This is a genomic window from Mesorhizobium sp. M0514 (genome assembly GCF_040321145.1).
GTDB lineage: Bacteria > Pseudomonadota > Alphaproteobacteria > Rhizobiales > Rhizobiaceae > Mesorhizobium.
This window is the reverse complement of record NZ_JAMYQZ010000040.1, coordinates 1-54,104: the sequence shown is the minus strand read 5'-3', so window position 1 is coordinate 54,104 and position 54,104 is coordinate 1. Positions and strand designations below refer to the sequence as shown.

General features: G+C 63.7%; 55 protein-coding genes and 1 pseudogene. 25 read left to right on the top strand and 31 right to left on the bottom strand.

Annotated elements, in window-relative coordinates; translation table 11 throughout:
• The 7 genes and pseudogenes from NKI61_RS17930 to NKI61_RS17900 all read right to left on the bottom strand — a co-directional run.
• On the bottom strand, positions 1-725 hold a 725-nt coding region (locus tag NKI61_RS17930), incomplete at its 3' end, for a xylulokinase (RefSeq protein ID WP_352840183.1).
• 20 nt (positions 726-745) lie between these two features.
• The gene (locus tag NKI61_RS17925) at positions 746-2,068 is read right to left on the bottom strand and encodes an NAD(P)H-dependent oxidoreductase (RefSeq protein WP_352840182.1); all 1,323 of its coding nucleotides are present in this window, start codon (positions 2,066-2,068) and stop codon (positions 746-748) included.
• A 161-nt stretch (positions 2,069-2,229) separates the two neighbouring features.
• A complete protein-coding gene (locus NKI61_RS17920; RefSeq protein ID WP_023754063.1) occupies positions 2,230-3,333 on the bottom strand; it encodes a mandelate racemase/muconate lactonizing enzyme family protein in 1,104 nt (367 codons plus the stop codon).
• Between the two features lie 17 nt (positions 3,334-3,350).
• A complete protein-coding gene (locus tag NKI61_RS17915) occupies positions 3,351-4,058 on the bottom strand; it encodes a GntR family transcriptional regulator (protein ID WP_352840181.1) in 708 nt (235 codons plus the stop codon).
• Between the two features lie 180 nt (positions 4,059-4,238).
• Positions 4,239-5,393 carry an efflux RND transporter periplasmic adaptor subunit gene (locus NKI61_RS17910; RefSeq protein WP_023804343.1) on the bottom strand — a complete coding sequence of 385 codons (1,155 nt, stop codon included), beginning with the start codon at positions 5,391-5,393 and terminating at the stop codon, positions 4,239-4,241.
• Positions 5,394-5,407: 14 nt separating this feature from the next.
• Positions 5,408-8,534, bottom strand: a pseudogene (locus NKI61_RS17905) (efflux RND transporter permease subunit).
• Between the two features lie 47 nt (positions 8,535-8,581).
• The gene (locus NKI61_RS17900; RefSeq protein ID WP_352625625.1) at positions 8,582-8,842 is read right to left on the bottom strand and encodes a hypothetical protein; all 261 of its coding nucleotides are present in this window, start codon (positions 8,840-8,842) and stop codon (positions 8,582-8,584) included.
• Positions 8,843-9,084: 242 nt separating this feature from the next.
• Between NKI61_RS17900 and NKI61_RS17895 the strand changes: the two genes are divergently transcribed.
• Positions 9,085-9,666 (top strand): TetR/AcrR family transcriptional regulator, encoded by a 582-nt coding sequence (locus NKI61_RS17895; protein ID WP_023668517.1) that lies wholly within the window; start codon positions 9,085-9,087, stop codon positions 9,664-9,666.
• 440 nt (positions 9,667-10,106) lie between these two features.
• Here NKI61_RS17895 and NKI61_RS17890 read toward each other — a convergent pair whose 3' ends face one another.
• From NKI61_RS17890 to NKI61_RS17860, 7 genes are all read right to left on the bottom strand, one after another.
• On the bottom strand, positions 10,107-11,129 hold the full coding sequence (locus NKI61_RS17890; RefSeq protein WP_023668516.1) for a LacI family DNA-binding transcriptional regulator: 1,023 nt from the start codon (positions 11,127-11,129) through the stop codon (positions 10,107-10,109).
• A 136-nt stretch (positions 11,130-11,265) separates the two neighbouring features.
• Entirely contained in the window at positions 11,266-12,060 is a 795-nt protein-coding gene (locus NKI61_RS17885; RefSeq protein ID WP_352840180.1) for an ATP-binding cassette domain-containing protein, read from the bottom strand.
• Positions 12,061-12,064: 4 nt separating this feature from the next.
• Positions 12,065-13,051 carry an ABC transporter permease gene (locus NKI61_RS17880; protein ID WP_023668514.1) on the bottom strand — a complete coding sequence of 329 codons (987 nt, stop codon included), beginning with the start codon at positions 13,049-13,051 and terminating at the stop codon, positions 12,065-12,067.
• Between the two features lie 118 nt (positions 13,052-13,169).
• Entirely contained in the window at positions 13,170-14,102 is a 933-nt protein-coding gene (locus tag NKI61_RS17875) for a substrate-binding domain-containing protein (protein WP_023687083.1), read from the bottom strand.
• 297 nt (positions 14,103-14,399) lie between these two features.
• Positions 14,400-15,428 carry an ABC transporter permease gene (locus NKI61_RS17870; RefSeq protein WP_352840179.1) on the bottom strand — a complete coding sequence of 343 codons (1,029 nt, stop codon included), beginning with the start codon at positions 15,426-15,428 and terminating at the stop codon, positions 14,400-14,402.
• Positions 15,425-16,969: a sugar ABC transporter ATP-binding protein gene (locus NKI61_RS17865; RefSeq protein ID WP_352840178.1), complete on the bottom strand. Its 1,545-nt coding sequence runs from the start codon at positions 16,967-16,969 to the stop codon at positions 15,425-15,427. Before NKI61_RS17865 ends, NKI61_RS17870 begins: the two co-directional genes overlap by 4 nt.
• Before the next feature lie 137 nt (positions 16,970-17,106).
• Positions 17,107-18,264, bottom strand: coding sequence for a fumarylacetoacetate hydrolase family protein (locus NKI61_RS17860; RefSeq protein WP_023749139.1), 1,158 nt, complete (start codon positions 18,262-18,264; stop codon positions 17,107-17,109).
• A 176-nt stretch (positions 18,265-18,440) separates the two neighbouring features.
• Between NKI61_RS17860 and NKI61_RS17855 the strand changes: the two genes are divergently transcribed.
• The 6 genes from NKI61_RS17855 (at position 18,441) to NKI61_RS17830 (ending at position 24,607) form a co-directional block, all read left to right on the top strand.
• Positions 18,441-19,718 (top strand): NAD(P)/FAD-dependent oxidoreductase, encoded by a 1,278-nt coding sequence (locus NKI61_RS17855; protein WP_352840177.1) that lies wholly within the window; start codon positions 18,441-18,443, stop codon positions 19,716-19,718.
• A gap of 96 nt (positions 19,719-19,814) precedes the next feature.
• Positions 19,815-20,696 (top strand): ABC transporter permease, encoded by an 882-nt coding sequence (locus NKI61_RS17850; protein WP_023747934.1) that lies wholly within the window; start codon positions 19,815-19,817, stop codon positions 20,694-20,696.
• Positions 20,693-21,520 (top strand): ABC transporter permease, encoded by an 828-nt coding sequence (locus tag NKI61_RS17845; protein ID WP_023709184.1) that lies wholly within the window; start codon positions 20,693-20,695, stop codon positions 21,518-21,520. The genes NKI61_RS17850 and NKI61_RS17845 overlap by 4 nt, the downstream gene beginning before the upstream one ends.
• A 25-nt stretch (positions 21,521-21,545) precedes the next feature.
• Positions 21,546-22,652 carry an ABC transporter substrate-binding protein gene (locus NKI61_RS17840; RefSeq protein WP_023668506.1) on the top strand — a complete coding sequence of 369 codons (1,107 nt, stop codon included), beginning with the start codon at positions 21,546-21,548 and terminating at the stop codon, positions 22,650-22,652.
• Between the two features lie 280 nt (positions 22,653-22,932).
• Positions 22,933-23,532, top strand: a complete 600-nt coding sequence (locus tag NKI61_RS17835) for a helix-turn-helix domain-containing protein (protein WP_352840176.1) — start codon at positions 22,933-22,935, stop codon at positions 23,530-23,532.
• Complete coding sequence (locus tag NKI61_RS17830; RefSeq protein WP_352840174.1) at positions 23,522-24,607, top strand: ABC transporter ATP-binding protein; 1,086 nt, start codon at positions 23,522-23,524, stop codon at positions 24,605-24,607. Before NKI61_RS17835 ends, NKI61_RS17830 begins: the two co-directional genes overlap by 11 nt.
• A 440-nt stretch (positions 24,608-25,047) precedes the next feature.
• On the opposite strand, the gene NKI61_RS17825 is transcribed toward NKI61_RS17830, so the two are convergent.
• Positions 25,048-25,752: an SOS response-associated peptidase gene (locus NKI61_RS17825; protein WP_023684394.1), complete on the bottom strand. Its 705-nt coding sequence runs from the start codon at positions 25,750-25,752 to the stop codon at positions 25,048-25,050.
• Positions 25,753-25,938: 186 nt separating this feature from the next.
• Between NKI61_RS17825 and NKI61_RS17820 the strand changes: the two genes are divergently transcribed.
• On the top strand, positions 25,939-26,292 hold the full coding sequence (locus NKI61_RS17820) for a nuclear transport factor 2 family protein (protein WP_023684393.1): 354 nt from the start codon (positions 25,939-25,941) through the stop codon (positions 26,290-26,292).
• Between the two features lie 91 nt (positions 26,293-26,383).
• Here NKI61_RS17820 and NKI61_RS17815 read toward each other — a convergent pair whose 3' ends face one another.
• Entirely contained in the window at positions 26,384-26,863 is a 480-nt protein-coding gene (locus NKI61_RS17815) for an SRPBCC family protein (protein WP_352521266.1), read from the bottom strand.
• The gene (locus tag NKI61_RS17810) at positions 26,860-27,216 is read right to left on the bottom strand and encodes an ArsR/SmtB family transcription factor (protein WP_023687094.1); all 357 of its coding nucleotides are present in this window, start codon (positions 27,214-27,216) and stop codon (positions 26,860-26,862) included. Before NKI61_RS17810 ends, NKI61_RS17815 begins: the two co-directional genes overlap by 4 nt.
• A 177-nt stretch (positions 27,217-27,393) precedes the next feature.
• On the opposite strand from NKI61_RS17810, the gene NKI61_RS17805 reads away from it, so the two are divergent.
• Positions 27,394-27,729, top strand: a complete 336-nt coding sequence (locus NKI61_RS17805) for an ArsC family reductase (protein WP_352840173.1) — start codon at positions 27,394-27,396, stop codon at positions 27,727-27,729.
• A 138-nt stretch (positions 27,730-27,867) separates the two neighbouring features.
• Here the strand turns inward: NKI61_RS17805 and NKI61_RS17800 are convergent, their stop codons facing one another.
• The 3 genes from NKI61_RS17800 to NKI61_RS17790 all read right to left on the bottom strand — a co-directional run bounded on the left by NKI61_RS17800 (position 27,868) and on the right by NKI61_RS17790 (position 30,496).
• Positions 27,868-28,224, bottom strand: coding sequence for a DUF488 domain-containing protein (locus NKI61_RS17800; protein WP_352840172.1), 357 nt, complete (start codon positions 28,222-28,224; stop codon positions 27,868-27,870).
• Positions 28,225-28,239: 15 nt separating this feature from the next.
• Positions 28,240-29,496 carry an aminopeptidase gene (locus NKI61_RS17795; protein WP_023684389.1) on the bottom strand — a complete coding sequence of 419 codons (1,257 nt, stop codon included), beginning with the start codon at positions 29,494-29,496 and terminating at the stop codon, positions 28,240-28,242.
• Positions 29,497-29,581: 85 nt separating this feature from the next.
• Positions 29,582-30,496: a LysR substrate-binding domain-containing protein gene (locus tag NKI61_RS17790; protein ID WP_023752591.1), complete on the bottom strand. Its 915-nt coding sequence runs from the start codon at positions 30,494-30,496 to the stop codon at positions 29,582-29,584.
• 94 nt (positions 30,497-30,590) lie between these two features.
• Between NKI61_RS17790 and NKI61_RS17785 the strand changes: the two genes are divergently transcribed.
• The 3 genes from NKI61_RS17785 to sbmA all read left to right on the top strand — a co-directional run bounded on the left by NKI61_RS17785 (position 30,591) and on the right by sbmA (position 33,429).
• On the top strand, positions 30,591-30,806 hold the full coding sequence (locus tag NKI61_RS17785) for a hypothetical protein (RefSeq protein WP_023668495.1): 216 nt from the start codon (positions 30,591-30,593) through the stop codon (positions 30,804-30,806).
• Positions 30,807-30,887: 81 nt separating this feature from the next.
• Positions 30,888-32,045, top strand: a complete 1,158-nt coding sequence (locus NKI61_RS17780) for a YbfB/YjiJ family MFS transporter (RefSeq protein WP_031247171.1) — start codon at positions 30,888-30,890, stop codon at positions 32,043-32,045.
• A gap of 115 nt (positions 32,046-32,160) precedes the next feature.
• A complete protein-coding gene (sbmA, locus tag NKI61_RS17775) occupies positions 32,161-33,429 on the top strand; it encodes a peptide antibiotic transporter SbmA (RefSeq protein WP_023704870.1) in 1,269 nt (422 codons plus the stop codon).
• A gap of 26 nt (positions 33,430-33,455) precedes the next feature.
• On the opposite strand, the gene NKI61_RS17770 is transcribed toward sbmA, so the two are convergent.
• Positions 33,456-34,460, bottom strand: coding sequence for a polysaccharide deacetylase family protein (locus tag NKI61_RS17770; protein WP_031247170.1), 1,005 nt, complete (start codon positions 34,458-34,460; stop codon positions 33,456-33,458).
• 193 nt (positions 34,461-34,653) lie between these two features.
• Between NKI61_RS17770 and NKI61_RS17765 the strand changes: the two genes are divergently transcribed.
• Complete coding sequence (locus tag NKI61_RS17765) at positions 34,654-35,316, top strand: tetratricopeptide repeat protein (protein ID WP_023729304.1); 663 nt, start codon at positions 34,654-34,656, stop codon at positions 35,314-35,316.
• A 76-nt stretch (positions 35,317-35,392) separates the two neighbouring features.
• The gene (der, locus tag NKI61_RS17760) at positions 35,393-36,823 is read left to right on the top strand and encodes a ribosome biogenesis GTPase Der (protein ID WP_023668490.1); all 1,431 of its coding nucleotides are present in this window, start codon (positions 35,393-35,395) and stop codon (positions 36,821-36,823) included.
• Between the two features lie 233 nt (positions 36,824-37,056).
• Here the strand turns inward: der and NKI61_RS17755 are convergent, their stop codons facing one another.
• Complete coding sequence (locus NKI61_RS17755; protein ID WP_023668489.1) at positions 37,057-37,965, bottom strand: LysR substrate-binding domain-containing protein; 909 nt, start codon at positions 37,963-37,965, stop codon at positions 37,057-37,059.
• Positions 37,966-38,082: 117 nt separating this feature from the next.
• On the opposite strand from NKI61_RS17755, the gene NKI61_RS17750 reads away from it, so the two are divergent.
• The 7 genes from NKI61_RS17750 (at position 38,083) to NKI61_RS17720 (ending at position 43,665) form a co-directional block, all read left to right on the top strand.
• Complete coding sequence (locus NKI61_RS17750; protein WP_352840171.1) at positions 38,083-39,378, top strand: MFS transporter; 1,296 nt, start codon at positions 38,083-38,085, stop codon at positions 39,376-39,378.
• A 137-nt stretch (positions 39,379-39,515) separates the two neighbouring features.
• A complete protein-coding gene (locus NKI61_RS17745; RefSeq protein WP_352840170.1) occupies positions 39,516-40,700 on the top strand; it encodes a cell wall hydrolase in 1,185 nt (394 codons plus the stop codon).
• A gap of 265 nt (positions 40,701-40,965) precedes the next feature.
• Positions 40,966-41,358 carry an AtpZ/AtpI family protein gene (locus NKI61_RS17740; protein WP_023668486.1) on the top strand — a complete coding sequence of 131 codons (393 nt, stop codon included), beginning with the start codon at positions 40,966-40,968 and terminating at the stop codon, positions 41,356-41,358.
• Positions 41,359-41,423: 65 nt separating this feature from the next.
• Positions 41,424-42,182 (top strand): F0F1 ATP synthase subunit A, encoded by a 759-nt coding sequence (locus tag NKI61_RS17735; protein WP_023696586.1) that lies wholly within the window; start codon positions 41,424-41,426, stop codon positions 42,180-42,182.
• Between the two features lie 65 nt (positions 42,183-42,247).
• Positions 42,248-42,472, top strand: coding sequence for a F0F1 ATP synthase subunit C (locus NKI61_RS17730; protein ID WP_006206606.1), 225 nt, complete (start codon positions 42,248-42,250; stop codon positions 42,470-42,472).
• 91 nt (positions 42,473-42,563) lie between these two features.
• A complete protein-coding gene (locus NKI61_RS17725) occupies positions 42,564-43,163 on the top strand; it encodes a F0F1 ATP synthase subunit B (protein WP_352840169.1) in 600 nt (199 codons plus the stop codon).
• Between the two features lie 10 nt (positions 43,164-43,173).
• The gene (locus NKI61_RS17720; RefSeq protein WP_352840168.1) at positions 43,174-43,665 is read left to right on the top strand and encodes a F0F1 ATP synthase subunit B; all 492 of its coding nucleotides are present in this window, start codon (positions 43,174-43,176) and stop codon (positions 43,663-43,665) included.
• 217 nt (positions 43,666-43,882) lie between these two features.
• Here NKI61_RS17720 and rnhB read toward each other — a convergent pair whose 3' ends face one another.
• Positions 43,883-44,581 carry a ribonuclease HII gene (rnhB, locus tag NKI61_RS17715; RefSeq protein ID WP_023726390.1) on the bottom strand — a complete coding sequence of 233 codons (699 nt, stop codon included), beginning with the start codon at positions 44,579-44,581 and terminating at the stop codon, positions 43,883-43,885.
• 154 nt (positions 44,582-44,735) lie between these two features.
• Positions 44,736-45,890: a PA0069 family radical SAM protein gene (locus tag NKI61_RS17710; RefSeq protein WP_023705182.1), complete on the bottom strand. Its 1,155-nt coding sequence runs from the start codon at positions 45,888-45,890 to the stop codon at positions 44,736-44,738.
• Positions 45,891-46,040: 150 nt separating this feature from the next.
• On the opposite strand from NKI61_RS17710, the gene NKI61_RS17705 reads away from it, so the two are divergent.
• Both NKI61_RS17705 and NKI61_RS17700 read left to right on the top strand, forming a co-directional pair.
• Positions 46,041-46,544: a glycosyltransferase gene (locus tag NKI61_RS17705; RefSeq protein ID WP_023687105.1), complete on the top strand. Its 504-nt coding sequence runs from the start codon at positions 46,041-46,043 to the stop codon at positions 46,542-46,544.
• Between the two features lie 252 nt (positions 46,545-46,796).
• Positions 46,797-47,771 (top strand): hypothetical protein, encoded by a 975-nt coding sequence (locus NKI61_RS17700; RefSeq protein WP_352840167.1) that lies wholly within the window; start codon positions 46,797-46,799, stop codon positions 47,769-47,771.
• On the opposite strand, the gene NKI61_RS17695 is transcribed toward NKI61_RS17700, so the two are convergent.
• The 7 genes from NKI61_RS17695 to NKI61_RS17665 all read right to left on the bottom strand — a co-directional run bounded on the left by NKI61_RS17695 (position 47,761) and on the right by NKI61_RS17665 (position 52,036).
• Entirely contained in the window at positions 47,761-48,192 is a 432-nt protein-coding gene (locus NKI61_RS17695) for a GFA family protein (protein WP_352840166.1), read from the bottom strand. The genes NKI61_RS17700 and NKI61_RS17695 overlap by 11 nt on opposite strands.
• A gap of 128 nt (positions 48,193-48,320) precedes the next feature.
• Positions 48,321-48,875: a molybdenum cofactor biosynthesis protein B gene (gene moaB / locus NKI61_RS17690; RefSeq protein WP_352840165.1), complete on the bottom strand. Its 555-nt coding sequence runs from the start codon at positions 48,873-48,875 to the stop codon at positions 48,321-48,323.
• Complete coding sequence (locus tag NKI61_RS17685; RefSeq protein ID WP_352840164.1) at positions 48,862-49,755, bottom strand: 4-(cytidine 5'-diphospho)-2-C-methyl-D-erythritol kinase; 894 nt, start codon at positions 49,753-49,755, stop codon at positions 48,862-48,864. The genes moaB and NKI61_RS17685 overlap by 14 nt, the downstream gene beginning before the upstream one ends.
• A 26-nt stretch (positions 49,756-49,781) precedes the next feature.
• Positions 49,782-49,967, bottom strand: a complete 186-nt coding sequence (locus NKI61_RS17680) for a membrane protein (protein ID WP_023668475.1) — start codon at positions 49,965-49,967, stop codon at positions 49,782-49,784.
• A gap of 72 nt (positions 49,968-50,039) precedes the next feature.
• Positions 50,040-50,897: a S49 family peptidase gene (locus NKI61_RS17675; protein ID WP_023668474.1), complete on the bottom strand. Its 858-nt coding sequence runs from the start codon at positions 50,895-50,897 to the stop codon at positions 50,040-50,042.
• Positions 50,898-51,017: 120 nt separating this feature from the next.
• Entirely contained in the window at positions 51,018-51,812 is a 795-nt protein-coding gene (locus NKI61_RS17670) for a tRNA1(Val) (adenine(37)-N6)-methyltransferase (RefSeq protein WP_023668473.1), read from the bottom strand.
• On the bottom strand, positions 51,812-52,036 hold the full coding sequence (locus tag NKI61_RS17665; protein ID WP_023668472.1) for a putative signal transducing protein: 225 nt from the start codon (positions 52,034-52,036) through the stop codon (positions 51,812-51,814). The genes NKI61_RS17670 and NKI61_RS17665 overlap by 1 nt, the downstream gene beginning before the upstream one ends.
• Positions 52,037-52,257: 221 nt before the next feature.
• On the opposite strand from NKI61_RS17665, the gene NKI61_RS17660 reads away from it, so the two are divergent.
• A complete protein-coding gene (locus NKI61_RS17660; RefSeq protein ID WP_352840184.1) occupies positions 52,258-53,274 on the top strand; it encodes a polyprenyl synthetase family protein in 1,017 nt (338 codons plus the stop codon).
• An 87-nt stretch (positions 53,275-53,361) separates the two neighbouring features.
• Entirely contained in the window at positions 53,362-54,030 is a 669-nt protein-coding gene (locus NKI61_RS17655; RefSeq protein ID WP_023702055.1) for a GntR family transcriptional regulator, read from the top strand.
• Positions 54,031-54,104 lie beyond the last annotated feature (74 nt).

Sequence of the window (54,104 nt, the reverse complement as noted above, 5' to 3'; positions counted from 1 at the left end):
GCCTGGCCATCGCCGGCGCCGGCGACAATTGGCGTGCCCGCTTTGAGGCCAGTCAACTGGGCAATGCTTTCGGCAAGGCCGCCGCAGATTTCGCCTGGGCCGATCAGCGCCGGCAACTGCCGTGGCTGCAACCCTGCAGCCGCGACAAGCTCAGGGTGCCATTCGCCTGTCGCGACATCGAGCAAGCCGAGCGGGTCGGCACTTGCCGTGCTGGTTACCAGCCGTGCGGTCAGCCGGTGAACGAAGAAGCCATGAACATCGACCAGGGCGGCGGCGTTGGCCAGCACCTGCGGCTGGTGTTCCGCCAGCCAGGCGATGGCATAGAGCGCCGGCGTCGGATCCGGCGGCTTGCCGCTCCAGTCGCGGATCGTCTCGCGGCCAAGCTCGGCCGACAGCCTGGCGACTTGAGGCCGGGCGCGCTCGTCAAGCCACAGGATCGCCGGGATGAGCGGCGTGCCGGCCTGATCGATCAGGGTGAACGTCTCGCGCTGATGGGCTATGGCAATTGCCGCCACGCGCGCTGCGCCGACCTTGTCGGCAACCTGCTTCAGCGCACTGATGAGGGCTGCCCACCAATGTTCGGCATCCTGCTCGAAATGGCCGGGCTTCGGATTGGCCAGCGGATAGGCCTCGCGCGCCTGGAACAGCTCCGCGCCGTCGCCGGTGAAGGCGATTGCCTTCACCGCCGTCGTCGAGGCATCGATCCCGATAACGACATCGTCCATCACAGGGAGATCCCGAAGGTTCAGGCGGCGTTGGTCACAAACTGTCCGTCCGACTGGTCGAGACGGCGGCGGATCTGCGTTATCACCATCGAATCGTCGGGTACACAATTTTCATAGGTGAGGAAGTCGCCGGTCTTGACCGGCTTGACCACCTTGGCGCGTTCGGCAATCCCGAGCGGCAGCGCGCCCTTGGCGCGGGCGTCCTCCCAGGTCATGGCGAAGCCGCGATAGTCGTTCTCGCCGATCATGCCGAGCGATTGGCCCGCGCCGAGATCGCTCTTGGCCACCGCCACCGCTTCGGCTACCGGATGGTCGAGGGGCTCCATGTCGGCGCGTTTGTAGACCACGGCGCGCGCCGCCGACAGTGGCACTTCAAGGCTTGTCAGGTGATAGGGACGGTAGATCGTGAAATAGGGGCCCTTGCCGACCTTGAGGTCGACCATGCGCTCCAGCACGCGCGGATGCCTCGTTTCGATGATGCAGAACACGCCGGGCGCCACGCCCTTGCCGATTGAATAGTCGACCACGCCCTTGCGGTGCAGCACGCCGCCATCCTCGCGCGGGCAAAGCACGCTGGCCAGTTCCTCCAGCGTCGCCGTCGGGCCGTGCATGCCCGGCACGTCGGGCACCAGGCCGGTGGCGTTGGCAATCGCCACCATTTCGATCGCGGTCTTGGAGCCGTCGACGAACTCGACCAGCATGCGCGCATTCATGTTGCGCTCGGCTGCTTCCTTCTCGTAGTCGGCGGGCATGGCGTCGATCTTGAGCGGGTTGTTTTTGCCCTTGCCGGCGGCGATGATGTTGAAGCCGAGGCTCTTGGCGAAGCCGATGATCTCCAGCGTGCAGGCGGGTTCGTCGCCGGCCGCACCGGTGTAGACCACGCCGGCCTTGCGCGCTTCCTCCTTGAGGAAGCGGCCGATCGTAATGTCCGCCTCGACGTTGAGCATGACGATGTGCTTGCCGTTCTTCATCACTTCGAGCGCAAACTGCGTGCCGATGTTGGGATTGCCTGTCGCGTCGATGATGACATCAATGCGGCCGGCCGCGGCCAGCGCATGCAGATCTTCGGTGACAGCGATCTTGCCGGCCTCGATGGCGCGGTCGATGGCAGAGGCGTTCGCAGCCTGGACGATGTCGGAGCGGTCATGGCCGGCGAGCAGTGCGGCATCGATCGCCGCTTGCGGGCGCACCTCGGAAATGGCACCGATCCGCATGCCCGGCATCAGCGCCACCTGGACGACGATGTCGGTGCCCATCTGCCCGGCGCCGGCGAGACCGATGGTGATAGGCCCTTGGGTTTCAGCGCGCTGCAGAAGTTCCGCTGCAAATTGCGGATGGGCCATATCGCTTCCTCCAGTCACGACGCGCCGCAGCGTCAAATCATCATTTTGAACATTCCTATTTCCATTTGAAAAATATTTCAACCCGCAAATCGGAGAATGGCTGCAGGACCAAATCTCCCACGGAGGAGTCGTGGGGTGACAGCTTCATGCTGCGCTTGATCTCAGCCGATCTCTAGGAAAGGCTTGCCGAGCAGGTCGGGCACGACATCGACGCCGAGGCCGGGCCCGTCGGGAATGCCCATGTGGCTGCCGGTGACCGGTGGCGCGTTGGAGGCCGTGCGCACCGTCACCCACTCATGGAAGGCGATGGCGTGCAGCCGGCGTTCTTCCGGCGTCGACAGTGACAGATGTGCCATCGCCGCCGTGTCGATCTCGGCGCCGCCCGTATCCTCGACGGTGATCATGAAACCGAGATCGACGGCGACGTCGCGGATTTGCCTTGTCCTGGTTACGCCGCCAAGCCGCGAGATCTTCAGCGTCAGCCCGTCGGCGGCGCCCAGGCGGTGGATTTCCAGCATCGCCTCGAGCGAGATGACGCTCTCGTCCAGCACCATCGGCTTGTCGAGCATGCGGCGCACCGACATGTTCTCCTCAATCGACGTGCAGGGCTGCTCGAACGTGTAGTCGATGCCGCGCGTGGCGTCGGCGAACTGCCGCGCCTGGTAGGGTGTCCAGCCGGCATTGGCGTCGCAGAAAATCACCGTGCCTTTCGGCACGGCCGAAGCGACTGCGCTCACCCGCTCGATGTCTTCATGCACATTGCCGCCGACCTTGACCTGCAGCCGGCGGCAGCCTTCCGCGATGATCCTTTTGGCCAGTGCCGCCATCTGGTCGAGCGTGCCGTGGGTGACGACGCGGTAGGTCTCCGCCATGTCGCTCTCGCGGCCGCCAAGCATGGTCACAAGCGGCACGTCGGCGGCGCGGGCGGCCAGATCCCAGCAGGCCATGTCGAGCGCCGACTTGATGTAGGGATGGCCCTTGAACACCGTATCCATCAGCCGGCCGATGCCGGCGAGAGCACGCGGGTCCTGGCCGATCAGGTGCGGCGCGATCTCGACCACGCCCGCGCGCGTTCCCGCCGGAAACGCGGCCGAATAGAAATTGCCGAGCGGCGCCATCTCGCCCCAGCCGGTCACGCCGCTGTCGGAGGTGATGGCGACGATCACCGCGTCGAAACAGTCGGCCACACGCCCCTTGGACATGCGGTAAGGCCCGTCCACGAAGGGCTGCACGACGCGATAGGCCTTGATGGATTTGATCTGCACTTGTCTGTCCGTTGTCTCTAGGTGTTGAGGAGGGTCAGCCCTTCGATGTTCCGCTGCTCGAGGCCACGCGCATAGGCAAGCAGCTCTTCGAAATCGAGGTCGATATGCTCGCGCGCATGGCGCTGGGCAGCGCGCATGTCGGCGCCCTTCAAGAACCGCACATAGGTCTCGTGGAGATCTTCGGCCGGCACCGGCTCGTTGCGGGCCCGCTGGTGCAGGGCAAAATACATCTGCAGCCGGCTGGTCAGCCGCTGCCAGGTTTCCAGCAGCACCGAATTGTCGGCCCATTCATGGATCAGCCCGTGCAATTGCAGTGCGGTCTCGATCTGGCGGGTGGTGTCGCGCGCGCGCGTTGCCTGCTTCACCGCTTCGTGGCGGCGGTCGAGTTCATCGAAGAAGCGCTGGTCGCGCAGCTTCCATGTCCGCTCGATGGCGAATTCATCGAGCACCTTGTTCAGCGAGTAGGCGTCGTCAATGTCCTTGGCGGTGACATCGATGACGAAGGTGCCGGCATAGGGAATGCTGGTCAGGATGCCTTCCTGCACCAGCTCGCGCATAGCTTCGCGCAAAGGCGCGCGGCTGACCCGCATCTGCTCAGCGATCCTCAGCTCGCTCAGCTTTTGGCCGGGTTCCAGCTGGCCGGTCAGGATCGCCCGCCGCAACAGCGCAACGATCTCGGCTCGGCGTGTCGTATCCGCGATCGGATTGAAGTCCAGCTTGGCCATTCCGTCACTCCAGTGAGAGCCGGAAACAGACAAGCAGATTGTCGACAATCCTACAATATGTCTGTTCCGGATTCTTGTGCCTTGCGGTTACTCCAAAAACGGCGTGCGGCGCTCCATAAAAAAACGGCGCCCTCGGCGTGGAAGCCGAAGGCGCCGCAGGACCGGGGCTGATGGGGGTTATCAGCTGGCCGGTTTCTCCTGGGGCAACGGCGAGATCGGCATTCCTGGTCCGATCTTCTGCAGATTGCCCGTTATCACCTGGTCGCCTTCGGCAACGCCGCTGAGGACCGCCACAAGGTCGCCGCTGGTCGCGCCAAGCGAGACGATGCGCTGGTCGACCGTGTTGCCCTTGCCGACGACATAGACATATTTGCCGAGCTGGCTCGAACCCAGCGCCACCTGCGGCACCATCAGCGCGTCGGGCAGCTGCTTGATGTGCAGCCGCACGCGGACATACTGGCCCGGCAGCAGCGAGAACTTCGCATTGCCGATGGTGGCGCGCGCCGTAATCGTGCCGGTCGAGTGGTCGACCGTGTTGTCGATGAAGGTGAGTTCGCCCTTCTGGCTGGCTTCGGTCTCGCCGGGCAGCAGCACCTCGACCTCGATCGGGCCGGCGGCCCGGGCCCGTTCGATTTCGGCCAGGTCCGTCTCGCTCGGATTGAAGGTGACGTAGATCGGGTCGAGCTGCACCAGCGTGTTCAGCACCGTGCCGGCGACGCTGACCAGCGTGCCGACCGAAGCCTGGTTGCGGCCGACGCGGCCGGCAAACGGAGCGTGGATTTCGGCGTAGCTCAAATTGAGCTCGGCCGTCCGCACCGCCGCCTGGTTGACGGCAAGCGACGCTTCGGCCTGACGCAAGGTGCTCGTGCGCTGGTCGAACCCATCCTTGGCCAGATAACCGCTCTTGGCGAGTTCGGAGCCGCGGCCGAGATTGGAGCGTGCATAGTCGAGGCTCGCCTGGTCGCGCTGCACTTCGGCCTTGGCCTGGTCGAGAGCCGCCTTGAAGTCGTCGGGCGAGATTTTGTAGAGCAGATCACCCTGGCGCACATCCGCGCCGTCCTCAGCCGTCTGCTCCTGCAGATAACCGGGCACGCGGGCCTGCAAGGTGACGCTGCGGATCGCCTCGATGCGGGCGGCGTAGTCGAGATAGATCGGGATCGTCTTCTTGACCACGCTCGTCACCGGCACCGGCATGACGAATGCCGCAGGTGCTGCCGTCGCTGCCGCCGTGCCGGCATTGAGGCTGAGATTGCCCATGTCGAGGAAGTGAACGCTTGCCACCGAGATCGCCCCCAGGGCGACGGCCGTTCCCAAAGCTATTTTCCATTTACGCATTTTGGTCTCCAATTCTATTCGGCTGCTTCGGCCAGGCGCATCCGCGCTGGTTCGGCAGTCGGTTCATTATTGTCCTGGTCATGAGCGGCGTTCGGTTCGCTGGGCACGCGGCGTTCGCGCAGCTGTTCGATAACCGCGTAGAAGACCGGCACGAACACCAGCGACAGGATGGTCGCCGCGACCATGCCGCCAAAGACGGTGGTGCCGATCGACTGCCGGCTTGCCGCACCCGCACCCGTCGCAAACATCAGCGGCAGCACGCCGAGGATAAAGGCGAAGGCCGTCATCAGGATCGGCCGCAGCCTCAGCCGCGCAGCTTCCATCGCCGCGTCGACAATGCTCAGTCCCTCCTCGCGCCGCCGCCTTGCAAACTCGACGATCAGGATCGCGTTCTTGGCGGCGAGGCCGATCAGCATGACGAAGCCGATCTGTGAGTAGACGTCGATCTGCATGCCGCGCAAGAACAGGGCTGCGAAGGCGCCGAACAGGGCCAGTGGCACCGCCAGCAGCACCATGAACGGCATCGCCCAGCTCTCATACTGCATCGCCAGGATCAGGAAGACGAAGACGATGGCGAGGCCGAAGACGACCGACGCGATCGATCCTGCCTTGAGCTCCTGGAAGGTGATGCCGGTCCATTCGAAGCCGAAATCCCTGGGCAAAGCGGTGGCAGCGGCCCGTTCCATCGCGGCAACCGCCTGGCCCGACGAGAAGCCGGGGGCTGCGCCGCCATTGATCGTGGCCGAGGCGTTGTTGTTGTAGTGCGGCACGGTTTCCGGGCCGACGAACGGCACCAGTTTGCCCAGTGTGCTCAGCGGCACCATGCCGCCGGAGGCGTTGCGCACATAGAGCCGCGAAAGGTCGCCTGCGTCGGCACGTGCATCCTTGTCGGCCTGGATGGTCACCCGGAAGGTGCGGCCGAACAGGTTGAAGTCGTTGACGTAGAGCGAGCCGAGATAGATCTGCAGCGTGGTCGGGCAGGTTGAGGCCGAGCAGTTTGGCCTTGCTGCGGTCGAGGTCGTAGTTGAACTGCGGCGTCGAGGTCGAGAACGGCGAGAACAGCTGCTGCGGGTTGATTTCCGGCTGCTTGCGCGCCTCGGCGATCACGGCTTGCGTCGCGTCGTTGAGGGCTGAACTGCCTCGCCCGGTGAGGTCCTCGACGACGAATTCGAAGCCGCCCGTGGTGCCGATACCCGGGATCGAAGGCGGATCGAAGGACAGCGCGAAGGCTTCCGGAATCTGCATCAGCTTGCCGCGCACATCGGAGACGAGCTTGGACGCGCTCTGGTCGGGGCCGCGCTCTTCCCACGGCTTCAGGATGGCGAACTCGACAGCCGAGTTCGACTGCGCCGCACTGGTCAGGAAGTTCAGGCCGCTGATCGAGCCGACAATCTCGACGCCGGGCGTAGCTTGGAGGATGTCGCGCGCCTTCTGGGCCACGGCGTCGGTGCGTTCCAGCGAGGCGCCGTCAGGCAGCTGGATGACGACGAAGAAGTAACCCTGGTCCTCGACCGGAAGGAAGGTCGAGGGCAGCTTCTGCCAGACGAAGTAGGTGGCGACCAGGCCGGCCGCGAACAGACCGAGCATGATCCAGCGCAGCCGGATGAGGATGCGTACGCCATGGGCATAGGCATGCGACAGCCTATCGAAACCCGTGTTGAACCAGCGGAACGGGGCGAACTGCGTCTCCCCGCGATGGCGCAGGAAGGCGGCACTCAGCGCCGGGCTGAGCGTCAGCGAGTTGAAGGCGGATATGCCGACCGAAATCGCCACCGTCAGCGCGAACTGATTGTAGAGCTTGCCGGAGACGCCAGGAATGAAGGCAACGGGCACGAAGACGGCCATCAGCACCGCGGTGGTGGCGATGATCGGTCCGGTGACCTCGGCCATCGCGGCCTTGGTGGCCGCCAGCGGTTTGAGGCCCGCCTCCAATTGTCGCTCGACATTTTCGACCACCACGATGGCGTCGTCGACGACGAGGCCGATGGCCAGCACCATGCCGAGCAGGGAGAGCATGTTGAGCGAGAAGCCCATCATTTCCATGACCACCATCGTCGCCACCAGCGACACCGGAATGGCGATGGTCGGGATGATCGTCGTGCGCCAGCTCTGCAGGAAGATGAACACCACGGCCACGACCAGCACCAGCGCTTCGCCAAGCGTGATCAGCACGTCATGCATCGATGCCGACACGAAGCGCGTGGTGTCGTAGTGCATGGCGTAGCTGACGCCCTTGGGAAAACGGGCCGACAGTTCCTGCATCTTGTCCTTGACGTGCTGCTGCAGATCGAGCGCGTTGGAACCGGGCATCTGGTAGACGGCCAGCACCACCGTCGGGTCCTTGCCGAAGAAGGCCGACGACGAATATTGCAGCGCGCCGAGCTCGATGCGGGCGACGTCGCGCAGTCGCACCAGCGAGCCGGTGCCGGTGTTGGCGCGCACGACGATGTCGCCGAACTCCTTGGGGTCGCTCAGGCGGCCGACGGCGTTGACCTGCATCTCGAAGGCGGTGCCGGCGGGCGCCGGCGACTGGCCGATCTTGCCGGCCGCCACCTGGACGTTCTGTTCCGAGATGGCGTTCTGGACGTCGACAGCGGTGATGCCAAGATTGGCGAGCTTGTCCGGGTCGAGCCAGACGCGCATCGAATAGCGGCGCTCGCCGAATATCTGGACGTCGCCGACGCCAGGCAGCCGCTTCAGCGGATCGACGACCTGCAGATAGGCGAGGTTGCTCAGCGCCACCGGATCGACCGAACTGTCGGGCGAGGTCAGGTTGACGATGAGGACGAAATTCGGGTTCTGCTTCTTGATCGTCACGCCGCCCTGGTTGACGATCGCCGGCAGCGACGAGGCCGCTTGCGAGACGCGGTTCTGGACGTCGACGGCCGCGGTGCTCAAGGAATAGCCGACATCGAAGGTGATGGTGATGGTCGAGGAGCCGTCATTGGAGCTCGACGACGACATGTAGGTCATACCTTCGACGCCGTTGATCTGCTGCTCCAGCGGCGTCGTCACCGTATCGGCGACCACTTGCGCGCTGGCGCCCGGATAATGGGCGCTGACCACGACCTGCGGCGGCGTGATGTCGGGAAACTGCGAAACCGGCAAAAGGAAATAACAAATCGTCCCGGCGAGCACCATGATTATGGCGATGGCCGAGGCGAAGGTCGGACGATGGATGAAAAAGTTTACCACGACACGCAAACCTCTTTATAAGAACCGGCCTCTTTAAAAGAATTGGCAGACCGGGACAGCCGCCGGCCGCGCACCGAACCCGGGTCTTGCAAAAAATACGAAGACGGCGCCGCACCGCTGAGGCCCTGCTCATCGGCAACGGTCCTCAGCATCGCTTCGAAGGCGCGCGGGTTGACGCGGTCCGCTTTCATCACCAGCCGGATCATCGGATCCCGGATGGCTTCATCGATGGTCAAATCCTTGCGCTGCGACATTGGAGCGTCTCCATTCCAGCGATTCGCATCGGACGATCGCGAACCGGTTTTCATCTCTTCACCGGCCGGAGCCGCATGACCTGCAATTTTCACCCTTTGTGATCTGGCAGGACCAGTTCACGGCCTTGTTATTGACGGAAGGCCACATAGGTGTTACCAGTAAGTAACATTCGGATAGTTACAGACCGGTAACACCCTAGTCAAGAGGTGAACCGAATTTTTAGGGAGACAAGGAGACTGCGATGGCAGACGGCATTACCGATCGCGTGCGCCCCCGGGACCGAATCCTGGAGACGGCGCAGGACATGTTTCACAAGCATGGCATCAAGGGCGTCGGTGTCGACGCCATCACGGAAGCCGCCGGCACCAACAAGATGACGCTCTACCGTCATTTTGAGTCGAAGGACGAACTGATCGTCCAATGCCTGCGCGCGTCGGCGGCTAAAGGCGCCGCGATGTGGGACCAATTCGAGGCTGAGCATCCCGGCGACAAGCTCGCCCAGTTGCATGCCTGGATTCGCATGGCCGCTGCTTGCCTGGCGGCTGACGGTCGCGGCTGCGACATGGCCAATGCCGCCGCCGAATTGACCGAGCCGGACCATCCGGCCAGGAGCGTGATCAAGGAGCTCAAGAGCGCTCAGCGCGATCGCCTCGTTGCGCTGTGCCGGGATGCGGGCATCGGTCAGGCCGAGCTTCTGGCCGATACGCTGTCGCTGCTGTTCGAAGGGGCGCGCGTCAGCGTGCAGACCATGGGCTGCCAGGGCCCCAGCACGCAGTTCGTGCGCATGGCTGAAGGCCTGATCAGCTCTTTCAGGGCGCGCTGAATTCCAGCTCACCGAGTTTGCAAGGCCCCCTCATCCGGCCGCTTCGCGGCTAGCTCCTCCCCGAGGGGAGAAGAGGCTGGCGCCGGCGCTGATGATCTCCTTTCGCTTTGGCGAGAGGTCGGATTGCAGCGAATTGCTCTTTGCAACTCGGTCTCGGCAATCCGGGTGAGGGGCTTTGGATATGCCAAGTTTCATTTGGGAATGAAAAAAGCCCGCTGCCGGGAGGAGGTGGCAGCGGGCTCGATTTCGAACGAGATGCGGGAGGAGGTGCACCGCGCTCAGCGTCGGCATCGCATCTGGGAGGAGTAGATGGCCGACACCCAGATGAGTAAGGGTTGCCCAATGATTCGGCAACAATGAAAGTTGCATGGCTGCTGTGCAGATTTGCGGCATCTACCCCGACTTGTCGTACAAATCGGAGAAACCGCCACGGCGCGACTTCACTGCACCGGCACGTTTTCCTTGAAGATCAGCCGTGGCTCGATGAACTTCTTCGTCAGGTATGGCGCGGCGGATGCGATCGAGCCAAGCAGGCGGATCACAGATTGCTCCGCGATCAGCCGCGCATTCTGGTCAATGACGACATCGGCGAGGTCGTCGACGAGATAGCCGCGCGTTTCCTTGGTCAGGTCGTGGCAGATGAAGACCGGCTTCTTCTTTGGCTTGGCCTCGAGCAGCGCTCTCGCCACACCTGAGCGCCCGGCGCCGACGCAATAGATGCCGAGCAGTTCCGGCTCGTTGTGCAGCGCCTGCATCGTTGCGGTGTAGCTGCCCTCCGGTTCGTCATTGATCTCGACCGCACTCGAGACCGTGAGATTGGGGAATTCCTCTGTCAGCACCGACCGAAAGCCCATCTCGCGCTCCTCGTGCCCGCGATAGGAACGCGAGCCGACGACCATCGCCAGATGACCCTGGCGGCCATTGAGGAAGCGCCCCATCAACAGCGCCGCCGTGCGTCCGGCAACCCGGTTGTCGATGCCGACATAGGCCGAACGCGGGGCGGCTGGAACGTCGGAGACCAGCGTGACAAGGCGGATGCCTGCCTCGACCACATCGCGCAATATGTTGCGCGTTCGCGGATGATCGACGGCAATGACGCCGACGCCATTGGCCTTCAGCGACAGATTTTCAACCGCCGCCTGCAGCGCTGCCGGCGAGATGCCGCCGAGATTGTGGATCCGGCACGAGGCGACCAGCGGCAGGCGCCCCGCATAGTCCTCGATGTGCCCGGCGAGGTCGATCATGAAACCGTTGGCGCCGATCGGCAGGAAGAATTCAAGATGCGCCGGCCGCGACGGCAGCGTCACCTGATCGACCACCGGCAAATAGCCGAGCTGCTTGGCCGCCTCCATCACCCGTTGGCGGTTGGCGGCGCTCGCGCCGGCCCGGTTGTTCAGAACCCGGTCGACGGTCGCGGTCGACAGGCCGCAGCTCCTGGCTATGTCGGCAACGGTGGCTTTCATGGCTGTAGTCATAGAGCATGATCCCGAAAAGTGGGAACCGGTTTTCTCGGACAAACGGGAACCGTTTTGTCAAAAGGTCATGCTCTACAACGAGTTAGAGCGGATGCGTTTCCGTGCCAGACGGCGCGAAGACGGTTCAGCCGTGCGATGGCCCGCCTTCGATGATGGCGTCGCGGATCTCCTTGTCCGACATCCCGGTGATGATGCGTTCGACCTCGGCCACGCTGGTCTTCTTCGGGTCGATGTCGTCGGCCACCACCTTGCCCCGGCGCATGACGACGATGCGGTCAACCACCTGGAAGACATGGTGGATGTTGTGGGCGATGAAGATGCAGGAATGCCCGGAATCGCGCGCGTTGCGCACGAAGCTCAGCACGCCTTGCGTCTCGGCGACGCCGAGATTGTTGGTCGGCTCGTCGAGGATGATCAGGTCGCTGTCGAAGTGCATGGCGCGCGCGATCGCGACGGCCTGCCGCTCGCCGCCGGACAGGGAGCCGATCGGCGTCGTCGGCGGGATGTTCTTGGAGATGCCGACCTGTTTCAGCAGGTCGCGCGCGACATTGTTCATCGCCTCCTGGTTCATGCGGTTCAAAAAGCGCGGCGGTTTGATCGGCTCGCGGCCGAGGAACAGGTTCCGCGCGATCGACAGCTGCGTCACCAGTGCCGAATCCTGGTAGATCGTCTCGATGCCGTGCGCGATGGCGTCGCTGGTGCTGCGCAGATTGACCTTCTTGCCGCGGATGAAAATGTCGCCGCTCGTCAGCGGCACCGCCCCCGACAACACCTTGATCAGTGTCGATTTGCCGGCGCCATTGTCGCCGAGCAGGCCGACGATCTCCCTTTCGTTGACATGAAAATTGGCGTCTTCGAGCGCCTGCACGCGCCCGTAGGACTTTTTGATGTTGGACATGCGGATGAGCGGTTCAGCCATGGTTCTAGGTCCCCGCCTGATGCCGGCGTTCCAGCCATGAGTGCAGCGCCATCATGCCGAGGATGATGGCGCCGATGAAGATGTTGTAGGCCAGCCCGGGCACGCCGATCAGCACGATGCCGTTGCGCATGACGCGCAGGATGAGGATGCCGAGCACGGTGCCGATGATGGTGCCGCGCCCACCGGTCAGCGCCGTACCGCCGATCACCACCATGGCGATGACTTCGAGCTCGTAGCCGGTGCCGCTGTTGGGGTTGGCGGCCGACGTGCGCAGCGACGAGATGACGCCGGCAAGCGAAGCCATCACCGAGGACAGCACGAACAGGCCGATCTTGACGCCGCTGACGTTGACGCCGCGCGCCCTTGCGGCGCCTGGATTGCCGCCGGCTGCCTGGATCCAGTTGCCGGTCCGGCTTTGCGTCAGCACGTAGCCCAGCGCGATGGCCGCCGCGATGAACCAGAAGAGCGACATGTAGATGCGGAACGGGCCGATGAAGAAATCACCGACCAGCGCTTCGGCCAGCCAGCTGCCCTCGGCGCTCCACGTCCGCTGCGGAAAGCCGTCGGTGACGAACAGCGCGGTTCCGCGCACCACCAGCAGCATGCCGAGCGTCACCAGGAAGGATGGGATTTTCAGCTGCGTGACGAACCAGCCATTGACCAGGCCGATGAAGGCCGCGATCAGCAGCGCGGCGAGGAAGCCGACCTCCAGCGAGGTCAGGCCGCTGTTGAACAGCGTCCACATCAGCACCGGCGAAAAGCCGAACAGCGAGCCGACCGACAGATCGAATTCACCCGACGTCATCAACAGCGTCATCGCCAGCGCGATCAGCCCGAGCTCGACGGTGAAGGCCAGCGTGTTGGAGATGTTCTGCGGCGACAGGAAATCGTGGTTGATGCTCCAGAACACCGCGATTTCGACGATGAGCAGAACGAAGGGCCCGAATTCCGGCCTCGCGATCAGGCGTTGGATGAGCGAACGGTTTTCCACTGATAACCCGCGACAGGAAGGGAAAGGCTGAAACCTCGCACGTCGTGCGAAGGGTTCGGCGAAAAAGGAAAAAGACAGTCGCGACCGCGGCTGCGGCCGCGACTGTTGAAGGTCTGGGTTATTTACCGGACAGGATGTCGTCGTAGACCTGCGCGGTGTCCTTTTCATAGAGCGCGCCGGTGATGACGTTGAAGCCCGGGGGAATGCCTGACGCCGCCATGTTGGCCAGCGACAGAGCGACATAGCTGGTCGCCTGCGGGTCCTGCCACTGGCCGGCATTGACGTAGCCGGTCAGCACTTCCTGGGTGGTGTCGAGCGAGTTGCCCCAGCCGACGACCGGGATTTCGCCCGGCTTGATGCCGGCCTGGTCGAACACCCGCTTGATCGAGCCGGTGACCAGATCGCCGAGGCCGATGATTGCCTTGACCTTGGCCTTGTTGGCGGTGAGATAGTCGACCATGCGGTTGATGGCTTCGGCCTGGTCGAGGGTCGCTTCAGTGATCTCATAGGTGATCCCCAGCGGTTCGAAGACGCTCTTGATGCCTTCCTCTTCCTGGACGCCGTAGGTGGCCCCGGGGATTTCGACCGGCATCCAGACGAAGTCGCCCTTCTTCACCAGGCCCTTGTCGACCAGATATTGCGCCCAGTGCTTGCCGAAGGTGACGTTGTCGCCGCCGACATAGGCGTCGAAGCTTGCCTTGGGATCGGGCGTGTTGAAGTTGATGATCGGGATCTTGGCCGTGTTGGCTTCCTTGGCGATTTCGATCAGGCTGCCCGGATCGGGGCTGGTGGTGACGATGCCGTCGGCCTTTGCCGAGATCGCGGCGCGCACCGCCTCCTGCTGCGAGGCAACGTCGCCATTGTGGAACGAGGTGTTGACGGTGTTGCCGGTGTCCTTCGCCCATTGCTTGGCGCCGGCCAGGAAGTAGGTCCAGACCGGGTCGGCCGGGCCGCCATGCGAAATCCAGTAGAACGTCTTGGCCTGTGCCGCCGCCGGAACGGCCAGCGCCACAATCAAGCCAAGCACGAGTAATCGTAGCCTCGTCAGCATTTGCTTTCCTCCCATGTTGAAAAACGACCTCCACGTCCGGCGATGATCCGGGCCATGCCCTTGATCCTCTCCTCCTGCCAGCGCCGACCCGGATGCGCAGAGCATCTTCTTTTGCGGCCGATGGCAAGCCTCCATCCGCTCAATGGATGGTGGCGCGATGCAACGCGCCATCAGCGATCCCATCAGATCGCATCAGTTAGAGAGCAATTCCAGGAAAAGTGTGAAACGGTTTTCCGCCCGGAATTGCGTCAAACCAAGAGATAGAGATATTCCCCGGCAAGCAGGCGGGGCTTAAACTCAGGCGCGCGGATTTTCCTGAAAGCGCTCGGCCTGGCGGTTGCGCAGCACCTTGGCCAGCCGGTCGAGCGCGAGCGTCAGCACCATCACCGCGCCGATCACGAACGGGCTCCATGCGGCGTCGATGCCGAACAGGGTCACGCCGCTCAAGATGACCTGGACGATCAGCATGCCGATCACCGCACCGAAGACGGTGCCGCGCCCGCCGGAAAGCGAGGTGCCGCCGATGATCGCCGCGGCAATCGCCATCAGCACGAAACCGCCGCCTTGGTCGACGTCGGTAACGGGAGAGCCAAGCCACAGCGCGCCCGCCAGCCCCGAGATGACGCCCATCAGCACCAGCGTCTGCAGCCGCACAGCACCTGTCGGGATGCCGGCATAGAGCGCCGCCTGCGGATTGCTGCCGACGGCCTGGATCCGGTAGCCGAAGCGGCTGCGGTGAAGCACGAGGTGCATCACCACCGCCATTGCGACGAAGACAAAGACAGCCGTCGGCACAAGGCCGAACAGCTTGCCGTGAACGATCTCAAAGAAGTCGCCGCCTGGGCTGGCCGGAGCTGTCGCTTGCATCTTGACGGCCACCGCCGCCAGGCCCCGGAACATTGCAAAGGTGCCCAGCGTAACGACGATGGCCGGCAGTCGCAGCGCCACCACCAGCAGGCCGTTGATGAGGCCGAGCCCGGCGCCGAGCAGCACGCCGGCAAGGGCGGCAAGCCACGGGTCGATGCCGGCGGCCAGAAGGAATGCGGTGAGAAGGGCCGCGAGATGGAATATCCAGCCGACGGAAAGGTCGATCTCGCGGAGTGCGAGCACGAACACCATGCCGATCGCCAGCATGCCGGGATACGCAGCGGTTTCCAGCAACGACAGCACATTGGCCTCATCGAGGAAATCCGGCCGGGCAAAGCCTGTAATCGCCACCAGGACAACGAGCCCGATGAGCGGCCTGAGTTCGACGGGCAGGCGAAGGCTGCGCTTCGGGTGGGCAGCCGAACCGGCAAGCTGTAGCATGGGATCCAATCGTGTCATGCCATGGCTCCCACGAGTTTCTTTTTCGGCCGCTCCGCCTCCGGCATCTCGCCGGTGGTGGTCAGTTGCAGCACTGTCCTTCGCTTCATCTCGGCGCCGGACAGCTCGCCGGCGACCCGACCGCAGTGGAAGACAAGGACGCGGTTGCTGAGGTTGGTCAGTTCGGACGGCTCGACCGAACGCAGCAAAACGATACAGCCATTGGCTGCCATCTGCCGGATCAGCGCATAGATCTTGCGCTTGGCAGCCGCCTCGATACCGCCAGCCGGATTGTCTAGGAGCAGCACTTGCGGCGCCGTCTCCAGCCATTTGGCGATTACGATCTTCTGCTGATCGCCGGCCAGCAGCGAATTCACCGGCGCGTCCGGCAGGCCCTTGATGCGCAGCGCATCGATCTGCCTTGCGGCGGCGGCGATCGCGGCCTTGGGCGAGTAGCGGCGAGACCCCCAGTTGCGGGCGCCGGTAGCGATGTTGCCTATGTTGAAGGCCAGCGACCGGTCGGGCATCAGGCCGTTGCACAGGCGGTTGGCCGGCACCAGGCCGATGCCGCGCCGCGCCGCTTCGGTCGGATTTCCAGGCAAGCCGTAGCCGTCGGGGAGCCGCACCCTGCCGCTTTGCGCCTCGCGCAGGCCAAACAGCATCTCGAACAGGTGTTCAACGCCTGACCCCTCAAGCCCGGCCAAGCCGAGGATCTCGCCGGAGCGGGCGGTGAAGCTGACGCCGGAAATCCGGCCGCCGCTCAGACCCTCCACCGTGATCCGCGGCCTTATCGTGCTGGCATTGGCCGGCAGTGCAGGCGGGAACAGGCTGCCGCGCTGCTGGCCGATCATGGCGTCGATCACATCGGCTTCGCTCAACGCCGAACGCTCACTTGTCAGCACGTCACGGCCGTTGCGCATCACGGTGACCTGGTCTGCGATCGCAAACACATCCTCCAGCCGGTGCGAGACATAGAGCACGCTCGTGCCCTTGGCCTTGAGGTCACTTAGTACGGTGAACAGGTGCTCGGTCTGGCGCCGGTCGAGCGCAGAATTCGGTTCATCGAGGATCAGCAGCCTCGGGCCTTCCAGAATTGCGCGGCCGAGTTCGACATATTGCCGTTCGCCCATGCCGAGTTGTCCCACAGGAGCGTGGACATCGAGGTCGAGCTTGAGTTGCCGAAGCAAGGTGCGGCTGCGTGCCTCCATCTCGCGCCTGGAGACGAAGCCATTGCGCAACGGCTCGCGATTGACGAACAGATTGGCCAGTACCGAGCGGTCGGCAAACAGGCCGAGCCCCTGGTGGACGACGCCGAAGCTGTGCTTGCGTGCAGCGATCGGGCTGTCGACGGTGACTATCTGGTCGCCGACACGGATGGTGCCGCTGTTGGACCGGAGCACGCCGGCAAGCACCTTCACCAGCGTCGACTTGCCGGCGCCGCTTTCACCGACGACAGCATGGATCGTCCCCTGTCCGACAGACAGGTTCATATCCCTTAGCGCGAAAACGCCGCCATAACGCATGGCGAGATTGCGCACCGATATCATCGGCAAACCGAGCATGCGATTCGGCCCCCACAGACCGCGCCCCGATCCTGGAGCGAATTTCCGATACAGTCACCCGGATTCCGCTAACAAACGGCTTACGAATCCCGGACAGGAACGTTTACCGGCTAGCCGTTCGTCCCGCTGCTCCGAAATCAGATCAGGTCGGCCTTGGCTAGGTCCCGCATGAGATGGCTGGCGCCGTAGGTCCAGTGCGGGCAATCGGGCGACAGAAGCACCCGGTTGACCAGCGCGCCGAATTTCTCCGACGAGATGGTGACGATGTCACCGACCTTGTGGGTGAATCCCTTGCCCTTCTCGCCGCGATCCTTCGACGGCACGAACATGGTGCCGAGATAAAGCGCCAAGCCGTCGGGATACTGGTGGTGCGGCCCCATGGCGGCCGCGACCAGTTCTTCGGGCGAACGGCTGATCTCGGCCATCGAGCTCGCGCCCTCCAGCGAAAACCCGTCCTCGCCCTCGACCTTCAGCCGCACAGTGGCGCGCTTGACATCGTCGATGGAAAAGCTTGCGTCGAACAACCGGATGAAGGGCCCAAGCGAGGCCGAGGCATTGTTGTCCTTGGCCTTGCCGAGCAGCAGCGCCGAGCGTCCCTCGACGTCGCGCAGATTGACGTCGTTGCCGATGGTGGCGCCGACGATCTTGCCGGTGCTGGCGGCGATCATGGCGATCTCCGGCTCGGGGTTGTTCCAGGTCGACACCGGATGCAGCCCGACATCGGCGCCGAAGCCGACGGACGCCATCGGCTGGCATTTGGTAAAGATCTCGGCGTCGGGGCCGATGCCGACTTCCAGATATTGCGACCAGGCGCCGCGCTGGATGAGCTTGGCCTTGATCTCCATCGCCTCAGGCGAGCCGGGCTTCAGCTTGGACAGATCGTGGCCGATCAGCCCGGCAATGTCGGCGCGGATGGCGTCGGCCTTTTCCGCCGAACCGCGCGCCTGCTCCTCGATGACGCGTTCGAGCAGGCTGACCACGAAGGTCACGCCCGACGCCTTCACCGCCTGCAGGTCGACAGGCGAGACCAGATAGGGTTTTGCCGGGTCGCGGGTGGCCTGAAAACTGTTGGCGGCGATCGCGTCGAGCGAGCCGATCGGTTCGCCCTTGGCAGAGCGCACGTGTCCGGCCGGATCGGCCATCTCGCAGATGTCGCGCACTGTGGGTGCGGTGGTCGAGGTGACGTCGAAAACGATGCCGTCGCGCACGGTGACCACCAGCGGATGCGAGGCATCGCTTGCCCTGGCTCGGCCGATGAAGAGCCCGTCGGCGGGAAGCTGCGTTGGGTTCGTCATGGCTTACGGTCCTTTGATGATCGAGATGGCAGCTGGGCCGCTGCACTTTCACCGGATTCACGCCAAAGGTCTATCCCGTGGCGCAGGCAATTGTCAGTTCTGACATGAGGCCCGCTCTTTCAAAAAAATGAAACTGGAACTAGAATTTTCATTTTCCGCATACTCCAGGTGAAGCCTTGCCCGCACCGTTTTCCGTTCCGATCTGGCAGAAGCCGCAGACCGCATCCGCCTTCCAGTCGCTCGTCCCGGCGCCGGTTGACGTTGCCATCATCGGCGGCGGCTTCATGGGCCTGTCGACCGCCTTGCACGCAGCCCGGCTCGGTCTCGGTGTACAGGTGCTGGAGGCTGGCGAGATCGGCCAGGGCGCCTCGGGCCTCAATGGCGGCCAGGTCATTCCCGGCCTGAAATATGATCCCGAATGGCTGCTCGAGCATTTCGGCCCCGAGCGTGGCCAAGCGCTGGTCGATTTCGCCGCCTCGACGGCGGATACGGTGTTCGATCTCATCCAAGACGAAAAGCTGGCGGTGCCGTTCACCCGCAATGGCTGGATCCAGGCCGCGCATACCGAAACCGCATTGAAAGCGGCGGCGAACAGGGATCGTCAATGGCGGGCGCGTGGCGCCGATGTCCGGCTTCTGAATGAAAGCGAGATCGCCGCTATGACCGGCGCGCAAGGCTATCTCGGCGGCTGGCTCGACCGCCGCGCCGGTATCATCGATCCGCTCGCCTATACAGTGGAACTGGCGCGCATCGCCGCCGCCGCCGGCGCCAGCATTGCCGAGCGGCAGAAGGTGGTGAAACTCCGCAAGGAGGCCGGCCTTTGGCGTGTCTCAACCGAAAGCGGCGCCGAGGTGCGGGCGAAAGCGGTTGTCCTGGCGACGAACGCCTATACTGATGGACTGCTTCCGGGCCTCGCGGAAACGATCGTGCCGCTGCATTCCTTCCAGGTCGCGACCGCGCCGCTGTCATCCAACCTTGCGGCGACGATCCTGCCGGAAGGGCAGGCGGTGTCCGACTCCAGGCGCATTCTCGTCTACTACCGCAAAACAGCCGACGGCCATCTGGTGCTTGGCGGCCGCGGCCGCATGGCGCGGCCGAGGAGCGAGGCCGACTGGGCGCATCTGCAGCACGCGCTGGTGCGGCTCTATCCGGCGCTCTCCGATGTCGTCATCGAGAAGCGCTGGTTCGGCCGCGTGGCGATGACACCGGATCACCTGCCGCACATCCATGAGCCGGAAAAGGGCCTGCTCGCCGTGGTTGGTTGCCAGGGCAGGGGCGTCGGCCTGATGACCGCGCTGGGAAAACGCATGGCGGGCTACCTCGCGGGCGGCGATGTCAATCAATTGCCGTTCCCGCTGTCGCCGGTCCGGCCGATCCCGTTCCACGCCTTCCGCCAGGTCGGCGTCGCCGCGACCATCGCCTGGTACCGGATGCTCGACGCCTTCGAGCGCTGATTGGGTGCCGGTCGCCTAGGCCTCGTGGATTCAGCTTGACAGTTTCACAAATATGAAAAAAGCTAAGCCGATTTCATATTTCCGTTGAGCAGTCCGATGTCGAGCATCGTTGCAACAGAAGCGCCGGCAGGGTCGTCCCGAGGCTTCCGCTTCGCCATGTTGCTGCCGGGCGGGCTGGTCACCTTGTTCCTGATCCTGTTTGCCCTTGGCCTTGTGCTCTTCCTCTCACTTCGCGGCAATGACGGTTCGCTGCTCGGCGCCGGCTTCACGGCAGGCAACTTCATCACCGTGGTCTCCGATCCGCTCTACTGGACGGTGACGCTGCGCTCGCTGGTGATCGCCGGCCTGGTGACGCTGGCGACCGTCGTCACCGCCTATCCCGTCGCCTACTATCTCGCTTTCTATGCCGGCCGCCGCCGCAGCCTGCTTTTGTTTCTGGTGACCCTGCCGTTCTGGACCAGCTATCTCCTGCGCGTCTTCGCCTGGAAGATCGTGCTCGCCTACAACGGCGTCTTGAACTCGGCGCTGATCGAAAGCGGCATCTGGTCGGAGCCGACGCTGGCCTTCCTCAACACGCCGGCGGCGGTGGTCGTCACGCTGGCGCATGCCTATGCGCCCTTCGCCATCCTGCCGATCTATGTGGCGCTGGACACCATCCCGAAATCACTGCTCGAAGCCGCCTCCGATCTCGGCGCCAGACCGTTCACGGCGTTTCGCCGCGTCGTCTTGCCCAATTCGATGCCGGGCGTTCTGGCGGCCGCCCTCGTCGTCTTTGTGCCGACGGTCGGCGACTATGTCACCCCGGCCATGGTCGGCGGTCCCGCCAGCACCATGATCGGCACATTGATCCAGTCGCAGTTCGGCAAGGCCAATGACTGGCCGTTCGGGGCGGCACTTTCAGTCTGCGTGATGCTGGTCATCCTCTGCGTGGTGCTGGTCGCACGCGGCGCCGACCGCAAATTCGGCAGCCGCACATGAGCGCGGCGCGGAGAGATGATGGCCGCGGCTGGCTCGGCGTCTATGTGCTTGCCTATCTCGTCTTCCTCTATCTGCCGGTGCTGTTGATCCCGCTGTTTTCCTTCAACAACTCCATCCAGGCCGCGTTTCCGCTGCAGGGCTTCACGCTCGAATGGTATGCCACGCTCTATGGCAATCCGGCGCTGTCCGGCGCGCTTTTGAACAGTCTCGTCATTGGCGTCGTGGCCGCCGCCGGCGCCACGCTCTGCGGCATCACCGTCTCCTATATGGACCTCTACGGTCGTTCGCCGCTCGCCGCCACCATCAGCGCCATCTCCAGGCTGCCGATCCTGATCCCCGGCGTCATCGTCGGCATATCGTTGCTGATCCTCGTCAATCTCATCGGCCTCGGCCCGTCGCGCATCGCCATCGTTCTCGGCCACATACTGGTGGCGCTGCCGACCACCGTGGTGATCATGCGCAGCCGGTTTGCCGCAATTCCGAAAACCATTCGCGAGGCCGCACTCGATCTCGGCGCTTCCGACTGGACGACCTTCCGGCGGGTGATGTTGCCGCTCTCGCTGCCGGCCATCGTCTCGGCCTTCATGCTGGCCTTTCTGATTTCCTTCGACGAGTTCATCGTCGTCTTCTTCCTCGCCGGCACCGAGCCGACGCTGCCGCTCTACATCTGGAGCCAACTGCGTTTTCCTCGCTCGCTGCCGACCGTGATGGCGCTGGGGACAGCTATCCTTGCTGTGTCCGTCATCATCGCCGGCATCGCCGAAATCCTGCGCCATCGCGGGCTGAGCACAGCCCGTCGGACGGCGCCCACCAGTCCAGCCTGACCCATAACAAAAGAGGAGAACCGAAATGGCATTCGACCCGAAATCAATTACTGGGCTGAAATCGATCACTGGCCCGAAATCGATCACTGCAAAGACAGCCCGCACCGGGCTTGCCGCGCTTGCAATCGTCCTGTCGTCGACTGTCGCCTTCGCCGCCGACAAGCTGCAATATTTCACCTGGTCCGGCTATGAACTGCCAGACTTCAACAAGAGCTTCCTGACGGCCCATCCCGATGGCGTCGAGGCCTCGATCTTCGGCGACGACGACGATGCCTTCACCAAGGTCAAGGCCGGCTTCCGCCCCGATATCGCCCATCCCTGCTACGACAAGGTGGCGCGCTGGAACAAGGAAGGCCTGCTGCAGCCGATCGATACCAAGCGCATCAAGAACTGGGATTCGATCTTCCCGGTGTTCAAGAACCTGCCCGACATCCAGGCCGGCGACGGCAAGGTCTGGATGGTGCCGTGGGATTGGGGCAACACCTCGATCCTCTACCGCACCGATCTGGTGAAGAACCCGGAAGCGAGCTGGAACCTTCTGTGGGACAAGCAATATGCCGGCCGCATGGCGACCATCGATGCCGTGCATGACACGCCGATCGTTGCAGCACTTCTGGCCGGCGTAAACCCCTTCGATATGACGCCGGAGCAGATGGACAAGGTGGCGGAAAAGTTGCGCGAGCAGCGTCCCCTCCTCTCCAACTACACCACCGACATGACCTCGGTCGAACAGGCGCTGGCCAGCGGCCAGCTGGTCGCCGCCATGACCTGGAACGCGTCGGCAACCTCGCTGAAGAAGCAGGGCGTGCCGGTCGAGTTCATGAAGCCGAAGGAGGGCATGCTGACCTGGGCCTGCGGCTTCGTCATGCTCAAGGACGCCAAAAACGTCGACCTCGCCTATGACTTCATCAACAGCCGGCTCGACGCCGACTCGGGTAAGTACCTGATCCAGGCCTACGGCTATGGCAGCTCGCTCAGCACCGCCTTCGCCGGCGTGGCGAAGGACGAACTGGACAAGCTGCAATTGCCGGCGGACCCGGAGGTGATGCTGAAGACCACCATCTTCACCGGCCCGATGAAGCAGAACGACGATGTGGCGAAGATGTTCGAGAAAGTGAAGGCGGGCGGCTGAGGGATCCATCGCCGACGGTTGCGCTGCCCCTCACCTGCCTGCCGGCATCCTCTCCCCGTATAGTGACGGGGAGAGGGCGCTGTCACCAGCGATTTCGCAAATCGCAAACGTTGCAGAAATGGCGCCGAGTTTGCGACCAGCCGCTTTCTCCCCGTCACTATACGGGGAGAAATGTCCGGCAGGACAATGAGGGGCAGCGCCGACGGCAGGTAATTGTGACTAATCTCCTGAAGCCCGCGGGTCTTGCCGCCGCGCCAAAGACTGCAACAAGGACCAACTGATGGACATGCTTGAAGCGAAACCAAAGGCCGACGCCGACATTCGCGTCGGCCGGCGCGTGCGGGCGCTGCGGCTGGAGCGCAATTTGTCGTTGGCCGAGCTGGCAGCAAAAGCCGGCGTCTCCATCGGTGCGCTGAGCCAGATCGAGCGCGGCCTGTCTTCGCTGCGCGTCAAGGTGATCTGGCCGCTTGCGGCCGCGCTCGACATCGAGCCTTCGGCGCTGATCACCGACGGCAACGAAGCCGCCAACGATCTCTATTGCGTGCGCGCCGACAAAAGGCGGCAGCTCCTGGTCAAGTCGGAAGGCATCGCCAAGGCGCTGCTGTCGCCGCCGGGCGCGGCGCTGACCGGCCTCTTGGTGACGGTGGAAGCCGATGGCGGCACGGCGGAAGCCTATGCGCATATCGGCCACGAATTCGGCTATGTCGTCTCGGGCGAGGTCGAACTGGTGGTGGACTCAACAAAATACGTGCTGAAGAGCGGCGACTCCTTTGCCTTCAAGAGCACGCTTCTGCACGCCTTCCGCAATCCCGGCACCGAGCCTTGCGAAATCCTCTGGGTCAACACCACCAAACCCTCGGAGGTGCGCGATGGCGCCTGACGCCCTGGTGCGGCTGGACACGGTCTCGAAGGTTTTCCCCGGCGGCATTGTCGGGCTCGAAGCCGTCGATCTCGCTATTATCAGCGGTGAGTTCATCACGCTGCTCGGGCCGTCGGGCTGCGGCAAGACCACCAGCCTGCGCGTCATTGCCGGTTTCGAAAGCCCCTCGGGCGGCAAGGTGCTGCTCGATGGTCGCGACATCACCGCGCTGAGGCCCTTCGAGCGTCCCGTCAACACCGTGTTCCAGGATTATGCGCTGTTCCCGCATATGAACGTCGCCGAGAATGTCGGCTTCGGCCTGTCGCTGCGCAAACTGTCCGGCGCAGAGCAGGCAAAGCGCGTCCGCGAAGCCCTCGACATGGTCGGCCTCGCCGACAAGCTCGGCGCCCGCGTTTCCGAACTGTCGGGTGGCCAGCGCCAGCGCGTCGCGCTCGCCCGCGCCATCGTCTGCGAGCCGCGCGTGCTGTTGCTCGACGAGCCGCTGTCGGCGCTCGATGCGCATCTGCGCGAACAGATGCAGGTCGAACTGAAGCGGCTGCAGTCGCGGCTCGGCACCACCTTCGTCATGGTCACCCACGACCAGACCGAAGCGCTGTCGATCTCCGACCGCATCGTCGTCATGAACAAGGGCCGCATCGAACAGATCGCGCCGCCGGCCACGCTCTACGACCGGCCCGCGACGAAATTCGTCGCGAGCTTCATCGGCACGATGAACCTGCTGCAATCGCGCTTCATCGGCCGCGATGGCGACCGCCTGCGCTTTGCCGCCGGCGGGCTCTCGCTGGAGGCAACATCCGAAACCGGCGACACGCCCGGCGAAGGCACTGAGCGCACCATCGGCGTTCGCCCCGAGGACTTGCTGGCCACCACCGATGCCGCCGCCGGCACCGCGCCGGCGCGCGTCAACTCCATCGTCTTCCACGGCCGCACGCTGCGGCTGCATGCTGAGCTCGGGCAGGGATTGCCGGTGGTGATCGATGCGCCGCGCCAGGCCGAGGGCTTTCAATTCAGCGTCGGTGACGTGGCGCATATCAGCCTGCGCCGTGGTGCCAACTGCCCTATGCTGCCAAGCTGATCCAACCCAATCCCTTCATCGACGGTTGGATTTAACCTGCTGTGAAGATCGCCAAGGTGGAATTAAGTGTGAATTGACTCGCAAAGGAACATATTCCTACTTTGCGGGATGCCCGAACTAAGCACCCGACCGCGCCGAAATGTGCAAACCCTCTGCTTGGCGCATGAAGTCGGGCAGCTAATTCGTGTTCGATGTCGGAACTGCAACATCACTCGACACTATCTGCCTGGCGATCTCGCAAAGCTGGTTGGTGATATCCCCTTTTGGGATGTGGAGCGGCACATGCGGTGCGAGCGCTGCAAAGGTCGTGAGCTCGATGCAGGCATCATTCTGCCAAGCGCTGCTGAACGCCTTAAAATTCGCGTCAGACGTCTTGTCGAAATCCGCATGGTTCGCCGGGTAATCTGGCGAGACGACGATTGAGGAGAGCCGATTTCGGGCTAAAACAGAGACCCTTGGGCCGGGGCCTGTGGTGGGAACTTGATCTGTGTGGCTGGCTTCTCAACGATCACCAACGCGTCGTTGGGCGCCGTCCGCTGCAAACGCCGTGCTTCCGACCATGGCGCCGTCAGCCAAGCCTCGGTTTCCTCCGGCGTGGTGAGGATCACGGGCATAGCCTTCTCATGTATCGGCGCAATGAGAGCATTAGGCTTGGTGGTCATGAAGGCGTATAGCTCGAAGTCGCCGGGACCGTCCTTGACCTTTCGCACGCCCTGCCAAGACGTCCAGAAACCAGCGAAGAAGAACAGCGGCCGGCTCTCGCCACGGGCAAACCAGTAATTTCGCTGGATTCCTGTTTCCGGGTCTTTATCGTTCGCCGCAGGGCTGGGCTCGGCAAAGCTGGTCACCGGCACGACACATCTGTGCTCGACGCCCACATATTGCTGCCAGTGCGAATATTGCGGATTGCGAACGTTGGTGGTGCCGTAGTCGGCCTTACCTTTCATGCGCTCGGGCGGCGTTGGCAAACCCCAAAGCAGTTTCGCCAGTTCACGCTCCCCATCCGTCCTGTTGCGAACGACAAGCCCAGGTTGATTGGGATAGACATCAAGCGAAGGTTCGAGGTTGCCGCTGATATCGCGCAATGTGCGGGTCCATTGGCGGACCGCCTCTTGCGTCGTCGTGATGTTGTAGAGGTTGCACATGCACCCAGCATTGCGGAATTGGCTTTTGTCTGCAACCGAAGTCGCTGTCCGACGCCGCCGCAATCGTCGTCACACAGCCGCGCTATATCATCGTCCTGACACACCTTGTCAGCTGTCGTGCGGGTAAAGGTGGCGGGCCGGCAAGCGCTTCCCTACTTCAAACCAGTCTGAACAGGAGGAACACACATGACCATCGCGGATGTTGCCAAGGATTTCACTGAAATGCTCCAGCAGGGGGATCACCTGGGTGCTGGTGAAAAGTACAATGCCGATGATATCGTCAGCCTCGAAGCCATGGAGGGGCCGATGGCCATCGCCCGTGGCAAGGAGGCTCTCAGGCAAAAGGGCGAATGGTGGCAAGAGAACCACGAAGTCCATGGCGGCTCTGTCGAAGGCCCCTATGTCAACGGCGACCAGTTCGCGGTGCGCTTCAAGTTCGACATAACGCCCAAGGCCACCGGCGAACGGGTCACCATGGACGAGGTTGGCCTGTACACGGTCAAGAACGGCAAGATCACCGAAGAGCGCTTCTACTACTGAGCCCGGGTGCCGTCGGGTTCCGGCGCGCGCTTCGCTGCACGACCCAAAAACCAGGCGGCCGGGACAAAGTCCTGGCCGCAGTGGGAAAAGCTCAAATGGTCTTCACATACTGCGCCAGCTGATCGGCCACCGTGCCCCAGCCGTCGAAGAACCCCATCTCTTCATGATTGTTGCGGGTAGCCTCGTCGCGATGGATGGCCGTTGCCGTGTAGCGCGTGCCCTTGTCATCCGACTGAAGCGAAATGACTGCGGTGATGAAGGGCTCGCCCGAGGGCCGATAGCCCGGCAGCAGCGCATCGGTCCACACCAGCCGCTCGTTCGGCACGATCTCGAGATAGCAGCAATGGCGGTCGTTGACCTCCTTGCCGTCGGGCGATTGCATGCGCGTCCGGAACAGTCCGCCCGGACGAAGGTCGATCTCGCAATCGGTGATCAGCCAGGGCTTGGGCGTGAACCATTGCTTGACATGCTCCGGCACCGTCATGGCGCGCCACAAGAGTTCGCGCGGCGCGTCGAGCATGCGCTCCAGCACAAGGTCCAGTCTGGGGTCGGGCTTGAAGGGATAGCTCACTTTTCTTGCTCCTTGAGGCTCATCACATAGGCGTCGAATTGATCGAGTCGGCGCTCCCACAGCGTGCGCTGTTCGGCCAGCCAGTTTTCGGCGAGCTGCAGCGGTTCGGGCGCCAGCTGATAGGTCCTGGTGCGGCCGATTTTTTCCGATCGCACCAGACCGCAGCCTTCCAGCACTTTCAGATGCTCGATGAAGGAAGGCAGCGCCATCTCGAAAGGCTGCGCCAACTCGCTGACCGAGGCCGGACTGCGGTTCAACCGCTCGACCACGCGCCGCCGCGTCGGGTCAGCCAGCGCGCGGAAGATGCCGTCGATCGGCGGGAGACTTGTAGTTGGGGCGTGGAGGCTTGGCATGGGCGATCCTGAGGTCCGTCGACGGGTATAGAAAGATACTTAGGAAAATTCCTTAGTATTGGCAAGCCCTAAAAATGGGCTGATGTGACCGGGGTGCTGGCAAAGCGGGAAGGACGGTTTTAGGCTGTCCGGCGGATTCGACCACCAGCCCAAGGGAAGTGCGTTTTGACGATCACCATGTACGGCATCACCACCTGCGACACGATCAGGAAGGCGCGCACCTGGCTGGAGGGCCACGATGTGCCTTACCGTTTTCACGACTACCGGGCCGAGGGGATCGACGCGGGCAGACTGGATGGATGGATCGGCAAGGTTGGCTGGGAAAAGCTGCTCAACAAGGGCAGCACGACCTTCCGCGAACTGCCCGACAAGCACAAGCAAGGGCTCGACGAGAAGAAGGCCAGGAAGCTGATGCTGGCCAACCCGACGATGATCAAGCGCCCGGTGCTCGAGGTCGGGGATCAGATTTTGGTGGGGTTCAAGCCGGAGGCTTATGAAGGGGTGGTGAAGTAGCGTAGCCCTGCCTCGTCAGCCTATGGCGTAGCAAGGAGCGAAGCGACGCAGCGCAGACCCGAGGATGACGAACGCGTGGAGGGCGATCGCTAATTGTGAAGGCTTTCGCTTGCGGCGTATGCAGCGGTTCGCTGTCTCTCAACCCGTCCAGCGCAAATACCCCGCCAACGCCACCGCATTGTTATGCGCCTCGTCATGTGCGCCATAAAGCAGCGTCACCTTGGCCTTGCCGAGCAAGCCACGCAGTTTCGCCACCGCTTCTCTATTCCCATCCAGCTCGACCGAATACCGCACCTGAAACTCCGCCCATCGCGCCGGCTCATGTCCGAACCACCTCCGCAATTCATCGCTCGGCGCGATCTCCTTCAGCCACAGCGTCAGCGCGGCATCCTCCTTGCTGATGCCGCGCGGCCAGATGCGATCAACCAGCACCCGATGCCCATCATCGGGCGCGGGTGCTTCGTAAATTCGCTTGACCGTCAGGTCGAAACCCATCCGCCCTCCGCGAGCTTACGCCCACTCACCCTTGCGCATCACCGGCACCTTGCGGCCATCCTTGTGCACGCCGTCTATGTCGATCTTGTCGGAGCCGATCATCCAGTCGATGTGGATAAAACTCTTGTTGCCGCCGCGCTGGGCGATTTCGTCCTGGGTGAGCGAGGCGCCGTCGACGAAGCATTTTGAATAGCACTGCCCGAGCGCGATGTGGCAGGCGGCGTTCTCGTCGAACAGCGTGTTGAAGAACAGCAGGCCGCTGGCCGAGATCGGCGAGGAATGCGGCACCAGCGCCACCTCGCCGAGCCGGCGCGAACCCTCGTCGGTGTCGAGCACTTTCTTCAGCACGTCCTCGCCCTTCGAAGCCTTGGCCTCGACGATCCTGCCCTCTTCGAAACGCACCGAGATATCGTCGATCAGCGTGCCCTGGTAGGACAGCGGCTTGGTCGAGGATACACGGCCGGAGACGCGCCGTGCATGCGGCGTGGTGAAGACCTCCTCGGTCGGGATGTTCGGATTGCAGGTGACGCCGTTCTTGGCAGTCGAGGCGCCGCCCATCCATTCATGGCCATCGGCCAGCCCGACGGTGAGGTCGGTGCCCGGGCCGCTGAAATGCAGATCATGGAAATTGTGCTCGTTCAGCCACTTTGTGCGGCCGCGCAGCGCTGCATTGTGCGCCGTCCAGTTTGCGATCGGGTCTTCCACATCGACCCGTGATGCCGAAAAGATCGCATCGGCGAGCTTCACCACGGCGACATCGTCGGCATCGCCGGGGAAGACCTGTTTTGCCCAGGCGAGATCCGGGTAGGCGACGATGTTCCAGTTGATGTCGAAGCCGGTGATCTTTTCCAGCGCCGGCTGGTAGGCCATCGAGTTCGCCTTGTTGGCGCGCGCCACTTTCGCCGGGTCCTGCGCCGACAACAGCGACGGGTCCTCGCCGCGCACGGCAAGCCGCGCCGCATTGTTGGAAAAGGCCTTCGCCATGCCTTCATACATCCAGCCGGCGGCGCGGTCGAAGCCGGCATCCGCGCCGTAGCGGAAGCGCGCCAGCGTGATCTCGTCATCGTTGAAGATCGGCGTCACCAGGCCGGCGCCCGCTTTATAAGCGTGCTCGACGATGCGCCTGGTCAGCGGCAGTGCGGCGATCGACGAGGTCAGCACCAGATCCTGCCCCGGCTGCAATTGCAGCCCGACCTTGATGGCGACTTCCGCCAGCCTGTCGAGCTTCACCGGGTCGATCGTTGCGGAAACGCCGCGCGAATGTGTGGTCATGATCCTGCCTGCCTTGGTCCGGGAGTGAGAGTTCCAACATAGGCCGGCGCGGCTGTCCTTTCCAGCACCGTCGCGACGGACAGCCCTAGGCAGCGCTTTCCAGCGCGCTAAACTGCGCCACGGTCGCCGCGATTTCCTCGCGGATCCAGATCTTGAAATCGCGCACCTTGCGGCTTTCGGTCTTGGTCGCCGAGGTCACCAGCCAGTAGCCGAGGCCGCTCTGCGCCCGCACGCCGAAAGGCGCGACGAGGCGGCCGTCGGCCAGCGCATCGGCGGCCAGCAATTGCCAGCCGAGCATGACGCCATGGCCGGCGATCGCCGATTCCAGGCACAGCATCGGGTCGGTGAAGCGCGCGCCTTTGCGGAAGGTGACCGGCTCGGCTCCGGCGGCCTTGAACCAGCTCTCCCAGTTGACCATCGCCCGTTCGTCGGTGATGGCGCAGGTCTGTGCGAGGTCTTCGATCGACGTCAGCTTTTTGGCGATCACCGGCGCACAGACCGGAAAGACCTCCTGCGCCAACAAAAGTTCCGCCCGGCCGCCCGGCCATTTGCCGTCGCCGAGCCGGATGGCGATGTCGATGTCGGAACGCTCGAGATCGGCGAGCCGCACCGAGGCGTCGATGCGCAGCAGCACGTTGGGATGGCGGTCGAAATGCCGCGACAATCGCGGCAGCAGCCATTTCGAGGCGAAGGCCGGCGCCACCGAAACCACCAGCGTGCACTGGCTTGCCTCGTCGGCCAGCGCCACCGCCTGCGCCAGCTCGCGAAAACCGGCGCCCAGCCGGGCGGAAAAAACCGTGCCGAACTCGGTCAGCACCAGCCCGCTCGCCGTTCGTTCGAACAGCGCCTGTCCAAGCTGCTTTTCGGTGCGGTTGATCTGCTGGCTGACGGCGCTGACGGAGACGTTGAGCTCGCCGGCAGCGGCCGCCAGCGAGCCGAGGCGGGCGACGGTTTCGACGGCGCGCAGGCCGTTGAGATGGACGCGGTTCAGCATAGCCATTCCAGTTTTTCTAAACCGGCGCGGCTGAAATCTCAATTGAAAGACAGCCCGACAAGGCAGATTTTAGTGGGACAGTCAGACCGAGGAGGCGAGGATGACGATCGTATCATTGTTCAAGATCTTAGCCGCTGCCGGCCTCCGGCCGGACCGCTATGATGGGATGCACGGCGGCGATGTCATCGACTGGGTTACCGACCCATTGTCGCATCCGGTGCTGGACACCATGTCGGAACGCGAACTCGGAGATATCCCGTTCCGGCTGACGGCGCGCCGCACCGCCTACGAGACCGGGGCGGTCGGCTGCGGCTGAGATGCGGGGGCGTTAGTCGCGCCCGCTGGCCCAACACAAAGCGGATTGTTTCATCGGTCGCCAATTCTATGGTGCGCTGCAATGAACGCCGCTCCATCACCCTTGCGCCTTGCTCTCGCTGGCATGATCGCCATGGCCGTCGCCATGGGCATTGGCCGTTTCGTCTACACGCCGATCCTGCCCGGCATGATGGAGGAGCTGCATCTGTCGCCGGCTGATGCCGGCTGGATCGCGTCGGCCAACTACCTCGGCTACCTCGTCGGCGCGCTTGCGGCGGCCGGCGGCTGGGCGCATGGGCGCGAGCGCCTGCTGATGTTTGGCGGCCTTGCCGCCAGTGCTGCGCTCGCCGCCCTGATGGGGCTGAGCGAGACGATGACCGCCTTTGTCGTCCTCCGCTTCCTTGCCGGTCTCGCCAGCGCCTTCGTCATGGTGTTCATGGCCTCGATCGTCTTCGGTCACCTGGCAGCCGCCAACAGAAGCGACCTGCAGGCGCTGCATTTCGGCGGCGTCGGCCTCGGCATCGCGGCATCCTCAGCGCTGATGGCGGTTCTGGTCACCGAACATGCCGGCTGGGCTTCGGGCTGGCTGTGGTCGGCAGCGATTTCCGCCGGCGGCCTTGCGATGGTCGCCTTGCTCGCCGGCGGCACCGCACCTGGCCGCGGCGTGGCCGACCGCGAACCGGCACTGCCGAGGGACCGGTCGTTGGCAAAAGTCATCGTTGCCTACGGCCTGTTCGGCTTCGGCTATGTGGTGACGGCGACCTTCCTGGTCGCCATCGTGCGCCAGGGCGGCGGCGGCCGCGTCTTCGAGGCAAGCGTCTGGATGGTCACCGGCCTTGCCGGCTTTCCCTCGGTCTGGCTGTGGCAGAAGGTAGCGGCACGGATCGGGCTTTATACCGCCTATGCCTTGGGCTGCCTGGTCGAGGTGGTCGGCGTCACCGCCAGCGTCGCCATCGGCGGCACCGCCGGGCCGCTGCTGGCGGGCGTCCTGCTCGGCGGCACCTTCATCGCCATCACCGCGCTCGGCCTGCAGACGGCAAGGCAGCTCGTGCCGGAGGCGCCGCGCCGGATTTTTGCGCTGATGACCGCTTCCTTCGGCATCGGCCAGATCGTCGGCCCGATCGTCGCCGGACTGCTGGCGCAAGCCTCGGGCAACTTCTTCCTGGCCTCGATCGTCGCTGCTGGCGTATTGCTGGTATCTGCTGGGATCACCTGGTCGGCCGCGCCAAAATCGCCATGATTGTGGTCTTGCTCGATGCCGGGCATCGGGTACGGGCATTTGCTTTCCACCTAATGTGTGACTTTATGCCCGCCGAACCCCGCTGATTTGCGCACCGACCGAGGATTTCACCACAGTGTTCGTATCCTTCTTCCCGCAGCCGAAGCTGTTTTTCATCTCGGCCGTCGTCTGGACTGCGGTTCTCGTGGCAGCCTGGTTCCTCGGTGCTGACCAGCTTGGCGCGTTTCTCGGCTTGCCTCCGGCTCTTGCCGACGCGCCGCCCATCATAGGCGTCTCGGTGTTCTGGTCGCCTCCGTTCCTCTGGTTCTACATCTACTATGCGCTTGGCGTTTTGATATTCTATGGCTTCTGGCACTGGTATTCTCCGCACCCGTGGGACCAATGGTCTATCCTCGGCAGTTCGCTGCTCCTGTTCACGACCTACTTTCAGGTGCAGGTAAGCGTGGCGATCAACGCATGGTATGGACCATTCTGGGACCTCATTCAGGGCATCGTTAGCAAAACGGTCAAGGCAACCGAGGCTGATCTTTACGCTCAAATAATCACTTTCCTCGGTATCGCTCTTGTCGCGGTTACCGTGTTCGTTTTGACAAACTTCTTCGTCAGCCACTGGGTGTTTCGCTGGCGCACTGCGATGAACAATTACTACATGTCCTATTGGCCGAAGCTGCGCCATATTGAGGGCGCTGCACAGCGTGTGCAGGAAGACACGATGCGGTTTTCCAAGATAATGGAAGACCTTGGCACTAGCTTCGTCGATTCCATCATGACGCTTATCGCTTTCATGCCGATCCTGCTCAGTTATTCTAAGCATGTCACAGAGTTGCCATTGATCGGTCATGTTCCTCAGCCGCTGGTTTTGGCTGCGATCTTCTGGGCAGTCTTCGGTACAGTCATCATTGCGACCGCAGGCATCAAGCTTCCTGGCTTGCAGTTTCGTAACCAGCGCGTCGAGGCAGCATATCGCAAGGAACTCGTCTACGGTGAGGACGATCCGGCCCGGGCGCAGCCGCCGACCGTCGCGGAGCTGTTTGCGAGTGTGCGGCAAAACTACTTTCGCCTGTATTTCCACTATGTGTATTTCAACGTGGTCCGCTATCTTTATCTTCAGACCAACAACGTCTTCTCCTACTTCCTGATGGTGCCTTCCATGATCGCTGGAACGCTGACGCTGGGTCTCATCAACCAGGTCAGTTCAGCCTTCAGTCAGGTAACCAACTCATTCCAGTATCTCGTCAATTCTTGGTCGACGATTGTCGAGCTTCTGTCAGTTCACAAGCGCCTTCGCGCCTTCGAGGCGACGATTCGCGGCGAGCCGCTGCCCGACATTGACCGCCACTTCATGGAGCGTCAGGAACAGGCAAAGGAACCCGACCCGGCTTGATCCTATTTGCACAGACGGTTGGCGGCTCAGCCGCCCACCGCCGCCTGCCTCTCGCTACCACGTTGCCGCTGCACATAATCGCGAAAACTGATGCATTCGACGTCGGCTTTCACGCACGTCTCGTCGGCAAAGCGCTCCAGCGCGTTCCAGTAGGCGCCGTCATTCATCAGCGTGAAATGGAAGCTCAGCACCAGCGGGATGCGCTTGCCCTGATATTGCTTGTCGAAGGCGGCGCGGAACGCCTGGTAGGTCCGATCGCTGAACTCGGCTGCCTGGCTCGGCCGCTCGAAACCGCCGGAGTGGCGGACATAAAGATTGTAGTCCATGGCGATCACCGGCCTGCCGCTCCGGCCTTCCGGGATCTGCGGCAGCGAAAAGCGAGTGAGGCCGCCGCTGGTCGGCGGCTCGACCGGGCCGTTCGAAACGCCGCTGGCGTCATAGTCGTAGCCTGCTTCAGCCAGGGCCTTGTAGAGCCCTTTGCCGGTCGAGAGGTAGGGTGCGCGAAAGCCGACCACGGCATGGGCAATAGCGCGCCAGCCTGCGGGCTCGGGCGCAATGCCGTTGATTGCATAGGCGTTCTCCAGAATGCGCTCGAACGATGCGAATTCCTTCAGCCAGTCGGCCTTGCTCCAGTCCTTGCCGTCGAAATGGCCGCAGCCATGGCTGGCGATGTCATGGCCTTCCGAAGCGGCGAGCCCGATCTGATCGAGCCGATCGGCGACGTCCTGCTTCGAAGCGGCAAAGCCGATGTTGGATTTGCCCGCGGACTTGGCCGGAGTTGTGTAGTCGGCCCGCGTCTGCGGCGACAGCAGGAAGACGCAGGACAAAAAGTAGGTGAAATGCGCGCCGGTGCGCTTGGCCAGCGCCCGGCTGCGGTGCCATTGCGAGATCTCCCGGGCGCTATCGAACGAGATGATGACGATTTGCTTCGGCTTTGCCGGGGCAGGCGGCGCCGGCGGGTCGGCGAAAGCCGCACCAGCCATGGCAAGCACGGCTGAGGAAAACGCAACAACGCGGGACAAACGTGGCATCGGCAATCTGGGCTTGATCTGGAGGCAGTCCAAGCCGGCTATCGGCAAAATGTGGCGTGGGTGCGATCAACGTCGGCAGCTATGCGCCCGGCGATTAGCCGATTTTCCTGCCGAGCCCCTTCCATGCCCGCGAAATTTCGCTAAAACGCGGGCTCAAGAAGCGCCCCTGTTAGGGCAGCAATGGTTTTGATTGATGTCCGACGACAGTTTTATCCGCGAAGTCAACGACGAGATCCGTCGCGAGCAGGCGCAGGCGCTATGGGACCGCTTTGGTCCGGCGATCCTTGGCCTCGCCATCCTGGTGGTGCTTGGCACCGCCGCCTTCGTCGGCTACCGCTATTGGGACGAGACCCGCGCCAACCGCTCCGGCGATGCCTTCTCGCAGGCGCTGAAGCTTGCCAATGACGGCAAGAGCGACGAGGCGCTGACCGCCCTCGAACAGCTGGAAAAGGACGGCTACGGCGCCTATCCGCTGCTCGCCCGCATGCGCGCGGCAACCGTCAAGGCCGACAAGGGCGACTTTGCCGCCGCCGTCGCCGATTTCGATGGCGTCGCCGCCGACAACGCCATTCCCCAGGGCATTCGCGACATGGCGCGCCTGCGGGCCGCCCTGCTGCTCGTCGATCACGGCTCCTTCGCCGACGTCTCCAGCCGCGTCGAGGCGCTGACCGCCGACAACAACACGCTGCGCCACACAGCGCGCGAAGCGCTCGGCCTTGCCGCCTGGAAGGAAGGCAAGACCCAGGATGCGCTGAAACTGTTCGACCAGATCGCTGCCGATGACGGCGCCCCGCGCAACGCGCGCCAGCGGGCGACGCTGATGTCGGAATTGATCCGCGGCTCGGGCGCGTCATGATACGCATCGCCCAAAGCCTGCCCTCGGGCCTGACCCAAGGGCGCGCTGCGGTTTGGGCGATGATATGGATAGCCGGATGAGCTTCAAAGTCGCCATTATCGGCCGGCCCAATGTCGGCAAATCGACGCTTTTCAACCGATTGGTGGGACGGAAGCTGGCGCTTGTCGACGACACGCCGGGCGTCACCCGCGACCGTCGCGTCCACGCGGCCAAACTCTACGATCTGCATTTCGATGTCATCGACACCGCCGGCTTCGAGGACGCCGCCGCCTCGACGCTGCCCGGCCGCATGCGCGCGCAGACCGAGATCGCGATCCGCGAAGCCGACCTGATCTTCTTCACCATCGACGCCAAGTCCGGGCTTTTGCCCGACGACCGCACCTTTGCCGAGATCGTGCGCAAGTCCGGCAAGCCGGTCGTGCTGGTCGCCAACAAGGCCGAGGCCAAGGGCGCCCAGGGCGGCATGCTGGAAGCCTGGGAACTGGGCTTGGGCGAGCCGATCCCGGTCTCGGCCGAGCACGGCCAGGGCATGCCCGATCTGCGCGACGCGGTGATCGAGGCGCTGGGCAAAGACCGCGCCTTCGGCGAGGAAGAAGACGAGGCCGAGGACGTCGCCGCCAGCGAGGTGCTGATCGGCGAGGACATCACCGATCCCGACGCCGAACCCGCCTATGACGACACCAAGCCGATGCGCATCGCCGTCGTCGGCCGGCCCAATGCCGGCAAGTCGACGCTGATCAACGCGCTGATCGGCGAGGAGCGGCTGTTGACCGGCCCGGAAGCCGGCATCACCCGCGATTCCATCTCCGTCGACTGGGACTGGCATGGCCGCCGGCTAAAACTGTTCGACACTGCCGGCATGCGCCGCAAGGCCAGGATCCACGAGAAGCTGGAAGTGATGTCGGTGCAGGACGGCTTGCGCGCCATCCGCTTTGCCGAGATCGTCATCATCGTGCTCGACGCCACCATCCCGTTCGAGAAGCAGGATCTGCAGATCGCCGACCTGATCATCCGCGAAGGCAGGGCGCCGGTCATCGCCTTCAACAAATGGGACCTGATCGACAATCCGCAGGAACTGCTGACGGAACTGCGCGAAAAGACCACACGGCTTTTGCCGCAGGTGCGCGGCATCCAGGCGGTGACGGTTTCGGCCGAGACCGGCCGCAGCCTCGACAAGCTGATGGATGCCGTCATCAAGACGCACAAGGTGTGGAACAGCCGCGTTTCCACCGGCAAGCTCAACCGTTGGCTGGAAAGCATTCTGGCGCATCACCCGCCACCCGCCGTCGCCGGCCGCCGGCTCAAGGTCAAATATGTCACCCAGGCCAAGACCCGGCCGCCGGGTTTCGTCGTCCAGTGCTCGCGGCCCGACGCGATGCCGCAATCCTACGTGCGCTACCTCTCCAACAGCCTGCGCGAAGCCTTCGACATGCCCGGCGTGCCGATCCGGATAGCGCTGCGGACTTCGGACAACCCGTTCGCGGGGAGAGCGAACAAGCGCAAGTGAGCGATGACGGTTGCGGAATTCTCCGCAAGATTGGCGGGACAGCACCCCCCTCTGCCCTGCCGGGCATCTCCCCCGCAAGGGGGGAGATCAGTCGTTTCGTCTTTGGAGCCTCTCTTGCAACGTTGAAAATTGGCGAAAGCATTCGCGAGATCCAATCTCCCCCCTTGCGGGGGAGATGTCCGGCAGGACAGAGGGGGGTGTGACGGAACGCTACGCTGGACAGCCGCTTCCGTCTAAGCGACCTCTCTCAACCGCTCGTCCTGCGGCAGCGCCGCCACCGCCGCGTGCCACAATATATCCGCCAGCCGCGCCGCCACCGGGTCCAGTTCGGCGTCTTTCTGGTGCAGCACCAGCGCCATGGTCGGCAGCGCGGGTAAGCCCAGCGTTTGCGGCGCCATCGCCCTGACATTGGCCGGCAGGCCGATATCGGTGCGGATCGTCAGGCCGAGGCCGGCGGCGACCGCCGCCCAGATGCCGCCAAGGCTGGGGCTGGAGAAGGCCATCCGCCACGGCAGGCCGGCGCGGTCGAGCGTTTCCGTCGTCACCGTGCGCAGCAGGCATGGCGCTTCCAGCGCCACCAGCGGCAGTGCCTCGCCCTCGCGCAGCCTGGTCTCGATCAGCTTTGCCGGCCCGATCCAGCGCAATTGCGCGTCGCCGACATGCCGGCTGTAAGGCAGCGCCTGGCCGCTGTCCCAGGCCAGCGCAATGTCGAGATTGCCTGATGTGATCCGCTCGGCGAGTTCATAGCTGCGCCCGATCCGCGCCTCGATCTTGACCTTGGGGTGCGCGCGGGCGAAGCGTCCGAGCACCTCCGGCAGCACCGCCTCGCCGAAATCCTCCTGCAGGCCGAGCCTGACCCAGCCTTCCAACTCGACATCGTGGATGGCCGAGGCCGCCTCGTCGTTCAACTCGAGCAGCCGCCTGGCATAGCCGAGCATGGTTTCGCCGGCTTCCGTCAACGCCAGTCCGCGGCCCGACTTGCGGAAGATCGGCGTCGCCGCCTGGTCCTCCAGCTTCTTCAGTTGCGCGCTCACCGCCGAGGTCGAGCGTCCAAGCCGGTCGGCGGCCTTGGCGAAGCTGCCGAGTTCCATGCCGGTGACGAAGCTTCGGAGGACATCGAGGTCGAAGGTTACGCGGCGCATCATAACGATCCTGTTTTTCGGGAGAAATTGTCAAAAACTTCCCGATATTTGGGATGAAGTTATGGCGGTAAAGACGAGGCGTCAAGGTCCCGAAAGGGCATCAACAGGAGTCCCGCCATGTCGATTGCCGACGCAAATTGTGAGCCAGGCCGGGTTGGCCGAGCCGCCGCCGTCACGTCGAAGGCTGAACGATTTCGCGCCAATCATCGTTGGAAGGTGCTTGGCATCGGCGTTGCCGCCAATGCCAGTTTCTCCGCAACCTTCGCCGGCATACCGGCGGCGGCGGTGTTTCTGCGGTCGGGCTATCACTTGAGCAATGGCAATCTCGGTCTGGTCCTCGGCCTTCTCGGACTGGGCGTCGCCTTGAGCGAACTGCCCTGGGGCCTGCTCACCGACCGCTGGGGAGATCGCGGCGTGCTGTTGACCGGCCTTGGTGCGACCGCGGCGTGGCTCGCCCTGATGGCGTTGTTCATCGTGCCCTCAGTGACCTATGTGCCTGGCGTCGCAATGCTGGCCGCGTGCCTTCTGGTCGCCGGCCTGCTCGGCGGCAGCGTCAACGGTTCCAGCGGCCGCGCCATCATGGCCTGGTTCCACGAAGGCGAACGTGGCTTTGCCATGAGCATCAGGCAGACCGCGGTGCCGCTCGGCGGCGGGCTCGGCGCGCTGGTCCTGCCGTCGCTGGCATCGGTGCACGGTTTCGCGGCGGTCTTCGGGCTGCTGGCCGCCATGAACGCCGTCTCTGCGCTGTTTGCCTGGCGGTGGCTGCACCAGCCGCCGGAACTGGACAATGCCGGCAGCATGGCCATGGCAAAGTCGGGCGGTCCGGCGCCGCTGCGCAATGTCGAGGTCTGGCGCATCGCCACCGCCATCGGCCTGCTCTGCTTTCCGCAAGTGGCGGTGCTCACCTTCGCCTCCGTCTTCCTGCACGATTTCGCCGGCATGGCCACGCTCACGATCAGCGCCAGCCTTGCCGCGGTGCAGACCGGCGCGATGGTGATGCGCGTCTGGAGCGGCCGCTACACCGACCGCAACGGCAACCGCCGCTGGTTCCTGCGCCTCTGCAGCATGACGAGCGCGCTTGGCTTCGCGGCCGTCGGCCTGCTGGTCCTGGCGGCAGGAGCCACGCCAGACGCCCATGCCGCGTTGATCCCGGCGATCGACGTGCTGCTGGTCGTTGCCGGCATTTCGGTCTCCGCCTGGCATGGCGTCGCCTACACCGAACTCGCCACGCTTGCCGGCGCCAGCCGCGCCGGAACCGCGCTCGGTCTTGCCAACAGCTTCGTCTTCATCGCCTTCTTCATGGTGCCGACAGCCATTCCGGCTTTGCTGCTCATCTGGTCGTGGCCTGGCGTCTGGCTGGTGGGCGCGCTCTGCGCCATGATTGCATGGCCAATTTTCCTGCGGCCGAACTGACGGGTTGGCCGGCCTGCAAGCGGCGTCCCATTTCGGGCCGCTTCGGAAAAACACGATCAACCGCGTTAACCCCGCATCAAGGTTAATGCTTCACTTTGGCTCTCCAGTGGCTCAGTGGCGTTTCTGGAGAGTTCCCCGTGCATCGACGTGTCCTGAAGCGGCTGGCCGCCGCCGCCGGTGAGAAAAAACGTTCCTTCGTATCGCCATTGGTCATCGGGCTCGGCATCTGGATCGGCTTTCCAACTGTCGTCGCCTACCAGGACATGGGCAGCTTGATTTCCGGCCTCGAAGCCTCGGGCACCCGCTGGAACTCTTATGTCGAGCGCTCCGTCGCCGGCTCGGTTCATGCCGCCGAAATGCCTTTCATCGATTCCGTCACCACCGGTTCGCTCTCGGGTTCGGGCGTGCGCCTGCCCGGCGTCGGCAAGGTCTCGTTTCGCGGCAAGGGCAATGTCGCCGGCGTCACGCCCGACGAGGACCGCATCATGCGCGCCGACAAGAAGGGCCGCATCATCCAGGTCTCGCCGGTGGCGCCGCCGAAGAACTTCAATGCCGGCTCGATCTTTCAGCGCACGTCCTCGCTGCTGCGGCCGAGCATGGACAGCGGCCTGAAGCTCGCCTTCGCCAAGCCCGGCATCAAGGGCAAGGAAATCCAGATCGCCCAGGCCTTCCACACCAACGTGGACAAGAAGCCCGATCCCGGCGTGCCGGCCATGCTTGCCGCGTTGGTCAACAATGACAGACCGGACGTGCTGGCCACCGCCTATGCCCAGGCCGAACCCGATTACGCCAAGGCCTCACCCTTCGAAGCGCTGCTGCAGGACGAGGAGCCGAGCAGCGGGCGCTTCATTCCGCCGATGGCCAAGGGTGACCACTCGTGGATCCAGAACCCGCTGCCGGCCAGCGTCTTCTCCACGAAGGAGCAGGCCTGCCTCGCCAACGGCATCTATTTCGAGGCGCGCGGCGAATCCGTGCGCGGCCAGGCCGCCGTCGCGCAGGTCATTCTCAACCGCGTCCGCAATCCGGCCTATCCGAACTCGATTTGCGGCGTCGTCTACCAGAACGACAACTGGCTGAACCGCTGCCAGTTCTCCTTCGCCTGCGACGGCCGCAAGAAGCGCATCGAGAGCCCCGCCCATTACAAGACCGCGCAGGACGTCGCGATGGCGGTCACCGCCGGCAAGATATTCATTCCCGAAGTCGGCTCATCGACCCACTACTACGCCAACTACGTCCATCCGGGCTGGGCGCGCACGATGCAGAAGATGACCAAGATCGGCCTGCATATCTTCTACCGCACCTATGGCGGCGGCTGGAGCTGAGCCCTTCGGCTTGCCTGTCGCAAACGAACCGCAAAGGCCCTGGAAGCCGAAATCGGACAGCGGTCGCCGGACGGATTCGGGGCATGTGCCGACCCGATAGTGCCGGGCACGATGTCGCACCTCGCCAAGTGATTGATTCCAATAGAAAAAATACATGGCTTTGAAGTCCCGCCCGTGGCTTGACGGGCGCAAACCCTCTAACTATGTTGCCGGCGACTTTAGAAGCGGACGGACGGTGAAGGTCTGACCGGGCAGGGGGGTTACGATGGCCGACAAGAACGGGCCAGACGGAACCGGAGAAACCGGCCGCGGCAGCAAGCACGAGGCCGACATCCGCGACGAAGATCTCGAACGCCGCCGGCGTGAGCTTGGAGCATCGCTTGCGACAAGACGGCCGGATCAGCTCGAGGGGAATGACGGCGCGAAGGCGACGGCCGGATATGGCCAGGCGCTCAAGCTGTCCAGCGAGTTCATCGCCGGGATAGTGGTGGGTGTGGGCCTTGGCTGGTTTCTGGATCGCGTGGCGGGAACCTCGCCATGGGGTCTGGTCGTCGGCTTGTTGCTGGGCTTTGGCGCCGGCGTGCTCAACGTCCTGCGTTCGTCAGGTGTTGTGGCGGAATTCGGAAAAAGCGAGAAGTCGCACGATCCGAAAGAATGAAATGGCGCGCCGCCAATGGCGCACAAGGACACTTAAGGCCGCTCGCGGTTTTGACGGGGATGTAAATGGCTGCTGACAAGGTCGATCCGATCCACCAGTTCCATATCGTCAAGCTGATTCCGATCAATATCGGCGGCTATGACCTGTCCTTCACCAATTCGGCTCTGTTCATGGTCGCGACCGTGGCCATTGCATCGGCGTTTCTTTACCTCTCGACCGCAAGCCGCAGCCTTGTTCCCGGCCGCCTGCAGTCGGTTTCGGAAATGGCCTACGAGTTCGTCGCGAACATGTTGCGCGATGCAGCCGGAACCCAAGGTATGAAGTTCTTTCCCTTAGTGTTCTCGCTGTTCATGTTCGTGCTTGTTGCCAATCTGCTTGGCCTGTTTCCTTATTTCTTCACCATCACCAGCCACATCATCGTCACCTTCGGCCTGGCCGCGCTGGTGATCGGAACCGTCATCGTCTATGGCTTCATGAAGCACGGTCTGGGCTTCCTCAAGCTTTTCGTGCCGAAGGGCGTGCCCATCCTGATGATGGTGCTTGTCGTTCCGATCGAGGTGATTTCCTTTGTCTCGCGTCCGGTCAGCCTATCGGTTCGTCTGTTCGCCAATATGCTCGCCGGCCACATTACCCTGAAGGTGTTTTCCGGGTTTGTGGTCAGCCTGAGTGCGCTCGGCGCGCTCGGCGTTGCGGGATCGATCCTGCCGCTGGCGATGGCTGTGGCGCTGACCGCGCTGGAGTTGCTCGTGGCGCTCTTGCAGGCATATGTGTTCGCCGTGCTCACCTGCATGTACCTGAATGATGCGCTGCATCCTTCGCACTAGATAGAATTTCCGGCATCTTTCGCCGGATGGAATTGCAACGAATTACAGATCCAAAGGAGTTTAAAATGGACGCAGAAGCAGCAAAGTACATCGGCGCCGGTATCGCTTGCCTGGGCATGGGCGGCGCGGGCATTGGCCTCGGCAACATCTTCGGCAGCTACCTGGCGGGCGCCCTGCGCAATCCGTCGGCCGCCGATGGCCAGTTCGGCCGCCTGATTTTCGGCTTCGCCGTGACCGAAGCTCTGGGCATTTTCTCGCTTCTCATCGCGCTTCTCGCCCTGTTCGGCTGAGCCCTGTTCGGCCAATTATTGGTCGGACGAGCATTGGGAAGAATTGGCTGGCCGCATTCCTGCGGCCATGCCTGATATCAGGGGATAGTCCATGTTCGTGACATCTGCGTTTGCGCAAGAGTCCGCACCCGCCGCTGAAGGCGCCCATACCGGTACGGAAGGCGACACGCATTCCGGCACCGGCGTGCCTGCCGAGGCGCACGGCACGTTCCCGCCATTCGATCCGGCGACGTTTCCGTCCCAGCTTCTGTGGCTGGCGATCACGTTCGGGCTGTTTTATTTGTTCCTGAAGAAGGTGGTGATGCCGCGCCTTGGCGGCATCATCGACGTCCGCAGCGATCGCATCACGCAGGATCTCGACCAGGCCGCCAGGCTGAAGGGCGAGGCCGACGCCGCCGTTGCCGCTTACGAGCAGGAACTTGCGGAAGCCAAGGCCAAGGCCAACGCGATAGGCCAGCAGGCCAACGACGCTGCCAAGGCTGAAGCCGAGGCTGCCCGCAAGAAGGTCGAGGCCGCCCTCGACAAGAAGCTCGGCGAGGCCGAGGCCAGCATTGCTTCCATCAAGGCCAACGCCATGAAGGAAGTCGGCACGATCGCCGAGGACACCGCTTCGGCCATCGTCGATGCGCTTGTCGGCGGCAAGACCAGCAAGGCCGAGATCTCGGCTGCGGTCAAATCCGTGGCCCGGTGAGGAGCACATCATGGACGCCACATCTCTCGCAACGCTCTGGGCAACGGTTGCCCTCGTTATTTTCCTCGGCGTTGCCGTTTACATCAAGGTGCCGGGCCTGATCGCCAAGTCGCTCGACGCCCGCGCGACCAAGATCAGCGACGAGCTTGCGGAAGCCCGCCGGTTGCGCGAAGAGGCCCAGCAACTGCTCGGCCAATACCAGAAGAAGCGCAAGGAAGCAGAGCAGGAGGCCGCAGCCATCGTCGCTGCCGCCAAGCGCGAGGCCGACATGCTTGCCGCCGAGGCGCACAAGAAGACCGAAGACTATGTCACCCGCCGTACCACGCTTGCCGAGCAGAAGATCGGCCAGGCCGAGCGCGAAGCCGTCGCCGAAGTGCGCGCCAGCGCCGTCGACATCGCCGTCGAGGCGGCCCGCACGCTGCTTGCCGGCAAGATCGACGCCAAGGCCGGCGCCGACCTGTTCAAGTCCGCGCTGCAGGACGTGAAGGCCAGGCTGAACTGAGCGGGGTTAACTCGCTGACATCAAGCCGCCCGGGCAACCTGGCGGCTTTTTTGTTGAGCGCGGACAATCTCCCCCCTTGAGGGGGAGATGTCGCCAAAGGCGACAGAGGGGGTCGGTGCGACCGGGTGCGACGCATTCTGCTGCGAAGAAGGGCTGGCGCTTCACGCGCGGTGACCCCCTCTGGCCTGCCGGCCATCTCCCCCTGAAGGGGGGAGATTTAGCTGTCCAACCCGACAAACCCTTCTTCCTCCACCACCTCAACCCCACCCAGCCTGAACGGCGCGAATGATGCCCGGTGCAGCCGTGCCACCGGCCCATGCGCTTCGATCGCGGTGCGGTGCCGCACGGTGGCGTAGCCCATGTGGACCTCGAACCCGTAGCGCTCGTGATGGCTGCCGCAGCCGCACATCATGCGGTCGCGCATCACCTTGGCTACGATCGAGGCGGCGGCGATCGACTGCGAGCGCTGGTCGCCCTTGATCAGCGCGCGGCCTTCGCAGAGGAGACCCGGCGGCACATCGCGGCCATCGGCCAGCGCCAGCTTTGCCTGGATCGGCAGGCCGGCAAGGGCGCGGCGCATGGCTTCCAGGCTGGCCTTGAGGATATTGCTGCCGTCAATGCCTTCGGCGCTGACCGAGGCCATCGACACGCCGAGCGCTGACCCCAGGATTTTCAGGAACAGCGCCTCGCGCTGCAAATGGTTGAGCCGTTTGGAATCGTCTAGCCCGTCGGGAATGTTGGCGGGATCGAGGATCACCGCCGCCGCCACCACCGGCCCGGCCAGCGGACCGCGGCCGGCCTCGTCCATGCCTGCCACCGGCCAAAGGCCTTCAGCCATCGCCTTCGTCTCGAAGGAGAAGTCGGGCTTTTCGACGATTTCGAAAAGAAGCGGAGAATCGGAACGCGCGCGAGCCATGTTGCGGCGAGGTTCGCATCGGCTCCGATTCTCCGCAAGTCCCTCCAAGGTCGAGTGGGGCAAGACCGGGAGGGCACCGTCTGCAGGCCGGGGGACAGGCCGGACGGGATTCTTGGGTCGCCTGCCAACCACGAGGGCAGGGCAGGCGCTACTCTCAGAGCAGCATCAGCTGCTCGGTCGCCTTGGCGGCGGCGACAAACTGGTCGGTTCGGAGCGTGCGCCGCTCGGCGTTGAGGCCGAGCCGCTTGGCCGTGATCTCGAAGCGCCGGCCGATCTGCCAGGCATAGGGGCCGGCGCCTTTCATCCGCTTGCCCCATTCCGAATCATAGTCCTTGCCGTCGCGCATCGAACGGATCAGCGACATCACGTGCCGGTAGCGGTCGGGATAATGGCGCAGCAGCCAGTCCTTGAAGATCGGCGCCACCTCGAGCGGCAGGCGCAGTATGACATAGCCGGCCTCGCGGGCGCCTGCGGCGCGTGCCGAATCGAGGATGCGCTCCATCTCCTGGTCGGTCAGGCCGGGAATGATCGGCGCCACCATGACAGAGGCCGGGATGCCGGCATCGGAAAGCTGCCGGATCGCCTCGAGCCGCTTGGTCGGCGTCGACGCGCGCGGCTCCATGGTGCGCGCCAGCATGCGGTCCATCGTCGTCACCGACAGCGCCACCTTGGCCAAGCCCCGTTCGGCCATGCGCGACAAGACGTCGATGTCGCGCGTCACCAGATGGGATTTGGTGACGATGCCGACCGGATGGCCGCGCGCCTCCAGCACTTCGAGGATCTCGCGCATGATCCGGTATTGTTTCTCGATCGGCTGGTAGGGATCGGTGTTGGTGCCGATGGCGATGGTGCGCGGCTGATAGCCATCCTTCGACAGTTCCTTGTCGAGCAGCCGCGCCGCATCCGGCTTGGCAAACAGCTTCGCTTCGAAATCCAGCCCCGGCGACAGGCCCATGAAGGAATGCGTCGGCCGGGCGAAACAATAGACGCAGCCATGCTCGCAGCCGCGATAGGGGTTGATCGAGCGGTCGAAGGAAATGTCGGGCGATTCGTTGCGGGTGATGATGGTGCGCGGCTTCTCGACCTGCACTTCGGTCTTGAACGGCGGCAATTCCTCCAGCGAATTCCAGCCGTCGTCGAACACATGCCGGCTGACCGGCTCGAACCGGCCGGACGGGTTGATGCCCGCGGAACGGCCGCGGTTGCGATCCGGACGGACCCGCATGCCGCTCTGTTCGATCATCGCATTGGCCATCTCGGCTCGCCCTGCTCCGAAAGCAGCAATGTCCGCACGCACGATATGTTCCATTTTGGCCCTTTCCCAAGGACTGTCGGCTGGCTGTCGAATCGCTCTGTTCATGAAAATAATCCTATTTCGCTGATGAGAACAAAGCAAGAACTTTTTCGTTGGGCCATGCAAAACTGGCGCTGCGCAGGGCTTTCCGCTATTCGGCTAAAAATGCTCAGCGTTCTCATCGAAACCCGGGATGACGAAGAAGGCCTTGCCCGCACGCTCGCCTCATTGATCGGCGGCGCGGTCGAGGGCGTGGTGCGCGATGTCATCGTCTGCGACACCGGCTCGACCGACCAGACGCATCGGGTTGCCGATCATGCCGGCTGCCACTTCGTGGCCGGCGGCATTGCCGCGGGAATCAGGCAGGCGAAGGGTGACTGGCTGCTGTTTCTGGAACCCGGCGCAAGGCTGGCGGAGGGCTGGATCGACGACGTCGTCGCTCACACGGCGCGGCAAACCATGCCGGCGCGCTTTTGCCGTGCGCGCGGCAGCCGCACGCCGTTCCTGTCACGGGTGTTTTCGGGCAACCGGGCGCTGGCCGAAGGGCTGGTCATCAGCAAGCGCCAGGCCGCTGCCCTGTCGAAGAACGCGCACAGCGCCGAAGCCCTTGCGCGCGGTCTCGCCACCAGGCGGCTCGACGCCGAAATCTGGCTGGCGCCGAAGAAGTGATGTTTCTCCCTTTTCCCGTTCCCAGGGAGAAGGGTGCCCGAAGGGCGGATGAGGGGCAGCGTCGGCGTCTCATCCGCATTGGCACGGTCGCAGCACCATCCCTCTTTTTCGCCGCAAAAAGCTATTGTGCATTGCACAAAAGCTGACGCGGGATTAGCATTCCGTTGATGCGGGATATCGGGGTTTGGGTAGTGCCGGAGCGGTAAGCAAGCGCCGCGTCGTCGTTGCTGCCGTTCATATCTGAGGACCCCGATGAACCTTTCGTCCCCTGACAAATCCGGCGCCCCCAGTCTGGAAGCCATTGCCCGCAACGGCAGCCTGCTCCGCCGCATTGCGGTGCGTATCCCGACCTATCTGTCCGACCTGCGCGAAAATCCCGCATGGCTGCCGATGTTCGTGCTTGCCCGCACCATGCCGGCGCGCAAACTGCACTGGCTTGGCGCCAAAGCCGCGCGCCCCGCGCAGAGTGCCGGAGCGACGATGTTCAGGGGCGTCGACCTCAAGTCGATCGTCGCGGCGCTGCGCGCCGATGGCCTGTTCTCCGGACTCGTCCTTCCGCAGGCAATCCACGAAGAGATCGCCAGCTTTGCTCAGAGCACGCCGTGCTTCGGCAATTTCGACCGCCGGCTCGAATTCATGCCCGGAGAACACGCAGAAGCCGAGAAGCGGTTCGGCCGCTCTTTGCTCAGCGGACACTATTTCGAGCGCATCCTCGGCTGCAAGGCGGCACTCGCCATCCAGAACGACCCGCTGCTGCTCGACATCGCCCAGCACTATCTGGGCGAGCAGGCAAAGCTGATCACCACGCGTGTCTGGTGGAGCTTTCCGACCGGCGAGGCTTCCGACGCCGACAAGAACCTTGCCTCGCTCGGCAAATATCATTTCGATCTCGACGACTGGCGGATGCTGAAATTCTTCTTCTATCTCAAGCCCTGCGATGCCGGCACCGGCCCGCATGTCTACGTCAGGGGCAGCCACAACAGGCGCAGCCTCAAGCACCAGCTGACGCTGCTGGTCGGCCATCCGGCGCAAGACGTGCTCAAGGTCTATGGCGAGGACAGCCCGGTCACGCTGACCGGCGAGGCCGGGCTCGGCTTCGTCGAGGACCCGTTCGGCTTCCACATGGGCACCGTGCCGTCCACCACGCCACGGCTGATGATGGAGGTCGGCTTCGGCGTCTCGCCGCCCTCGCGCCGCCGCTTCCACGGCGAACCGGTCATCCGCTGACGCCGGAGCGGATCTCGACCGGCATCCAGCGCGCTTGCCGCCGGGCAATGCGACCCTCTTTGTTCTCGGCATCATAGTCCATCGGGACCGGCTCGCGGTTGAACCGCGGCCGGTCATCCAGCGCATTGACGATGACGATCGCTCTTGGGTCGCAGTCGGTGGTCACAGCAGCGACATAGACGCCGCAGTCGCGGCAGATGAGATAGTCGGCGGTGCGCAATCCGAACCGGTATCGGTGCAGCCGCGCCTCGTCCTCGACCGAGACGATCAATCGGCCCTGCGGATCGGCGGCGGCGCGCGAACCATGCCGGACACAGAACGCGCACTGGCAGGCGCGGATCTCCACCTCGGCCGGCTCGATTCCCGTTTCGAACGTCAGGTGGATGTTGCCGCAATGGCAGCCGCCGCGATACGCAGTCATGGCATCTTTCCGCCTCAAGGACTTAGTGGCAGATTACCCGCCTGGCGGCCTTCAGCAAATGATCCTTTCGCAGGCGCAACGGCCATTCTGCCTGACAAGGCAGCGCTTGGCCGGAACTTTGCCTTGGTTTACGAGGCGGCCTTGCCGCGCCGCAAATGCTCGTCCAGGCGCGGCATGATCTCGACGAAGTTGCAGGGCATGTGGCGGTAGTCGAGCTGCGGTTTCAGGATGCCGTCCCAGGCGTCCCTGCAGGCGCCGGGCGAGCCCGGCAGCACGAAGACGAAGGTGGCGTTGACGACGCCGCCCGTCGCCCGACTCTGCACTGTCGAGGTGCCGATCTTGTCGTAGGAAATGCGGTGGAACACTTCGGAAAAGCCATCCATGCGCTTCTCGAAGATCGGCTCCAGCGCCTCCGGCGTCACGTCGCGGCCGGTAAAACCGGTGCCGCCGGTGGTGATGACGACGTCGATCTCCTTGTCGCGCGACCAGCCCAGCACTTTGTCGCGGATTTTCTCCCGGTCATCCGTGACGATGTCGCGCGCGGCCAGGACATGGCCGGCCTCGGCGATGCGATCAGCCAGCGTCTGGCCGGATTTGTCGTCGGCAAGGCTGCGCGTATCGGACACCGTCAGCACCGCGATGCGCACCGGGATGAACGGCCGGCTCTCGTCAATTTTGGCCATCGGCCCCCTCCGAAGCGATGCTTCGTGTCGCGGCGACAAACCACTCCGGTTCGCGACTGCGAATCTCGGCGGCGGCGCGCTTGGCGACATTGCCGGTCTCGAACAGCCCGAAGCATGTCGCGCCGGATCCCGACATGCGCGAGAATCCAGATCCGGCCTTGTTCAGCAGGGAAAGCGCTCTGCCGATGGGCGGCTGTATTGCTTGCGCCGGTTCCTCAAGATCGTTGCGGGTGATCTCCAGCCAATTGCGGACGCCGTGGAAATCGAAACCGCGCGGCAGCGGCGGCAGTCCTTCATTGTCGCGTTTTTCAAGTGCATTGAACACATCGGGCGTGGAGACGGCGACGCCGGGATTGACCAGCACCAAGGCCAGCGCAGGAAAATCCGCAATTGGCGACAGCTCGTCGCCGACGCCACGCGCAACCAGCGGTTTTGCCGCAAGACACATCGGCACGTCGGCGCCGAGCGTGAGACCGATCCGGTTCAGTTCGGCCTCGCCGATGTCGAGCCCCCAGGTCCGGACAAGACCCTGCAATACCGCCGCCGCGTCGCTCGAGCCGCCGCCGACCCCGGATGCGACCGGCAGGTTCTTTTCCAGCCGGATGGCCACCGGCGGCGCGCTCTGCTGGCCGGCCTGCCTGCGCAGCGCCTCGCGCGCCTTCACCACCAGATTGCTGTCGTCGATCGGCACGGAAGTCGCGTAACGGCCCGATACGGAGAACCGGTCGGCGTCGGCAGGCTCGATCTCGACCCTGTCGCCGAAGCGGGTGAAAACGACCAGGCTCTCGAGCAGATGATAACCGTCGGCGCGCCTGCCGGTGACGTGCAGCGCCAGATTTATCTTGGCGGGCGCAAGCCATGTCCGGGCTGCGGCATCCAAACTGTCGGCTGCTGACGGGATGATGATCAGTCCTTGGCCAGGCGGTATTCGCCGGTCTTGGGATCCTGGACCAGCGTGCCGTTGGTGCCGTTGGCTGCCTGCTTTTCGGTGCGCCGCACCTTGGCGGTCACACGTTCGGCCTCGCGGACGAAGGTGCGGTAGCCGAAATAAGCGGCGGCGCCGACAACTGCGAAGAAAATGATCTGTGGCATTTCAAAGCTCCTCCCTCGCAAGGCGGCAAGGCAGACTGTCAAGCCCTCATGCTAGACGCTTTCCCTGCTTTTTCAAAGCCCGAAGCGCGCCCACAATGCGCGCTCTTCCGCCGCATCGATCACGCCGCTGGCGGCGGCGGCGGCAATATCGGGCGCTGAAAAGTTCGAGCCGAACAGGCCGATGCGGCCAAACAGGCCACGCGGCGCGGTGACCAGCCTGAGCTGGGTTTTCGCGCCGAAGCGGGTTTTCAGTACCGTGCGCATGTCGCTCAACGCATCGACGAGGCCAAGCTCCAGCCCTTTCTTGCCGGTCCAGAACAGGCCAGTGAACAGGTCCGGATCGTCCTTCAGCTTGGTGCCACGGCGTTCCCTGACCAGGTCGATGAAGGTCTCGTGCACTTCCAGCTGCAGCGCCTTCAGGCGCTCGACGTCTTCCCTCTTCTCCGGCTTGAACGGGTCGAGCACCGCCTTGTTCTGGCCGGCGGTGTGGACACGGCGCTCGACACCGATCTTCTTCATCAGTTCGGGAAAGCCGAACGAGGCCGAGACGACACCAATCGAACCGACGATGGAGGACGGATCGGCAAAGATCTCGTCGCCGGCGACCGCGATCATGTAGCCGCCCGAGGCCGCCACATCCTCGACGAAGACCAGCACCTTCTTGTTCTTCTCGACCGCGAGGTCGCGGATGCGCTTGAAGATCAGCCGCGACTGCACCGGCGAGCCGCCAGGCGAATTGATCGAAATGGCGACGGCGGGCGCATCGAACAGGAACGCCTTTTCGATGAGGGCGGCGGTGGACGCCAAGGACAGGCTCGGCCGGAACGGGCCGCCGCCGGCCATGATGGTGCCATGCAGCCTGATGACGGGAATGGTGACGACGCTGGATCGCCAGGATTTCGGCAGCAGGCGGTTGAAAAGGCGTTTCACGAGGTGGCTGTCTCCAAATGGCTTCAACGCATGTAGGGATTTGCCGGTCAACGGCAATGCTGCAATCCATCTCAGCCAACTGTGTGCCGGTTTTGCGGCAACGACACTGACGGGCCTAAATCAATCGCCAAACAGCGACGCCAGTCCGTTGTTGATCATCTCGGTTCGTTCCGACGGGCCGTCGCCCGTTTGCCCATGCAGCATCAAAGGCTGGCGGATCGACAGCTTGCCGCGCGCGCCGAGCGCTGCCCTGACGACAATGCGGATTGCGGCTGCTTCCGGGCGCGGATGCACGGCCAGCATCTCGGCGTCGCCGAAGCGGCCCGACAGCGCATGGAGGAGGTCGCCAAGCTGTTCCGGCCGCGCAATGACGGCCAGGCCCCCGCGCGGCTTGGCGACGGCAGCCGCACTCCGGATCCAGCTTTCGAACAGCCCGTCGTCCATGACATGCGCCTGCCGCCGCAGCGGATCGGGCGTGGCGCGGTCTTGCGCCGCGTTGAAGGGCGGGTTCATGATGACGAAATCGAAGGAATTGTCGGCAAGGCCGGCTTGCGTCCGCGCCCGGCCCGACAGCGTGACGTCGGCGGTCAGCACCGAGGCGCGATTGCCGAGATGCGCATTGCCGGGATGGGCGAGCGTGGTTGTGGCGAAGCCTGCCATCTCGGTCGACCGTTCGACGAGCACGACCTGCGCCTCTGGGCAGCGCGACAGCACGGCAAGACCCGCCGCACCGGCGCCGGCGCCGAAATCGGCGAGGCGTCCAGCAAAGCCGGATGGAACTGCTGCCGCCAGCATCATGGCATCCATCCCGGCGCGATGCCCTGTCCTGGGCTGGACCAGCCAGAAGCGGCCGCGATGGAAGGCATCGACCGTATGGGCCGGCGTATCGCTGGTAAGCGCGCTCGCTTCAGCCATTATGTCTGGCGGATTTCGTTCTCGATGCCGGCGTCTTTCAAGATGCGCCGCGCCTGATCGGCCTGGACGGCATCGACCATCACGCGCTTCTGCAAAAGACCGATCGACCCTTCGAGAATGCTCATGTTCTGGTCGGCGACGAAGCAGGCGATCCCGGCATCGCGCATCAGCGATTCGACGAAGGAGATGATCACGGCATCGTTGGTGCGCACGAGTTCTATCATCGGACGAAGTTCGCAGGTTGCAGCGTTGATGTAAACGCCGGAGCATGGCGCCGAAAAGTGTGGAGCGGTTTCCGGGCAACGGCATGCGGTCGCTAAGGTTGACACGCCGTCACCGCAGCCGCGCCAATTCGCCTCTTGCCGTGCCCGTATGTGCCGCCTTAGAGTCCCAGGTGGGACCAGGGTGCCGTCGCACGCGTGATCAAAGACGGGAGTGTTTGTTGGTGGGTGTCGTTCTCAACATCGAAAACGGGAAGCGGGAACCCGCCTCCATCAAGGATCTCATCGACCTGACAGCAGCCGATATGGGGCGCGTCAACAAACTGATCCTGTCCAAGGCCGGCTCCGACGTCGAGATGATCCCGGAGGTCGCCAATCATCTGATCTCGTCGGGCGGCAAAAGGCTGCGTCCCATGCTGACGCTCGCGGCGGCCCAGATGTTCGGCTATTCCGGCGAGGGCCACGTCAAGCTCGCCACCGCGGTCGAGTTCATGCACACCGCCACGCTGCTCCATGACGACGTCGTCGACGAGAGCGGCATGCGGCGCGGCAAAAAGACTGCCCGCATGATCTGGGGCAACCAGGCGAGCGTGCTGGTCGGCGATTTCCTGCTCGGCCAGGCTTTTCGCATGATGGTCGATGTCGGTTCGCTGGAAGCGCTCGACATCCTGTCCAGCGCCGCCTCGATCATCGCCGAGGGCGAGGTGATGCAGCTGGCGGCAGCCAAGAACCTGGATACCACCGAGGACGAGCATTTCGCCGTCATCAAGGCCAAGACCGCGGCGCTGTTCTCGGCTGCCGCCGAGGTCGGTCCGGTCATCGCATTGGCGACGCGCAACGATCGCGCCGCATTGCGCTCCTACGGCATGAATCTCGGCCTTGCCTTCCAGCTCATCGACGATGCGCTGGATTATGGCGGCTCCACCCAGGAGCTGGGCAAGAATGTCGGCGACGATTTCCGCGAAGGCAAGGTTACGCTGCCGGTCATCCTCGCCTACCGGCGCGGCACCAAGGCCGAGCGCACCTTCTGGAAGCGCGCCATCGAGGACAATGTCACCGACGATGCCGGCCTGGAAAAGGCGATCGGCCTGATGACCCGCCATGGCGCCATTGCCGACACCATCGGACGGGCCCGCCATTTCGGCGAGATCGCCCGCGACGCGCTGGCGCCCCTGGAGGCGACGCCGCAGAAATCGGCGCTGATCGACGTCATCGACTTCTGCATCAGCCGGGTGAACTGACCCGCGCCTGGCGCCAAAGCAAGTTTGCATGCAAAATCGGGCAATCACCGCTCGACAATCGGCAGCAGTGCAAATTATCTATAAAACATGGCAAAGACCGCAGACGACACCATCGCCGTGCGCATCAGCAAGGTGCTGGCGGATCGCATCATATCGGGCGCGATCGAACCGGGCGCCCGGCTGCGGCAGGATCACATCGCCGAGGAATTCCAGACCAGCCATGTCCCGGTGCGCGAGGCCTTTCGGCGCCTGGAGGCGCAAGGGCTGGCGGCCAGTGAGCCCAGGCGGGGCGTACGCGTCGCCGCCTTCGACCTCGGCGAAGTCAGGGAAGTCGCCGAAATGCGCGCAGCCCTCGAAGTGCTGGCGCTGCGCCATGCCGCGCCGCATCTGACGGCTTCCATTCTCAATCTTGCCGAAGAAGCCACAAAGGCCGGCGACAAATCCCGCGATGTCCGCTCTTGGGAGGAGGCCAACCGCACCTTCCACCGGCTGATCCTGGCGCCCTGCGGCATGCCGCGGCTCATCGCCACCATCGACGATTTGCACGCCGCAAGCGCCCGCTTCCTGTTCGCCGCATGGCGCTCGGAATGGGAAATCCGCACCGACCAGGATCATCGCGCGATCCTGAGCGCGCTGCGGCAGGGCAATACCGAATCGGCCGCCGCCACGCTTGGCCGGCACGTGCAGTGGATCGGCCAGAAACCAGTCAAGACCGCGTCGGGCAAGATGCGCGAAGCGTTTGCCATCGTCGGGTAGGGACGAAGGGACAAGTCGTCGGATTCCGCGCGTAGCGATCCTTCACACCCCCCTCTGTCCTGCCGGACATCTCC

Coding starts and splice junctions, on each gene's coding strand:
- NKI61_RS17725 (WP_352840169.1), top strand. CDS start 42,564: ATGTTCGTGACATCTGCGTTTGCGCAAGAGTCCGCACCCGCCGCTGAA.
- NKI61_RS17735 (WP_023696586.1), top strand. CDS start 41,424: ATGGCTGCTGACAAGGTCGATCCGATCCACCAGTTCCATATCGTCAAG.
- moaB (WP_352840165.1), bottom strand. CDS start 48,875: ATGGCCAAAATTGACGAGAGCCGGCCGTTCATCCCGGTGCGCATCGCG.
- NKI61_RS17925 (WP_352840182.1), bottom strand. CDS start 2,068: ATGGCCCATCCGCAATTTGCAGCGGAACTTCTGCAGCGCGCTGAAACC.
- NKI61_RS17810 (WP_023687094.1), bottom strand. CDS start 27,216: ATGCCAAGCCTCCACGCCCCAACTACAAGTCTCCCGCCGATCGACGGC.
- NKI61_RS17805 (WP_352840173.1), top strand. CDS start 27,394: ATGTACGGCATCACCACCTGCGACACGATCAGGAAGGCGCGCACCTGG.
- NKI61_RS17655 (WP_023702055.1), top strand. CDS start 53,362: ATGGCAAAGACCGCAGACGACACCATCGCCGTGCGCATCAGCAAGGTG.
- der (WP_023668490.1), top strand. CDS start 35,393: ATGAGCTTCAAAGTCGCCATTATCGGCCGGCCCAATGTCGGCAAATCG.
- NKI61_RS17860 (WP_023749139.1), bottom strand. CDS start 18,264: ATGACGAACCCAACGCAGCTTCCCGCCGACGGGCTCTTCATCGGCCGA.
- rnhB (WP_023726390.1), bottom strand. CDS start 44,581: ATGGCTCGCGCGCGTTCCGATTCTCCGCTTCTTTTCGAAATCGTCGAA.
- NKI61_RS17780 (WP_031247171.1), top strand. CDS start 30,888: ATGAACGCCGCTCCATCACCCTTGCGCCTTGCTCTCGCTGGCATGATC.
- NKI61_RS17740 (WP_023668486.1), top strand. CDS start 40,966: ATGGCCGACAAGAACGGGCCAGACGGAACCGGAGAAACCGGCCGCGGC.
- NKI61_RS17695 (WP_352840166.1), bottom strand. CDS start 48,192: ATGACTGCGTATCGCGGCGGCTGCCATTGCGGCAACATCCACCTGACG.
- NKI61_RS17795 (WP_023684389.1), bottom strand. CDS start 29,496: ATGACCACACATTCGCGCGGCGTTTCCGCAACGATCGACCCGGTGAAG.
- NKI61_RS17910 (WP_023804343.1), bottom strand. CDS start 5,393: ATGCGTAAATGGAAAATAGCTTTGGGAACGGCCGTCGCCCTGGGGGCG.
- NKI61_RS17665 (WP_023668472.1), bottom strand. CDS start 52,036: ATGATAGAACTCGTGCGCACCAACGATGCCGTGATCATCTCCTTCGTC.
- NKI61_RS17900 (WP_352625625.1), bottom strand. CDS start 8,842: ATGTCGCAGCGCAAGGATTTGACCATCGATGAAGCCATCCGGGATCCG.
- NKI61_RS17750 (WP_352840171.1), top strand. CDS start 38,083: ATGTCGATTGCCGACGCAAATTGTGAGCCAGGCCGGGTTGGCCGAGCC.
- NKI61_RS17790 (WP_023752591.1), bottom strand. CDS start 30,496: ATGGCTATGCTGAACCGCGTCCATCTCAACGGCCTGCGCGCCGTCGAA.
- NKI61_RS17845 (WP_023709184.1), top strand. CDS start 20,693: ATGAGCGCGGCGCGGAGAGATGATGGCCGCGGCTGGCTCGGCGTCTAT.
- NKI61_RS17705 (WP_023687105.1), top strand. CDS start 46,041: ATGCTCAGCGTTCTCATCGAAACCCGGGATGACGAAGAAGGCCTTGCC.
- NKI61_RS17670 (WP_023668473.1), bottom strand. CDS start 51,812: ATGGCTGAAGCGAGCGCGCTTACCAGCGATACGCCGGCCCATACGGTC.
- NKI61_RS17875 (WP_023687083.1), bottom strand. CDS start 14,102: ATGCTGACGAGGCTACGATTACTCGTGCTTGGCTTGATTGTGGCGCTG.
- NKI61_RS17865 (WP_352840178.1), bottom strand. CDS start 16,969: ATGCTCGGTTTGCCGATGATATCGGTGCGCAATCTCGCCATGCGTTAT.
- NKI61_RS17835 (WP_352840176.1), top strand. CDS start 22,933: ATGGACATGCTTGAAGCGAAACCAAAGGCCGACGCCGACATTCGCGTC.
- NKI61_RS17840 (WP_023668506.1), top strand. CDS start 21,546: ATGGCATTCGACCCGAAATCAATTACTGGGCTGAAATCGATCACTGGC.
- NKI61_RS17895 (WP_023668517.1), top strand. CDS start 9,085: ATGGCAGACGGCATTACCGATCGCGTGCGCCCCCGGGACCGAATCCTG.
- NKI61_RS17800 (WP_352840172.1), bottom strand. CDS start 28,224: ATGGGTTTCGACCTGACGGTCAAGCGAATTTACGAAGCACCCGCGCCC.
- NKI61_RS17700 (WP_352840167.1), top strand. CDS start 46,797: ATGAACCTTTCGTCCCCTGACAAATCCGGCGCCCCCAGTCTGGAAGCC.
- NKI61_RS17825 (WP_023684394.1), bottom strand. CDS start 25,752: ATGTGCAACCTCTACAACATCACGACGACGCAAGAGGCGGTCCGCCAA.
- NKI61_RS17680 (WP_023668475.1), bottom strand. CDS start 49,967: ATGCCACAGATCATTTTCTTCGCAGTTGTCGGCGCCGCCGCTTATTTC.
- NKI61_RS17885 (WP_352840180.1), bottom strand. CDS start 12,060: ATGGCTGAACCGCTCATCCGCATGTCCAACATCAAAAAGTCCTACGGG.
- NKI61_RS17830 (WP_352840174.1), top strand. CDS start 23,522: ATGGCGCCTGACGCCCTGGTGCGGCTGGACACGGTCTCGAAGGTTTTC.
- NKI61_RS17770 (WP_031247170.1), bottom strand. CDS start 34,460: ATGCCACGTTTGTCCCGCGTTGTTGCGTTTTCCTCAGCCGTGCTTGCC.
- NKI61_RS17820 (WP_023684393.1), top strand. CDS start 25,939: ATGACCATCGCGGATGTTGCCAAGGATTTCACTGAAATGCTCCAGCAG.
- NKI61_RS17785 (WP_023668495.1), top strand. CDS start 30,591: ATGACGATCGTATCATTGTTCAAGATCTTAGCCGCTGCCGGCCTCCGG.
- NKI61_RS17765 (WP_023729304.1), top strand. CDS start 34,654: ATGTCCGACGACAGTTTTATCCGCGAAGTCAACGACGAGATCCGTCGC.
- NKI61_RS17710 (WP_023705182.1), bottom strand. CDS start 45,890: ATGGAACATATCGTGCGTGCGGACATTGCTGCTTTCGGAGCAGGGCGA.
- NKI61_RS17915 (WP_352840181.1), bottom strand. CDS start 4,058: ATGGCCAAGCTGGACTTCAATCCGATCGCGGATACGACACGCCGAGCC.
- NKI61_RS17755 (WP_023668489.1), bottom strand. CDS start 37,965: ATGCGCCGCGTAACCTTCGACCTCGATGTCCTCCGAAGCTTCGTCACC.
- NKI61_RS17730 (WP_006206606.1), top strand. CDS start 42,248: ATGGACGCAGAAGCAGCAAAGTACATCGGCGCCGGTATCGCTTGCCTG.
- NKI61_RS17720 (WP_352840168.1), top strand. CDS start 43,174: ATGGACGCCACATCTCTCGCAACGCTCTGGGCAACGGTTGCCCTCGTT.
- NKI61_RS17870 (WP_352840179.1), bottom strand. CDS start 15,428: ATGACACGATTGGATCCCATGCTACAGCTTGCCGGTTCGGCTGCCCAC.
- NKI61_RS17850 (WP_023747934.1), top strand. CDS start 19,815: ATGTCGAGCATCGTTGCAACAGAAGCGCCGGCAGGGTCGTCCCGAGGC.
- NKI61_RS17890 (WP_023668516.1), bottom strand. CDS start 11,129: ATGAAAGCCACCGTTGCCGACATAGCCAGGAGCTGCGGCCTGTCGACC.